42 protein-coding genes and 1 pseudogene (2 of these 43 only partly in view) are annotated in these 57671 nt (G+C 47.8%); 23 read left to right on the forward strand and 20 right to left on the reverse strand.

The genetic code is table 11. The features are described 5' to 3' along the window. The 4 genes from pstC to AB8599_RS08545 all read left to right on the forward strand — a co-directional run. Window positions 1–827, forward strand: partial view of a phosphate ABC transporter permease subunit PstC gene (gene pstC, locus AB8599_RS08530; protein WP_407333200.1) — the 3' portion only. Its footprint begins 58 nt before the window's first position; the window shows 827 of its 885 coding nt (coding positions 59–885); its start codon lies beyond the left edge, outside the window; its stop codon occupies window positions 825–827. A 5-nt stretch (window positions 828–832) separates the two neighbouring features. Next, a complete protein-coding gene (gene pstA / locus AB8599_RS08535; RefSeq protein ID WP_407330479.1) occupies window positions 833–1678 on the forward strand; it encodes a phosphate ABC transporter permease PstA in 846 nt (281 codons plus the stop codon). A gap of 17 nt (window positions 1679–1695) precedes the next feature. After that, window positions 1696–2451: a phosphate ABC transporter ATP-binding protein PstB gene (pstB, locus tag AB8599_RS08540; RefSeq protein ID WP_407330480.1), complete on the forward strand. Its 756-nt coding sequence runs from the start codon at window positions 1696–1698 to the stop codon at window positions 2449–2451. Between the two features lie 258 nt (window positions 2452–2709). Beyond that, a complete protein-coding gene (locus tag AB8599_RS08545) occupies window positions 2710–3156 on the forward strand; it encodes an META domain-containing protein (protein ID WP_407330481.1) in 447 nt (148 codons plus the stop codon). Between the two features lie 54 nt (window positions 3157–3210). On the opposite strand, the gene AB8599_RS08550 is transcribed toward AB8599_RS08545, so the two are convergent. Continuing rightward, window positions 3211–4815 (reverse strand): CHASE domain-containing protein, encoded by a 1605-nt coding sequence (locus tag AB8599_RS08550; RefSeq protein ID WP_407330482.1) that lies wholly within the window; start codon window positions 4813–4815, stop codon window positions 3211–3213. 201 nt (window positions 4816–5016) lie between these two features. Then, window positions 5017–7287 carry a 5-methyltetrahydropteroyltriglutamate--homocysteine S-methyltransferase gene (gene metE, locus AB8599_RS08555; protein ID WP_407330483.1) on the reverse strand — a complete coding sequence of 757 codons (2271 nt, stop codon included), beginning with the start codon at window positions 7285–7287 and terminating at the stop codon, window positions 5017–5019. Window positions 7288–7391: 104 nt separating this feature from the next. Between metE and metR the strand changes: the two genes are divergently transcribed. Next, on the forward strand, window positions 7392–8303 hold the full coding sequence (gene metR, locus AB8599_RS08560) for an HTH-type transcriptional regulator MetR (RefSeq protein WP_407330484.1): 912 nt from the start codon (window positions 7392–7394) through the stop codon (window positions 8301–8303). A 24-nt stretch (window positions 8304–8327) separates the two neighbouring features. Here metR and AB8599_RS08565 read toward each other — a convergent pair whose 3' ends face one another. Together AB8599_RS08565 and AB8599_RS08570 are read right to left on the reverse strand one after the other, a co-directional pair. Then, window positions 8328–8522, reverse strand: coding sequence for a DUF4250 domain-containing protein (locus AB8599_RS08565; protein WP_407330485.1), 195 nt, complete (start codon window positions 8520–8522; stop codon window positions 8328–8330). 170 nt (window positions 8523–8692) lie between these two features. Then, entirely contained in the window at window positions 8693–9367 is a 675-nt protein-coding gene (locus AB8599_RS08570) for a hypothetical protein (RefSeq protein ID WP_407330486.1), read from the reverse strand. Window positions 9368–9667: 300 nt separating this feature from the next. Between AB8599_RS08570 and AB8599_RS08575 the strand changes: the two genes are divergently transcribed. Then, window positions 9668–10840: a diguanylate cyclase gene (locus AB8599_RS08575; protein ID WP_407330487.1), complete on the forward strand. Its 1173-nt coding sequence runs from the start codon at window positions 9668–9670 to the stop codon at window positions 10838–10840. 3 nt (window positions 10841–10843) lie between these two features. Here AB8599_RS08575 and AB8599_RS08580 read toward each other — a convergent pair whose 3' ends face one another. After that, window positions 10844–12058: an MFS transporter gene (locus AB8599_RS08580; protein ID WP_407330488.1), complete on the reverse strand. Its 1215-nt coding sequence runs from the start codon at window positions 12056–12058 to the stop codon at window positions 10844–10846. Window positions 12059–12237: 179 nt separating this feature from the next. On the opposite strand from AB8599_RS08580, the gene AB8599_RS08585 reads away from it, so the two are divergent. The 4 genes from AB8599_RS08585 (at window position 12238) to AB8599_RS08600 (ending at window position 17242) form a co-directional block, all read left to right on the forward strand. Further along, window positions 12238–13107, forward strand: a complete 870-nt coding sequence (locus AB8599_RS08585) for a LysR family transcriptional regulator (RefSeq protein ID WP_407330489.1) — start codon at window positions 12238–12240, stop codon at window positions 13105–13107. Window positions 13108–13120: 13 nt separating this feature from the next. Continuing rightward, entirely contained in the window at window positions 13121–13651 is a 531-nt protein-coding gene (locus tag AB8599_RS08590) for a DUF6942 family protein (protein WP_407330490.1), read from the forward strand. A gap of 140 nt (window positions 13652–13791) precedes the next feature. After that, a complete protein-coding gene (locus tag AB8599_RS08595) occupies window positions 13792–14778 on the forward strand; it encodes a DUF2860 domain-containing protein (protein WP_407330491.1) in 987 nt (328 codons plus the stop codon). 133 nt (window positions 14779–14911) lie between these two features. Beyond that, a complete protein-coding gene (locus AB8599_RS08600; RefSeq protein ID WP_407330493.1) occupies window positions 14912–17242 on the forward strand; it encodes a YgiQ family radical SAM protein in 2331 nt (776 codons plus the stop codon). A 77-nt stretch (window positions 17243–17319) separates the two neighbouring features. On the opposite strand, the gene AB8599_RS08605 is transcribed toward AB8599_RS08600, so the two are convergent. Further along, window positions 17320–17475 carry a hypothetical protein gene (locus AB8599_RS08605; RefSeq protein ID WP_407330494.1) on the reverse strand — a complete coding sequence of 52 codons (156 nt, stop codon included), beginning with the start codon at window positions 17473–17475 and terminating at the stop codon, window positions 17320–17322. A 296-nt stretch (window positions 17476–17771) separates the two neighbouring features. On the opposite strand from AB8599_RS08605, the gene aqpZ reads away from it, so the two are divergent. Next, entirely contained in the window at window positions 17772–18479 is a 708-nt protein-coding gene (gene aqpZ, locus AB8599_RS08610) for an aquaporin Z (protein WP_407330495.1), read from the forward strand. A 110-nt stretch (window positions 18480–18589) separates the two neighbouring features. On the opposite strand, the gene AB8599_RS08615 is transcribed toward aqpZ, so the two are convergent. Both AB8599_RS08615 and AB8599_RS08620 read right to left on the reverse strand, forming a co-directional pair. Continuing rightward, window positions 18590–19006 carry a VOC family protein gene (locus AB8599_RS08615; protein ID WP_407330496.1) on the reverse strand — a complete coding sequence of 139 codons (417 nt, stop codon included), beginning with the start codon at window positions 19004–19006 and terminating at the stop codon, window positions 18590–18592. A 166-nt stretch (window positions 19007–19172) separates the two neighbouring features. Then, window positions 19173–22226 (reverse strand): FAD-binding and (Fe-S)-binding domain-containing protein, encoded by a 3054-nt coding sequence (locus AB8599_RS08620; RefSeq protein ID WP_407330497.1) that lies wholly within the window; start codon window positions 22224–22226, stop codon window positions 19173–19175. Window positions 22227–22321: 95 nt separating this feature from the next. Here AB8599_RS08620 and AB8599_RS08625 point away from each other — a divergent pair, with 95 nt between their 5' ends. Beyond that, window positions 22322–22495 (forward strand): hypothetical protein, encoded by a 174-nt coding sequence (locus AB8599_RS08625; RefSeq protein WP_407330498.1) that lies wholly within the window; start codon window positions 22322–22324, stop codon window positions 22493–22495. Here AB8599_RS08625 and AB8599_RS08630 read toward each other — a convergent pair. Continuing rightward, window positions 22482–23942 (reverse strand): phosphatase PAP2 family protein, encoded by a 1461-nt coding sequence (locus AB8599_RS08630; RefSeq protein WP_407330499.1) that lies wholly within the window; start codon window positions 23940–23942, stop codon window positions 22482–22484. The two genes, AB8599_RS08625 and AB8599_RS08630, sit on opposite strands and share 14 nt — an antisense overlap. 103 nt (window positions 23943–24045) lie before the next feature. On the opposite strand from AB8599_RS08630, the gene AB8599_RS08635 reads away from it, so the two are divergent. Both AB8599_RS08635 and AB8599_RS08640 read left to right on the forward strand, forming a co-directional pair. Continuing rightward, window positions 24046–25689, forward strand: a complete 1644-nt coding sequence (locus AB8599_RS08635) for a VRR-NUC domain-containing protein (protein WP_407330500.1) — start codon at window positions 24046–24048, stop codon at window positions 25687–25689. Between the two features lie 97 nt (window positions 25690–25786). Next, window positions 25787–26197, forward strand: a complete 411-nt coding sequence (locus AB8599_RS08640) for a BLUF domain-containing protein (RefSeq protein ID WP_407330501.1) — start codon at window positions 25787–25789, stop codon at window positions 26195–26197. Between the two features lie 144 nt (window positions 26198–26341). Here AB8599_RS08640 and AB8599_RS08645 read toward each other — a convergent pair whose 3' ends face one another. The 3 genes from AB8599_RS08645 to AB8599_RS08655 form a co-directional block, all read right to left on the reverse strand. Next, window positions 26342–27076: an MBL fold metallo-hydrolase gene (locus AB8599_RS08645; protein ID WP_407330503.1), complete on the reverse strand. Its 735-nt coding sequence runs from the start codon at window positions 27074–27076 to the stop codon at window positions 26342–26344. A 52-nt stretch (window positions 27077–27128) separates the two neighbouring features. Next, window positions 27129–27749 carry a chemotaxis protein gene (locus AB8599_RS08650; protein WP_407330504.1) on the reverse strand — a complete coding sequence of 207 codons (621 nt, stop codon included), beginning with the start codon at window positions 27747–27749 and terminating at the stop codon, window positions 27129–27131. A gap of 186 nt (window positions 27750–27935) precedes the next feature. Next, window positions 27936–28685 (reverse strand): flagellar brake domain-containing protein, encoded by a 750-nt coding sequence (locus tag AB8599_RS08655; protein WP_407330506.1) that lies wholly within the window; start codon window positions 28683–28685, stop codon window positions 27936–27938. A 381-nt stretch (window positions 28686–29066) separates the two neighbouring features. Between AB8599_RS08655 and AB8599_RS08660 the strand changes: the two genes are divergently transcribed. Next, window positions 29067–29591 carry a hypothetical protein gene (locus tag AB8599_RS08660; protein WP_407330507.1) on the forward strand — a complete coding sequence of 175 codons (525 nt, stop codon included), beginning with the start codon at window positions 29067–29069 and terminating at the stop codon, window positions 29589–29591. A gap of 56 nt (window positions 29592–29647) precedes the next feature. After that, window positions 29648–31108 (forward strand): HD-GYP domain-containing protein, encoded by a 1461-nt coding sequence (locus AB8599_RS08665; RefSeq protein ID WP_407330508.1) that lies wholly within the window; start codon window positions 29648–29650, stop codon window positions 31106–31108. 48 nt (window positions 31109–31156) lie between these two features. Here AB8599_RS08665 and helD read toward each other — a convergent pair whose 3' ends face one another. Next, window positions 31157–33280, reverse strand: coding sequence for a DNA helicase IV (helD, locus tag AB8599_RS08670; RefSeq protein ID WP_407330509.1), 2124 nt, complete (start codon window positions 33278–33280; stop codon window positions 31157–31159). A gap of 223 nt (window positions 33281–33503) precedes the next feature. On the opposite strand from helD, the gene yccS reads away from it, so the two are divergent. From yccS to AB8599_RS08690, 4 genes are all read left to right on the forward strand, one after another. Further along, a complete protein-coding gene (gene yccS / locus AB8599_RS08675; RefSeq protein ID WP_407330510.1) occupies window positions 33504–35678 on the forward strand; it encodes a YccS family putative transporter in 2175 nt (724 codons plus the stop codon). Between the two features lie 9 nt (window positions 35679–35687). After that, window positions 35688–35969, forward strand: coding sequence for a hypothetical protein (locus tag AB8599_RS08680; RefSeq protein ID WP_407330511.1), 282 nt, complete (start codon window positions 35688–35690; stop codon window positions 35967–35969). A 318-nt stretch (window positions 35970–36287) separates the two neighbouring features. Continuing rightward, complete coding sequence (locus AB8599_RS08685) at window positions 36288–36704, forward strand: hypothetical protein (RefSeq protein ID WP_407330512.1); 417 nt, start codon at window positions 36288–36290, stop codon at window positions 36702–36704. 71 nt (window positions 36705–36775) lie between these two features. Next, on the forward strand, window positions 36776–36982 hold the full coding sequence (locus tag AB8599_RS08690) for a hypothetical protein (RefSeq protein ID WP_407330514.1): 207 nt from the start codon (window positions 36776–36778) through the stop codon (window positions 36980–36982). A 621-nt stretch (window positions 36983–37603) separates the two neighbouring features. Here the strand turns inward: AB8599_RS08690 and AB8599_RS08695 are convergent. Both AB8599_RS08695 and AB8599_RS08700 read right to left on the reverse strand, forming a co-directional pair. Further along, window positions 37604–37888, reverse strand: a pseudogene (locus AB8599_RS08695) (Mobile element protein); the annotation flags it as partial. Between the two features lie 237 nt (window positions 37889–38125). Continuing rightward, window positions 38126–39088 (reverse strand): transposase, encoded by a 963-nt coding sequence (locus AB8599_RS08700; RefSeq protein WP_407330515.1) that lies wholly within the window; start codon window positions 39086–39088, stop codon window positions 38126–38128. 270 nt (window positions 39089–39358) lie between these two features. On the opposite strand from AB8599_RS08700, the gene AB8599_RS08705 reads away from it, so the two are divergent. Together AB8599_RS08705 and AB8599_RS08710 are read left to right on the forward strand one after the other, a co-directional pair. Continuing rightward, entirely contained in the window at window positions 39359–39646 is a 288-nt protein-coding gene (locus tag AB8599_RS08705; protein ID WP_407330516.1) for a type II toxin-antitoxin system RelE/ParE family toxin, read from the forward strand. 10 nt (window positions 39647–39656) lie between these two features. Next, window positions 39657–39974: a HigA family addiction module antitoxin gene (locus AB8599_RS08710; RefSeq protein ID WP_407330517.1), complete on the forward strand. Its 318-nt coding sequence runs from the start codon at window positions 39657–39659 to the stop codon at window positions 39972–39974. 356 nt (window positions 39975–40330) lie between these two features. Here the strand turns inward: AB8599_RS08710 and AB8599_RS08715 are convergent, their stop codons facing one another. The 3 genes from AB8599_RS08715 to AB8599_RS08725 form a co-directional block, all read right to left on the reverse strand. Next, the gene (locus AB8599_RS08715; RefSeq protein WP_407330518.1) at window positions 40331–40807 is read right to left on the reverse strand and encodes a Dps family protein; all 477 of its coding nucleotides are present in this window, start codon (window positions 40805–40807) and stop codon (window positions 40331–40333) included. A 149-nt stretch (window positions 40808–40956) separates the two neighbouring features. Next, window positions 40957–41694, reverse strand: coding sequence for a glycerophosphoryl diester phosphodiesterase (locus tag AB8599_RS08720; protein ID WP_407330519.1), 738 nt, complete (start codon window positions 41692–41694; stop codon window positions 40957–40959). 185 nt (window positions 41695–41879) lie between these two features. Next, the gene (locus tag AB8599_RS08725; RefSeq protein ID WP_407330520.1) at window positions 41880–53522 is read right to left on the reverse strand and encodes a retention module-containing protein; all 11643 of its coding nucleotides are present in this window, start codon (window positions 53520–53522) and stop codon (window positions 41880–41882) included. Window positions 53523–53919: 397 nt separating this feature from the next. Between AB8599_RS08725 and AB8599_RS08730 the strand changes: the two genes are divergently transcribed. After that, window positions 53920–55089 carry a Card1-like endonuclease domain-containing protein gene (locus tag AB8599_RS08730; RefSeq protein WP_407330521.1) on the forward strand — a complete coding sequence of 390 codons (1170 nt, stop codon included), beginning with the start codon at window positions 53920–53922 and terminating at the stop codon, window positions 55087–55089. Between the two features lie 161 nt (window positions 55090–55250). Here the strand turns inward: AB8599_RS08730 and udp are convergent, their stop codons facing one another. Further along, window positions 55251–56018 carry a uridine phosphorylase gene (gene udp / locus AB8599_RS08735; protein ID WP_407330522.1) on the reverse strand — a complete coding sequence of 256 codons (768 nt, stop codon included), beginning with the start codon at window positions 56016–56018 and terminating at the stop codon, window positions 55251–55253. A 251-nt stretch (window positions 56019–56269) separates the two neighbouring features. Then, window positions 56270–57671 carry the 3' portion of a zinc/cadmium/mercury/lead-transporting ATPase gene (locus AB8599_RS08740; RefSeq protein WP_407330523.1) on the reverse strand. The gene runs 1049 nt beyond the window's last position, so 1402 of the gene's 2451 nt are visible here — the last part of the coding sequence; its start codon lies off the right edge, out of view; it ends in the stop codon at window positions 56270–56272.

Raw genomic sequence — 57671 nt, forward strand, 5'->3', positions numbered from 1 at the left:
TCCGAGCATTGTTCTTAGCCGCCGCTATCTTGGGCGTGTTATCTCTCGCCACCATTGGTTACTTTATTTTTCGCGAAGGCATTCCAGCCATTCAACAAGCTGGCTTGACCAACATGGTGACAGGCGTTGAATGGCTACCTCCAGCGCTTTATGGCATTGCGCCAATGATTGTTGCGTCACTCGTCTCTACAGCAGGTGCTGTCGTTCTGGGTGTTCCCGTTGCCGTACTCACCGCCGTTTTCATTGCCGAAGTTGCACCAAAATGGCTGGCAAACATCATTCGACCTGCCGTGGAGTTACTCGCGGGCATCCCATCGGTGGTATACGGCTTCTTTGGCCTTGTCATTATCGTCCCTTTGATTCAAGACGTATTTAACGTTCCCGCGGGTAACACAGTGCTGGCCGGTATTATTGTGCTGGCAGTGATGATTTTACCTACGGTCATTGCGGTATCAGAAACCTCATTACGTGCCGTACCGAAAACTTACAAAGAGGGCTCGTTGGCGTTAGGTGCGTCTCCCATGTTCACCACGTTTACACTGCTTATTCCTGCAGCGCGGTCTGGGATCATGACAGGTGTCATTCTCGGCATCGCACGCGCACTGGGTGAGACCATGGCCATCATCATGGTGATGGGTAACGCTCCCGCTATGCCTGAAGGCATTTTGGAATCTGCTCGCACATTAACCGCCAATATCGCGTTGGAAATGTCTTATGCCTCAGGTATTCATGCCAGCGCTCTTTACGCCACAGGTATCGTGCTTCTGGTCTTTATCATGATGCTTAACGCAACGCTGCTTTTCCTTAATCGCGAAAAAGCGAGGTAATCGACATGCTTTCACGTCAACGAAAAGACAATATCTTGATGGTTACTGTTTGGCTGGCCGCAGGGATGACGGTCGGGTTTCTGTTCTGGATCATTTGGTACATCTTGAGTAATGGCCTGCAATACGTTGATTGGTCATTCATCACTGGCGATTACACACGTATTGGCGAACAATCAGGTATTTGGCCAATGATTGTCTCAACCATTTACATGGTCATCGCTTCTATTTCTATTGCTGCGCCTGTCGGCATTATGACGGCGATATACCTCACTGAGTACGCAAAGCTCGGCAGCAAACTGGTGAAGGTGATTCGTTTTTGCACCGAATCATTGGCGGGCATTCCTTCAATCATTTTTGGTCTGTTCGGCATGACGTTTTTTGTCGGCGTACTGGGTCTTGGCTTTTCGATACTTTCTGGCGCATTAACGCTAAGTATCTTGATTTTGCCAGTGATTATTCGTACCACGGAAGAAGCATTAATGGCCGTACCACAAACCTACCGTGAAGGCTCATATGGTTTGGGCGCGTCAAAAATCTATACCATTTGGAAACTGATTCTGCCGAGTGCGATGCCCGGCATTGTCACCTCCATCATTTTGAGTGTCGGCCGCGTCATTGGCGAATCTGCACCGGTTTTTCTTACTGCCGGTATGGTCGCACGCATTCCAGAAAGTGTGCTGGACTCGGGTCGCACGCTTACCGTCCATCTTTATAAGTTAACTCAGGAGCTCTACACGGTGCACGAGTGGAATCAAGCCTATGCCACTGCCACCGTACTGATTGTCGTCGTACTGCTTATGAACCTGCTGACAAAAGTTATCGCCAGCAAATTTAGCAAAGCTTCTTACTGAGTTTAAGAGAATAAATCATGAACAAATTCGATATTGAAAATCTGAACCTTTATTACAACAACGGTGCAAATCATGCACTGAAAAACATCAGCCTGCCAATCCCGCACAAGAAAGTGACGGCATTGATTGGCCCATCGGGTTGCGGTAAATCGACATTATTGCGCTGCTTAAATCGTATGAACGATCTGATTGAAGGCGTGAAGATAGACGGTCGTTTGGAAATGGATAGCGAGAATGTTTACGGTAACATTGATATTGCCAATCTTCGCATCAAAGTTGGCATGGTGTTCCAAAAAGCTAATCCATTCCCCATGAGCATCTACGAAAACGTGGCTTATGGCCTGCGCGCACAAGGGATGAAAGATAAGAAAAAACTCGATGCCGTGGTTGAAAAAAGCCTAAGAAGTGCCGCGCTTTGGGATGAAGTGAAAGACCGTTTGAAATCTCATGCATTTGGATTATCCGGTGGCCAGCAACAGCGCCTTTGTATTGCCCGCACCATCGCTATGGAGCCGGAAGTGATCCTGATGGACGAACCGACATCAGCACTCGACCCTATTGCGACGAAAAAAATTGAAGATTTGATGGAAGAGTTAAAGAAAAACTACACCATCGTTATTGTGACCCACTCCATGCAGCAAGCTCGCCGCATTTCAGATCGCACTGCATTCTTCTTGATGGGGGAATTGGTTGAGCATGATGACACGCAACAACTGTTTGCTCATCCTCGCGATGATCGTACTCGAGGCTACGTGAATGGCGACTTTGGCTAAAAGATTGCGCCACTAACATTGAATGGGTTAACAAATCACCCAATCATCTTAAAATCGAGCAACACAATGCGAATAGTCACCATAAAATTAAGGTTTTAACAGAGTTCTGACTTGATAAGCGGTACAGAAAGCGAATAATGAAGGGAGTCATACAGTAGAAAATGCATTGCATAAGAGGAAACTAAACCTCAACGACACTGTCTTTAACCCTGTATCGAACTCTAATTAACGCATTCAGTAATATTTCTGGAGTAACGAATGAAAAAGATGGCAATCGCAATGCTGGTTGCGCCAGCAATTTTGGCGGGTTGTGCAACAAGCACTTCTGATAAAACCGACGCATTAGACGTTTCTACCGTGAACATGCAGCACCACAACTGGGTACTGGAAAGTGTTGATGGTCAGCCATTGAACCTTCCTGAAGGTTTCGCCGCACCAAGCCTGGAAATTGGTGAGTCTTTCACTGCCAATGGTCACGCGGGTTGTAACCGCTATTTTGGACAAGGTGAGCTGAAGGGTGAACAATTCCGCATTGATAAAATGGCGAGCACCATGATGGCATGTCCAGAGCAAGCAATGGCTATCGAAGGCGTGATGACGAATGTGCTGGGTGATTGGAGCGACGTGACACTGACTAAACAAACGCTGCAACTGAAAAACGGTGAGCACGTTCTTTCATTTCAGCTTCGTGATTGGGTAAATTAATGACCTTTTTTACGAACACGCTTTGTCGCTTGATACGCTAACAAGCTACCATTTTCAGCCTCCAATTGGGGGCTGTTTGCTTTCTTGGGTATAAATCCAGCTACATTGATCTCGTCCAGCGTTAATCGCTTTGCCCAATGCAATCTCAGCATACGCAATCACTTTGGATGTATCGATTTCGTCAGAATTTAGCACCGAAACACCACCAATCGAAATCGTCATGATCTGAGTGCCTGCTTCTTTGTCGAACGGCAGTTTTAGCTTCTTAACCGCATCAATACACAACTGAGCGATGGGCTCACCGTCTTTTGTGTTAGGCAGCAATATTGCAAATGTTTCACCGCCATAACGCGCCAACAAGTCACCGGGACGCTTTAATGTGTCGGCTACAGCCTGCCCAATCAGTCGAATCGCTTTGTCACCAACAACACGGCCATGTTTTTCGTTGTAACGAGACATATTGTCTATTTCAATCACAATCAAACTGATCGCCAGATTATCGCGCTGGGTTCGCTTCACTTCCGCTTGAATGCATTCTTCAAAATAGTCACGGTTGCAATACCCGGTTAAACCATCGCTTTTCGACATTTTCTCCAGCTTTTTATTGGCTTCTCGCAGTTCGCGGGTTTTTGCATCAACACGTTTTTGGATCGTCAGCGCGCGATGTTGCAGCATATAAAGTAGGTATGCCAACAAGGTAAATATCAACACACCGATAAAGAAAATCAAATGCGGGTAGATGCTCATTCGGCTATTCACATAACTTGGCGATGGCGTACCTTTTAGCAACCACTCTCTGCCTGCAAAGTAAATGGGCGTTGAGGTATAGCTCAATGCGGCCACAGGCGGCTCGGATAAATCGACAACATTATGATAAATAACGTCATTTTGTGTATTCAGGCCAACATCTAATAATTCGAGATTGATGGATTCTTTTACCGTATTATTGATGGCCAGTTCAAAAATATCTTCCACATCAAACAAAGCGAGTAAAAAGCCACGAAGAGCAGATTGACGATCTGCATCTGTTTCTGGGTCACCATGAAATACGGGTAACAACATCATGAAACCGCTGTTGTCTTCGAACTCACGCTTCAACCTCATGGCAGGCGTTGCAATAGGTACACCGCGATACCAACTCATTTCTAGCGCATCTTTCATTGATTGTCGTGAGGCCAGATCAAAACCCAATATATGTTGATTCTCTTCGTAGGGCGTGATGTAACGAACGGGAAAATACCTATCTCGCGCTGCTGCCCCAACGAGGTCACCATTGGCGCTCAGCTCTATGATCTCAAAAAGCGCAAATTCGAGGGCTGCTTCTGATTCGTAGAGCTCACGGTCTTCACCGAGAACAAATTCCGCCCATTCCATTGCGCGAATAGTTGGGTGCCTATCCATGACACTGTCAGCCAATGTGGTAAAGCTCGATTCACTGATGTCCTGACTCGTGGCGAGTTGATTACGAAGTGCATAAAGCAATTCAATGCTTATATTGAGCTCTCTTCCTAAAGAAAGTGCTGCATTTTCAACATCTTTTTGAATTTCATGCGTAATCGCTTGTTTCTCTGATTGATGCAAAGACATGGCAGCGAGGAACGAGAAAAACAGCCCAACTAAGACTGTAATAATCGTTGAATACAAAACCTTCTTTGCCATCCTCAATACGCTCTCCAACAGATGTTAACTAATTGTTGGTCATATTTCGTGATCACGCCAACATTGAGCTGACTAACCGTTTGTATTCTTTGGTTCGTTAATTCATTGAGAGTGATATTTGGGGGTGCAAAGCCCTGACAGAACATTTCCTATCAGGGCTATTTTGCTATTTCTCGATTTGGCTATCTGACTAAACGATCATTAAGCCACATCTTTTCGTAACACTTTGGCTGCCTTTACCAAACTCGACAGCGCCGCTTCCACTTCATCCCAATTGCGGGTTTTCAATCCGCAATCTGGGTTTACCCACAAACGCTCGTCAGGAATGGTTTTGCGCGCTTTTTCAAGCAAAGCAACAATCCCTTCCACTTCAGGAATATTTGGTGAGTGAATGTCATAGACACCTGGGCCGACTTCATTTGGATACGCGAACGCTTCAAAGGCTTGCAGCAATTCCATGTCTGAACGCGAGGTTTCAATGGTAATCACATCTGCATCCAATGCGGCAACGGCGTCAATGATGTCATTGAATTCGCTGTAACACATATGCGTGTGGATCTGCGTGTCTGGTGTGGCACTGGCTGCAGAGATCTTAAAGGCATTGACGGCCCATTCCAGATACGTTTTCCATTGACTGGCTTTTAACGGTAACCCTTCGCGAATCGCAGGCTCATCAATTTGGATTACTTTGATACCAGCATCTTGCAAATCGGACACTTCATCACGCAGTGCCAACGCAATCTGCTCAGCAATTTGCTGACGAGAAATATCTTCTCGTGGGAACGTCCAGCCCAGAATCGTGACTGGGCCCGTCAACATGCCTTTCACAGGCTTACTGCTCAGACTTTGCGCATACGCTGTCCAATCAACAGAAATAGGTGCAGGGCGTGAAATGTCTCCGACGATCACGGCAGGTTTCACGCATCGCGAACCATAGCTTTGTACCCAACCAAAACGGGTCACCGCAAAGCCATCCAAGTGCTCTGCGAAGTATTCAACCATGTCATTGCGCTCTGGTTCACCGTGTACGAGCACATCCAGACCGAGCTTCTCTTGGCGATCGATAGCATCTTTAATGTGACCTTGAATCACTGTTGTGTACTCGGCCTCAGACAGTGCTCCCGTTTTGAACGCGCGACGTTGTTGACGTATCTCGCCGGTTTGTGGGAAAGAACCAATCGTCGTGGTCGGGAACAGTGGTAGTGACAATGACGCTTTCTGTGCTTCAGCACGTTGTTGATAAGGTAATGCGCGCTCCGCTAATGCTGCAGTGATGCCATTCACTCGTGCCTGAACCTCAGGCTTGTTAACACGAAGGCTCGTGGCACGGGCTTCAATCGCTTCGCTATATGCTTTAGCCTGCGCAATCGCTGCACTGTTTCCATTCAGCGCATTGGCCAGCAACACGACTTCGTCCACTTTTTGTTTAGCAAACGCAAGCCAGCTTTTCACTTCCGGCTCAAGGGCGGTTTCTTGCTCAACATCAATCGGAGAATGCAGCAAAGAACAACTGCTACCAATCCACAGTCTTTCGCCGAGTTTGTCTGCCGTTGGTTGCAGTGCAGTGAGCCACTTGTTGAGGTTCGCTTTCCAGATATTTCGACCATTAACCACACCAAGAGACACAACCCAATGATCTGGAATGGCATCAACAATGGTATCCACATGCTGCGGCGCGACGTTCGCATCGAGGTGCAGTCCATTGACGTTGAGCGATGAAATCACATCGAGCTGATGCTCAACTGATTCAAAATAGGTGGTGAGCAGCAGCTTCACATCGCCACCGATCACTTGATAGGCAAGCTTGAATGCATTGCGCCATTCAGTTGGTAATTCTAGGGTGAGAATAGGCTCGTCAATCTGAACCCATTCCACGCCTTGTGACTTCAATTTATTGAGAATTTGCTGATATACCGACAACAGGCGTGGCAGCAATTCAAGGCGGTTGAAATCTGCTTCTTTCTCTTTGCCCAAGAAAAGGTAAGAAATGGGTCCCAGAATCGCGGGCTTTACTTTGTATCCTGATTTCTGCGCTTCGCTAACTTCATCGAATAATTGATTCCAGCTCAGTGCAAACTCGTCGTCTTTAGTGAACTCAGGGACAATATAGTGATAGTTTGTATTAAACCACTTGGTCATGTCCGACGCGGCGCAACTGCAACCCGTTGGTGCTTTGCCTCGAGCGATACGAAACAGGGTGTCCAGATCAGGGTGACCATGACGATGACGCTTGGGAATGTGACCCAGCGTTAGGCTGGTTTGTAGCACTTGATCGTACCAAGCGAAATCGCCCACAGTGACATAAGACAGCCCTGCGTCTTTTTGTACCTGCCAGTTATGATGACGAATGGTTGCGCCAACATCCAACAGTCCTTGTTGATTGATTTCACCGTTCCAATATTGCTCCAATGCAAATTTCAGTTCTCGTTTGTTACCAATGCGCGGGTATCCCAGAATATGTGTCGTGGTCATGCTATCTCTCCTTTTTAGCCGTCCAGATGTTTACATGTCCACAATGATTCATTAGAGTGCATAAAACAAACTCAATTTACTCAAACGGATGTTGAGAATAATTCATGTTAGAAGTAAAGCACTTACGCACCCTCTCTGTATTACGCGACACAGGCTCGCTCACAGCGACAGCCACGCAGCTTTGTCTTACGCAATCTGCCCTTTCGCATCAGTTAAAAGATCTTGAACTTCGTATCGGTGCGCCTCTGTTTCTTCGAAAAACACGCCCTGTTAGATTCACCGCTGAAGGACAAGTGCTGCTCACACTGGCAGATGATGTATTGCCTCGCCTCTCGCGAGCAGAAACCGATCTAGCCGCATTAAAAGAAGATGCACAGGGACGACTGCACATGGCGATCGAATGCCACTCGTGTTTCCAATGGTTAATGCCAGCACTCAAGGAATATCGCATGAGCTGGCCGCTCGTAACGTTAGACTTCTCGTCAGGGTTTGGGTTTGAGCCTTTGCCAGCATTGGCGGGAGGAGAGCTAGACTTGGTGATCACGTCTGATATCAGCCCTCGCAGCGAAATTCACTACGAAGCACTGTTTGATTTTGAAATGCGTCTGGTATTGTCAGACACCCATCCTTTGGCTGCAAAGAAAGTCATTGAGCCCAAGGATTTGGCGGGAGAGACCCTGCTCACCTACCCTGTTCAGCGACAGCGCATGGACGTGATAAAACACTTTTTACACCCTGCGGGCATTGAACCAGCGCAGTTTAAATCCGCAGACAATACCTTAATGCTGATTCAAATGGTCACCGCAGGTTTGGGTGTGGCAGCGCTGCCAAATTGGGCAATCAGTGAGTTTTCAAGGCAGGGGCTGGTAGTTGATAGGCCACTCGGCAAAGGGCTTTGGCGTCGACTTTATGCCGCAGTAAGAAATCAGGAGGCGCAACGGCCCTATCTTCAAGCATTCTTCGCCACCGCTCGCAATCAATGCCATACCCATTTGGATGGTATTAAGAAGGTCTAATACCCATTGGCATCAATAGATTATCTACTTTTGGCGCAATTGATTGACCACGGGGTCGTAGTAACACCCCATTTCATCCAGTTTGTGTTGAAAGGATTGTTGATCCAATTCCAATTGCGACAAGAGATCGTCGAGGCTATCGCACTCTAAACGCAGCTTCTCATTCACGATGCTGTAAACCATTGCACCTTCAAGATGCGAAAGATTGTGAATTTCCATCACCACATACTCCTGTTGATAACACGCTTTCAATTATCTTAGAACACGATGCAATGTACGGAGAAGTAGAGGCAGTAAACAGCCACAAAAAAGGCACTTCACGTGCCTTATTATTGCGTTTGAGACGGAGAAGATCCCCGTTAACGAATCATAGCTAGGAAGTCAGTGGCTCAAGCTAGCGTGGACAAGGCCACACCTGATGCACCGACAATTGCCATTAGAGCGCAGCACAATTGCAGCAAATGCGGTGGCGTTTGACGCAGCAAATGAACCGCCCATACCATGACACCCAGCAATACCAAACCCAAACTGGTCAAGACTGACGTCACAAGCGCATTGGCCGATGCTTCAGGCAGTGAAGTGCTGGCCATTGCTATGATCACAGCCATCAACATCGCGGCGACAATGCCCGCCACAGGAAGAATGCGATGAAAGGCTTGTAAACGTGAACGCGCTCTAACCAGCAGGCAATGCGACGTGATTGCGCCAACCAATACAACTTGTGACAACATCAAGGTCCCAACAGACACACCTTGTTGCCAAGCTGCAAGCAATACTGCCAGTGCACCGAAGCCATTTGCCAAATGCAACACAGGGATTGGACCAGAAAGTCTTGTTTTCCCTGACTTGGAGCGCAATGAGAAAATGCCTAATGCGATAAATGGCAGCGTTGCAAATGGCGAGAATGGAATAACCAATGCCCAAGCGGCAACCAAATACCAAAATGCTTTGTGCAAGCGTCCGCGCTGACCCGGGCAAATATCACCTTTAAGTAGCACCAAAGTTAATACACATTGAGCACCTAACGCACCTGACATAACCACAGAACTTAAAACTTCGTACATTCTCTACTACCCGTAAAAATCAACGCGAAGATTATACCCGAGCAACATGAAGTTACCCAAGTGTTGCACCTAAATGCCCGAGATAGACCCTGAACGCCGAGTTTAAAGCAAATTGGTTATATCGGCTTAACAATGCAGATAACCTCACAATTGCTGATGATAACTTTGCATTCACTCGCATTCATATGTAACTGTATTAATATATAAGGGAATATTGTGAATGCACCTCAAAAAACAAAGTCATGTGGTCGCAATATCGCTGTACTTTGCGTCAAAAAATGCAATTAATTTTGGGGAAACATGGAGTTGTCCTACCGCCATTTTAAGCTCTCCCTTCAGGAACTCTGGAGTGCAAAGCGTCACGCTAGCAGTTTTAACACAACACGGGCTACCTATCTTCGCTCGCGTATTATTGCACTCAGCTATGTTTGGGCGGCGCTCACTCTCGTATGGATACCCGTTGATAGCCTGCTAATTGATAGCAAAAACTATTCACTCGCTATTCTTAGAATTTGTCTCATTGCAACACTCTTTGGCATTGCCCATATCGTTCGGTCTCGTCATTCACTTCGCGACTGTCGCATTGCTTTAAGTTCACTGATAATGAGCATGAATGTGTTCTATTTGCTGGCTAACCATGTGTTGGGTTATCCACACACAGTCAATACCTTCACATATTGCTACACACTGCTGCCGTTTCTGCATGTCATCATGCTGACAATATTTCCCTTATCCATTCGTGAGTCTTTCTCTCTGATCCTTGCTACGGCGCTGACACAGATCTATGTTGATTTTCAAAGTGGCTCTCTGCTTACCGTAGACACTTTTGCGATCTATTGGTTACAAACAGTCGTGGGCTTTCTCGTTATTTGGGCGCAAACATCCAAGCTTCACATGATGCTTCGCTTATACCGTCACGCCACGCTTGACCCGCTGACTGGGGTTTACAATCGCCGCATGCTGCTTACGCTTGCTAAGCGCGACATTGAAAACACTCGAACACGATCAAGGCCTTATTCTGTTCTGTTGATGGATCTTGATAGGTTTAAACGGATAAATGATAGATATGGCCACTTTGCGGGTGACATGGTGCTGCAAGCCTTCACCAAAGCCGTACAAGAGACACTGCGAAAATCAGATATCTTTGGCCGCTATGGTGGTGAGGAGTTTATCCTCTTCCTACCTCAGTGCAGCGCAGAGAACGCACAGCTAGTTGCCACGAGAATCATGGACAATGTTCGTGAGTTAAAAATTGAAGTAGAAGGATTGTCTGAGCCTATCCAACTCACCACATCGGTAGGAATTTGTACCAGTCTATCAACAAAAGATAGTCTTAATCAGCTACTTGAAAAAGCTGACCTTGCTTTGTATCACGCAAAGAACAATGGACGAGATTGCAGCCGCATGTTTGATCATTACTGCACTGATGTTCAGGACAAACATAAGCGCCCTTGGCTTGAGGCAGCCAACTAATACTTATCCTCTTGCTTCAATGACGGGCTCTTGCGTCGATCGCTTCTTTTCAAGAGAGCTCAATATCTGTATTAGCACCAGATTGAGTGCCGCCAACGATATTGCTCCCGCAGTGACGGCTAGCCATCCGCCATACTCCCAGCAGCCTATCAAATAGAAACCACCCAGGCTGCCACCCACATAGTAATGAACAAGATAGAGTGCCGTGGCAGTGGCTTTACCCTTCGTTGCATGTCGACTGACCCATCCATAAGCCAACGAGTGTGTGAAGAACGCGCCGCCACTCACAATCAGCAGGCCGATTATCACGGTTGCTTGTGTTTCAATACTGGCTATTAGCACGCCTAACAATGTCACCACTGTACCAAACGTCATCCCCGAAATTGGTGAATAGCGGTTCGCCCAGCGCCCACTTAGCCGAGAGGTCAGTGTGCCCGCGAGATAACAAATGAAAATGGCCGATGCGATGCCAACGGGAAGGTTAAACGGTGCTTCCAGCAGCCTAAACGTGGTCACCGAATAAATGTTAACGAAAAGGGCAAAGTTCACCCCTCCAATGATCATGGCCGCCCACAATACTGGCGTTTTAATGTGCTCACCAATCACTTTGGTTTGAGCGAGAAGTGAAGTGTGGGACGACACAAACCTGCTTTGCGCAGGGAGCAAATACCAGACCAATAGAATGCCAACAGCCGTGAATATCGCCATGGCCATCACGGCACCCTGCCATCCAAAAAAATCCGAGAACAAGCCGCCGGATAAACGACCGAAAATCCCGCCTAAGGAGTTGGCGCTGATATACCCGCCCACCGCAACGACGAGTGCAGTTGGGCTAAACTCATCCGCCATATACGCCACCGCCACTGCGGCATAGCCCGCCAAAGCGATGCCCATTAACGCTCGCAGCGCCACCAGCCCCCAAAATGCATCCACATGCAGTGACGCAAAACCCACGATTGGCATCAAAAATAGACTTGTCAGCATTACGGGACGACGGCCAATTTTCTCTGACAACAACGCCCATGGCAGCAAACTCATCGATAAACCCAAGGTGGACGAAGCGAGAAGCCAATTCGCTTTCGTGGCCGTAACGCCAAAAGCATCAGCAAACACAGGAAGCATTGGTTGAAACAAATAGAGGTTGCAGAACACCAAAAAGGAGCCAAAAGATAAGGCAAATGCGGCTTTACGATAAGCAGGTGTTTGTAATTCGATCATGCTCTACATTACTGATTTCACAACATAGTGAGAAATTAGCAACCTATCAGCAATATATAAAGTATATTAATTATATAGGAGTGAGATCATATATTAATACCTATTCCCACACAACTTTAAGGTGCTTGGGTATAGGCCATCTCTGACACTCACATCGACTATCAAAAGGCACAGAAAGCATGGATCTAAGACAGCTTCGATATTTTGTCAGTGTCGCCGAGCAAAAAAACTTCACCCGCGCCGCCAGAAAGCTGAATATTGCTCAACCTGCGTTGAGCATCTCGATCAAAAAATTAGAAGCCAGCCTTGGCCTGAATCTATTTGACCGCAACGAGCGTCAAGTGCACTTAACGCAAGAAGGCCAAGCGCTGCTGCCTCACGCATACCGTATTTTGAGAATGGTTGAAGATGCCAACACCGAAATGGCCGAACTTCGTGGCCTACAAAAAGGCGAAGTTCGCGTGGGCGTACCCGGTATGCTGGGATCTTACTTCTTCCCATCCATATTGATGGGCTTCAAGAGTAAGTATCCCGATTTAAAACTCAGCGTGGTAGAAGCGGGCACGCAATCTATTCGACAAATGCTGTTGGATGGTGAGCTGGATATTGGTGTTATTCACAGCCAAGATGTTCCTGCGGCATTGGACACCACCCATTTAATTTCTTCGCAAATGGTCGCCGTCACCAGTGTCGATCATCCGTTGGCAGCACAGACCTCCATGAGCTTTCAATCCTTCTTTAATGAAGAATTAGTCATGTTCAAAAAAGGCTATTTTCATCGGGAATTTATTGACCGAATTTGTGCTAGTCATAAAATCACCCCCAACCTTTCTTTTGAAACCAACTTGTTAGCGATGATCTTAAACATTGTTCGTCACGGTTTTGCCATCACCGCTTTGCTTGAGTTGGTGACACAGCACGAACCTGGGCTCGTTGCCATTCCATTCGAAGAACCCGTGACATTGGATATTGCCATGGCATGGCGGAAGCACGGTTACTTGTCTTTGGCAGACCGCGCATTTATCGATTTCGTACAACAAAACAAATAGCAGGATAAACAGCGTGTACTCTTTTTCTCTTGGGCCATCCAACCCTTCTATCAATGTCTACGTTGAAAAAGCACCACCTCTACACGATCTTTGGGGCGAGATGCCTCTTGAAGGAAGTCGCGCGCCCCTTAACAGCGGAGACATAACCGCCATTGGACAAGTGGGTGGAAACGGCTGGCGAAAAGTGTTTAATGTCTATGCAAAGTTAGTATTTGCGCTACCTGAGCATTCAACATTTCGGCCGCATGGCTTTGCTGCATGGCAGACATACCGAGATGATGAATTGCTCCAAGCCACCTCCAACGGTGCTTTGCTCTTCGGCAGGCACGATGTGAATGCGTTAGCCGCAAGACATGGCATTCACATCATTGCTGGAAAAAACCATGCACAAAAACTGGGTATCGCAGAACAATGCGTTTGGCTCGACAATGACTTCGCCAGACATCCAACACTGCCCATTATTATTTGCCCTTATTTTGACTATCGCCAACTGTCAAACCAGAAAATTGAAGTCTTAGTGAGATTAATAGAACAACTTTCATGATCGCTAACGACTGTTTTTCTCGTAGTCACTGAGGTAAACAAGTAAATTTAACGTAAAGATTTCAATCACTATTTTTGTCGCCATTGCCTTTGCTATGATGACAGACTCCTTACATCGTCAGAGCAAAGGATATTGCGCGCATGAATGTTAAACACCCTCTTTTAGCCACTCTCGTTTTGTTGCCCTTTGTTTCTCATGCAGGGTTAGCAGAAAGAGGCGGACTCAGCGGAGAGATTTCACTCATCGGTGGTGTGGTTTCTACCGACTCTAATCTCTCTACCAGTGGTAATGCCATAAAAAACACCCCGCTAAACAGCAGTGGGAATCGTGAAACGAACACCATTTTTGGGCCTCTCGGCAAGTTAGCCTTAACGTGGGGCGAAGGGCTCAATCAACAAATTTTCGTCGGTACGACCCGTGAAGATATTGCCGTCGGAACAATAGCGCTAGAAATTGGTTACAAACATGAGCTGGCATCCGGTACACAAATCACCGCAGCTTACTTGCCTACCGTATTGTCAGAAGAGGTTTGGTCAAACCCCTATCTCACCGACGCGACACGCAGTGAAACCGATAAATCTGGTGATGCATTCCGTCTGCAATTAAATCGTATTGCAGGGTCACCACTATCACTGGATGTTGCCTACGCCCAAACCGAGATCGACGATGAACAAAGCGGAAGCCCTGGATTTACGGTTGCAGAGCAAAACCAACTAAACCGTGCGGGTGACACACTCTACTCCAAGGTGAGTTATCGCCAGTTTCTAGGTCGCGGTTTGGGTGTCGCGCCCGCATTTGTTTACTTCAACCACGATGCAGAAGGCGATGCGATGTCTTATCAATCACTGGGTGGTGAGCTTTCCTATTTCAGCTTTGCTGGCCGAAATAAAATTGTACTAACGGGTAAATACCATGCTCGAGACTACGATGCGAATCATCCCGTTTTTGGTACCACACGTGCTGACAAAGAATACGGCGCCTTCCTCGCGTATGAATATGGCCAGCTCTTTGATATCCAGCCTTTGTCCTTCATTTCATTAGCCGGATACAAAAACATCGACTCCAATATCGCGTTCTACAATGCCAGTCAGTATCTATTTTCGCTGGGTGTAAGCTACAAATTCTGACACGATTGGGCTGCATTTTCGGGTAGTGCAGCCCAATCTCGCCAAAAACCCTGCAAAATTGCGGGTTTAAACCTTCTGGCTCTCCTCTCTACAAGCCGCTATAATTGCCGCCTTGCGAGAAAGAGGTCAAAAAATGCGCAATTCCGTCACTCCCATCTTTGAATACCCTAAATACTGGGCTGAGTGTTATGACACTTCACCTTTTCTGCCAACCAGCAGAGAAGAAATGGATCAGCTAGGTTGGGACAGCTGTGACATTATTATTGTTACAGGCGATGCCTATGTCGATCACCCAAGCTTTGGTATGGCTGTTATTGGCCGTACGTTAGAAGCTCAGGGTTTCCGCGTCGGCATCATTGCGCAGCCAGATTGGCAAGACAAAAAAGCGTTTATGGCGCTGGGTCAGCCAAACCTCTTCTTCGGTATCACCGCGGGCAACATGGATTCCATGATCAACCGCTATACCGCAGACAAAAAAATTCGTCACGACGATGCCTATACGCCAGATAACAAAGGCGGCATGCGTCCTGATCGCGCTGTGTTGATCTACACACAGCGCTGCAAAGAAGCCTATAAAGAGACGCCAATTGTTCTGGGTGGCATTGAAGCGAGTCTTCGCCGCTTGTCGCATTATGACTATTGGTCAGACAAAGTCCGTCGTTCTGTTCTGTGCGATGCGAAAGCTGACATCCTTCTGTTTGGTAACGCTGAACGCGCGTTGGTTGAAGTCGCCCATCGCTTTGCTAAAGGCGAAAGCGTCGCGAACATGAGCCGTATCGCCGGCACGGCAGTGATGTTGAAAAAAGCGCCTGAGGACATGACGGAAGTTGATAGCTCACGCATAGACAAGCCAGGTAAGACCATGGTCATGCCTAACCCGTATGCCACTGAAACGGCCTGCGAGACCAAAAAAGACGACGAAGCGAAGCCCATCATGGTTCGCCCACCCCGTCATGATGCTGAAAACAGTTATGTTCGTTTGCCTTCTTTCGAGAAATTGGTCAACGATAAAGTGCTTTATGCACACGCAAGCCGCGTGATGCACTTGGAAGCCAACCCTTATTCCGCACGCGCACTGATTCAAAAACATGGCGAGCGAGAGCTTTGGGTAAATACCCCCCCTATTCCACTCACCACGGAAGAAATGGACTACGTGTTCGGGTTACCTTTCGCACGTGTCCCTCACCCTAAATACGGCAACGCAAAAATTCCTGCGTATGAAATGATCAAGACCTCGGTCAACATCATGCGTGGCTGCTTTGGTGGGTGTTCATTCTGTTCGATCACAGAGCACGAAGGACGCATTATTCAAAACCGTTCGAAGGAATCTATCCTCAACGAGATTGAAGATATTCGCGAAAAAGTGCCTGGCTTTACTGGCGTGATTTCTGATCTGGGTGGCCCGACTGCGAACATGTATCGCCTTGGCTGTTCTGATCCTCGCGCAGAGCAAAACTGTCGTCGACCATCGTGTGTGTTCCCAAAAATCTGTGAAAAATTGAACACAGACCATAAACACACCGTTGACCTGTATCGCTCTGCTCGTGAATTGCCTGGCGTGAAGAAAGTGGTTATCGCATCAGGTGTGCGATATGACCTCGCGATTGAATCACCAGAATACGTGAAAGAATTGGTGACTCACCATGTAGGTGGTTATCTGAAGATTGCACCAGAGCATACCGAAAAAGGTACGCTGGATCTGATGATGAAACCGGGCATGGGCGCTTACGATCGCTTCAAAGAGCTGTTCGAGAAATATTCTAAAGAAGCGGGCAAAAAGCAGTATTTGATCCCGTACTTCATCGCCGCACACCCTGGCTGTACAGATGATGACATGTTGAACTTGGCGCTGTGGCTGAAAGAGAACGACTTCCAGTGCGATCAAGTACAGAATTTCTATCCATCGCCAATGTGTAACGCAACGTCAATGTATCACTCTGAGACCAACCCTCTGAAACGCGTGAAATACAAGAAGCGTGAAGAGCTGTTTGTTGCCAAAGGTGAAACTCAACGTCGCTTGCACAAAGCCCTGTTGCGCTATCACGATCCGGCTAACTGGCCAATCATTCGTGAAGCGCTGACCAGCATGGGCAAACGCCACCTAATTGGTGATCGTGAAGGTTGTTTGATCCCGCGTGAGGGAAGCGAAGCTGAAATGGCCGCCTTGCAGCGTCGTGGTTCAAACCGTCCAGGTGCGAAACGCTTTGCCACCAAGCACCCTAACCAGCCTGATATCCGTAAGCCTCAGGGTCAAGGCAAAGGAGCAAAAGGTAAGCCTGTTGGAAACGCTCAACGTCCGACCTCTGGAAAACCAAAGCTTCAAGGTACAGGCACGAACAAGCAACAAAATGGCGTTAGGCCAAACGGGTCTAAGCCTGGAGCCTCGAACAAACCGGCCGGCTCAAGACCTGCTGGAGGGAAAAATCGTCCATCCGGCAATAGAAACCGCTCGGCAGCCCGATAGATAGACACAAAAAAGCGAACCTTATGGTTCGCTTTTTGTTTCTACTCAGATGATATCTATCAGAATAAATCTCACCATCATCGTATCAGTTCAGAGATCACCAAACCTAGCGCAGCAAGCGCCACAAGAACACACAGACCTATTACTGCTTTTTTCTGCGAATCTTCATCAAGAAATTTGGCAGCCAATACGCCAACAATGATTAATCCACCAATAACCGCAATTTTAATCATTTTAATAGCCTCTTTATCCAACTCTCTGATTTTTCAACAATAACACATATACGATCCTACAGCGATGACTAGATCAACTGCTGCGACTTACACACTCTGGTCACTCACTTGTGACACAAGACCTTAGTGCTAAGTCATAAGTGCTTTTGGTGGGTGTCGAGACGCAAGTAGACAGCTTTCACTGCGCATTCAGAATAGTGTGCTAGGTTTAAATCACTTACTAGGTGCAAGCTCTAATACACTTTGTGATTAACATTCCGCCATTCCATAACATTGAGAGAAAAGAAGGTTGTGATATGTTGAAAAAACTTACAGCAGAGTTCATCGGTACATTCTGGTTAGTACTCGGGGGCTGCGGGAGCGCCGTATTTGCAGCAGCGTTTCCAGACCTCGGTATTGGCTTTTTGGGCGTAGCGCTCGCTTTCGGCTTAACCGTGGTTACCATGGCATATGCCATTGGCCACATCTCGGGATGTCATTTGAATCCTGCGGTTTCTGTTGGCTTGTGGGCCGGTGGTCGATTCCCCACCAGCGAACTCCTCCCTTACATTGTAGTTCAAGTCGCAGGCGGCATTGTGGGCGCGTTTACCGTATACATCATTGCCAGTGGTCAACCCGGTTTCGATCTCGCCGGTGGCTTAGCATCTAACGGCTATGGTGCACACTCTCCCGGTGGTTATGACCTGCTTTCAGGTTTCATTACTGAAGTGCTGATGACCTTTATGTTCCTAATTGTCATCATGGGCGCAACACACAAACTCGCTAACCCCGGCTTCGCTGGCTTGGCCATTGGTTTATCACTGACCCTTATTCACCTTATCAGTATCCCAGTGACCAATACGTCTGTTAACCCTGCTCGTAGCACAGGGCCTGCATTGATTGTGGGTGATTGGGCGCTTGAGCAACTTTGGCTATTCTGGGTCGCACCGTTGATTGGAGCGTTCATTGCTGGAGTGGTTTATCGTTGGCTTAGCCCTAACGAAGAACAAACCGTCAATTATTGATACCTACCTTTGATATAAAGATTTCAACTTGAGGTCAAAATAAAGCCCCAGCTGGACTGGGGCTTTTTTTATCTGTTATCTGCTATCTGTTAATCGCCATGGTGCGCGGATTAATCACTGTCACTTGAAGGGCAACTTAGCATCCAGCGAATACCGTATTTGTCGATAACAATGCCAAATCGCACATCCCAGAAGGTGTAGTCCAACGGCATAATGATCTGCCCCATGTCAGACAGCGACAGAAACACTTCACTTTGCCGCCGCTCATCATTTAGCGTGACATGAAACGATACGTCGCCGGAACCTTGTGCCAATGAATCGTCCAGTCCATCAGATGCAAAAAAGCGAATTTCCGGCGACACAAATTCAGCATGCATAATGCGAGTGAGAATGTGAGCTGGGAACTCAACGGGAGAGTCATCAAATGTAGTTAATCTGGTGATTTTTCCATTCCACGCATCCTCATAAAAAGACAATGCATGTCGGCAAACACCATGAAACGTGATGTGTGGCTGAAGCATACTCATAGCAACTCCTTTCCTAGATGAGGAAATCGTTACAGCTAAGACTACCAGTTAGCAGAATATGCCTCGCCCAACTATTAAGACGCACCCACTATTGTTCAAAAACACAGCCGAAAAAAAGGGAGCTTTGCGCTCCCTTTCTAAATCACCATGTGATTAAGCAGCCAGCTTAAACCAGCCTTAACAACACCTGCACGGGATGAAATAGCTTTTTATGTTCAAAGCGCTTCACTTGGCTGCGACAAGAGTAGCCTGTTGCCATACAGCGCGAGTGCGGCAATGAATCAAGACGAGGCTTCCAGCTTAAGTGATAAATGCCTTTGGAATTCTCCAGTTTATCTGACTCATGCCCATAAGTACCCGCCATGCCACAACAGCCCACTGGCACGGCTTCTAATTTGCCACCAAAGTGGGTAAAAATACGCCCCCACTCTGCTTCTGCATTCGGCAGTTTGGTTTTCTCGGTACAGTGCGCCAGCAAATACCAAGCATCTGTATCTGCATTTTCCTTTGCTGGTACATGGTCGATTTCGTTCAACAACCATTCATGGGCGGTGAGAACGGTGAAGTCACCACGTTTATCACCAAGGACTTCGTTGTATTCGTCCCGATAGCAAAGCACCAGAGCAGGATCGACACCTACCATTGGAATGGATAGCCCAGCCACTTGGTTAAGAAAATCAGACGTGTTGGTTGCCGTTTTGGCGAATTTCTTGAGGAAACCCTTAATGTGTTGCGCCTTACCGTTTGGTTTGAACGGCAATAGCATTGGCTTTTTGCCAAGCTTTTCAACCAAGCGGACCAAATCACGAATCACGTCTGCTTCGTAAAAGCTTGTGAATGGGTCTTGAACAATCAGCACGTAACGTGAACGCTCTTCGTCACTCAGCGCCTGCAACCATTGCAAATCAAACTTTGTAGAATGGTGTCCATCCAAAGATTCCATCAACGTCGGTACAGACAATGCCGGCGCATCGACATAACCCACCACTTTTTTGGTTACAGCCTGCGCCCATTTTGGTTGAGTAAAGGTGTTTACAATCACTGGCGCTTTCGCCATCCAAGGCAGCATAGATTCAATGTTTGCCACCAAGTAATCTTTGGCCGGACGTTGATAGCGGCTGTAATACAGATTGATAAAGCGAGAGCGGAAACTTGGCACATCCACTTTTATCGGACATTGCGTGGCACAGGCTTTACACGCCAAACACCCGTTCATGGCTTCCATCACTTCGTGAGAGAAGTCGTAATCGTCTTTTTTCGCTAGCCAGGTGTTTTTGAAACGCGCGACAATTTGTCGAACTGATGGTGTTTTTTCACTTAGCTCTTTTTCGAGCACGAGTGGGTCAACACCCTGCTCGGCCAGCAGTCTCAGCCATTCACGCACAATGCCTGCTCGGCCTTTTGGCGAGTGGCGACGGTCATAAGTGATTTTCATCGACGGACACATTGGTGAACTGGTGTCGTAGTTAAAACACAGGCCGTTACCGTTACATTCCATTGCTTGACGGAAGCTATCACGGGTTACCACCGGGATTTGGCGATCGAGCGCACCACGTTTCGGGCCTTCAACTTTGACCAAGGTGTCTGCGCTGTCAAATGGTGTACAGATCTTACCTGGGTTCATGCGATTGTCAGGATCGAACGCCGCTTTGACTTTACGCAGTTCGTTAAACAGATCGTCGCCGAAAAATTCAGGGCCATATTCTGAACGGAAACCTTTACCGTGTTCGCCCCACATCAAGCCGCCATATTTCGCCACCAGCGCGACGACTTGATCGGAAATCGTTTTCATCAAGCGTTCTTGTTCAGGGTCACACAAATCAAGTGCCGGACGGACATGTAATACCCCCGCATCAACGTGACCAAACATGCCGTAATCCAGATTGTAACTATCTAGCAGAGCACGGAACTCCACAATGTAATCAGCAAGGTTTTCAGGGGGCACGCAAGTATCTTCCGCGAATGCAACGGGCTTGGCAGCCCCTTTGGTTGCACCAAGCAGGCCGACCGCTTTTTTACGCATATTGTAGATACGGTTAATGGAAGCCAGATCGTCACAGACTTGATAACCAATCACGCCTTGTTCGCCCGTCTCAACAAACACATCTAAGCGTGCTGTTAACGCAGCAACTTGCGCAGCAATCTCTTCGGTATCATTGCCGGCAAACTCGACGATATTAATGCCTTGCATCACTTTGCCCGGCACATCCGTCAGCAGTTCTTTCACTGTGTTCCAGACAATATCTTCACGAGCAAGGTTCAAGACACGCGAATCAACGGTTTCGACCGATAAAGCATTGGCTTCAACCATCACAGGAGCGCTTCTCAGCGCCGAGTCGAAACTGTCGTACTTGACGTTAACCAGCGTACGGGCTTTTGGGATTGGCGTGATGTTTAGTTTGGCTTCCGCAATAAATGCCAGCGAGCCTTCAGCGCCACAAAGCACACGTGCAATATCGAACGTATCGTTTTCTGGCTCGTAGGCATTTTTGAGATCATACCCCGTCAGAAAGCGGTTAAGAGGGGGGAATTTGGCATCAATGTCAGCTCGTTTTGAGCGACAAATTTCAGCAACGGTTCGCAGTGCATGGCCAGCAAAATCTTGTCGCTCATTGGCCGCTATCTCATCACTTGATAGCCTGTTGGTATCTAACAAAGAGCCGTCAGCGAGGACTGCGGTGAGTCCAAGAACATGATCAGAGGTTTTGCCATAGCGCAGTGAGCCTTGACCAGAAGCATCTGTGTTCACCATGCCGCCGACTGTGGCACGATTACTGGTAGAAAGATCAGGAGAGAAAAAGAATCCGTGAGGGCGAAGCGCATCATTGAGCGCATCTTTTACAACACCCGCTTGAACCCGTACCCAGCCTTCTTCAGCATTGATTTCGAGGATTTTCCGCATGTGCCGAGACACATCTACGACAATGTGTTGCGTCAACGACTGACCATTCGTACCCGTACCGCCGCCACGCGCTGAAAAACGAATTTCATTAAATTCGTCGTCTTTGCACAGCGCGCCGATCAAGGATAAATCTTGAACAGACGTGGGAAAAACGACAGCTTGAGGCAGTAACTGATAAACAGAATTATCTGTCGCAACGGCAAGTCGGCTGGCATAGAAAGTTTCTACATCACCCTGAAATCCGTTATTTTTGAGCGCATCCAGATAGCGCCCAACGACAGGTTCGAGAATATGCTGGTGGGTAAGTGCTGGTAACATCATGCTCCCTGAGGCCAGTAGATACGCCGTGGTTCCTTACGGCTGCTGGCAGAATGCGTTGAATTCGATGCCCATCACTTTACCTCAGGTGTGAGGTGCATCAAAGTGGAAATGCAACCCTCACACGAGGAAAAGCGGCTGAAAACACACAACTTAGGGGCAAAGTCGGCCTGCCGTTTTCTACTGGTTTGTTTTTAAAACGCCCTTATCAAGCATTGTTCCGCCCTAGCAGTGGTGGTCAAGCGATAACCGCAGTCATTGCCGCATGATGTGACGAAACACCCTTGGCGTTACCACCAACACCCAAACAGCAATCGCCCATCCTGTGCCGCAGTTCAAAGCAACAATAATTTGATTGACCGCATATTTGGCCGTCAAAATATTATCCATCAACACCAAAACTAACACCCCTGCCGATGCCATGACAAAAAATGTCGCCTTGGCATGACGCCTAACCGCAGAGACGTAAATCGGATATATTTTGAGGCAAAGTAGTGAGCAGTATGTACCCAGACAAATCGCGGATATATAGATGATATGAGGTTTATGAATCCACAATCCCAAGACGGCCGCAAACACAAACGAGAACAGCCAAAATCTGGCAGAGGTCAGCACTCGGGTTCTGTTCGCGAATCGCCAATTTCTGAGTTGACGAAGTGCAAAGCTCGCGCCGAGACCAATGAAGCATCCAACCACCACATCAGAGGGATAGTGCTCCCCCTGCAATAACACCTTAGCACTCACCAGCAACACAGAAATCGTGCCAACCAGCGCTAACCGCCTTCTTCCTCGTGGGTACTTTTCTTTATCCCAAGACAGAACAAGCCAGCTAAACAAATAGGTGGTTAAAGCCACAATACTCGCGGGTAACGTATACCCTAATGTGTCGTGTTCACCAAAAACAGGATCGATAAAGTAAGGGCGTGGTACTTCGATAATCGTGGTCATGACCAAGGTAAACAGGGACACCAATAAAAGCCCTGCGCCATAAATTAATGTTGCACGATGACCATGGTAGGCTCGAATAAATGCCAAAGATAAAATAAAGAAAAGAGGTGTGATGAGGCTACCCGTGGCAATAATGGCATTTTTGGCACTCGCGAAAGAGCGACTTGCCGCTCTATATCCATGCAAAGACTGCAGTACACTCAACTGGTTGCGATAAAAGGGTGTGAGATCTTCAGACTCCCCTGGAGACAACACAAAATCACTCGGCGTGACTAACGGCACCCACTTGGGAAACATCCATTTATGTTCAGGGAATCGATAGTTTCTTCGAACCGTTGGCGTATCAGGCAATAGCAATACGCGCGTCACTTCTTTGCCAAAATGGGGCGCAGACCATGCCATCAGCACACGTCGCTCATTCTCATCAACAAAGTAAGGGGTGGACGTTTTTAATGTGCAGGCAAAAATAGCCGAATTATAAGTGCGAGCGATCAAATCTCCCGTCTCAACATGCAGCCCTGTCTCTTCAAACACTTCTCTTTTAGCGGCAACTTGTGGCGTTTCATCACCAATAATTGAACCACCCGGAATCGAGTATTTACCGCTGATCGCTTCATCAATCATCAAAATGTTACCTTGACGGTCCACAATCAAGCAATCTGCTGCTTTGATAGGCAATGTGCTGTTAATTGCATTGACCGATGCATCAGCGAATACGTCAAATGCCAAAAAGACGATGAATCCCATCAATAGACGTGAAATTTTCACGAACCCTTAACCCCTATAAAACAAAATGAAACGACATTCCATTGAAGACCGCCCTCATCGCCTGCCATAATCTGACGAGTCGAATCGAAACGAACATCCCTATATGCATCCACAATACACAGCCCCACCCGTTTTATCCGCTCACTACTATCTCGATAATTTCCACTCCATTATCAACATTGTGGCGACTCGCTATGACGATTTACTGACCAAAACGGAACAAGAATGGCTGCTGACTTTTTCTTCACTGTCGCTGGATGCAAAACTGCTCACCGTAAGACTACTATCACGCAAAGGCTGCTGGTTTCGTCGTGACAAGCTTCACTATGACGAAATCAATGATATTGACACTGCTATTCACGAACTCGTCAATCAGAGCTTTGTCTTTGTCACCCGCACGCCTTCGTTTGTTGTCGCCGCCGAGCTAATGACCAAGCCAGAACTGCTTGAGCATTTCTCAGCGATTCCACTCAAAGCTTCTGCGAAAAAAAGCGACATCATCTCTACAATTTCCCAATCGGTTACTGAAGAGGGCATCCCACCACTGGCGACAGACTGTTTATGTATGCCTCACGATGTACTGCCCATTTTTCTGTTGTTGTACTTTGGCAACTCTCGACAAGACCTCAGCCAATTTGTTTTAAGTGACTTAGGTATTTATCGATTCGAGAGGGTATCACTTCTTAATGAAGACAGACTGTTTAACTCAAGAGACCAAATAGAAGATTGGCTATTTTTTTCTACACTCAATGATAACTATTGGCAATACACTGAAATAAAGGACTCATCAGCGGCAATCGCGCTGATCGATTCACTACCCAAAAGACCAACTTGGACGCCTCTCGCTCGCAAATGGGACAAACTCGCCAATCGTCTGGCGCGAGATGCAGAACGCGCTAGCGATTTCGCAATCGCCACGCGTTTATTTACACAATCGTGTTTACCACCAGCTCGCGAACGTCTTGCACGCATAGCCATCAAACAGGAAGACTTTCATTCAGCCATCCAAGCTGTTAACGCCATGATTGAATATCCCATCAATGAAGATGAAAAGGACGTCGCGCAGCGTATTGGGCGACAACTTGCCAAAAAAGTCCCCCTTTCTACCCTACCCTTTTCTGTTTCGCGCGCACCCGCTGCGCAATTTGCGACCAACACCCTGCCACTCGCTTTTGAAGGTCGCGTTGAAAACGCCGCAGCCAGAACATATGAGAGCGACGGCTGGAAAGTCTGGTTTTGTGAAAATGCGGTACTTAATGGCCTATTTGGCTTGATGTTCTGGGACATCATATTTGCACCGATCAAAGGAGCGTTCTTAAACCCCTTTCAACGATCACCAAGGGATATGTACTCACCCGATTTTGCTACCAGTAGATTGGCACTCATCAATGAGAGGATCAGCGAATTTCAGCAAGGCAGTTTTTCAATCATGGACGTTTATGATGAAAAAGAAGGTATTACTAACGACTGGGTAAACTGGGCGCTCGTCGATAAGCCCTTAATTGAAGCGGTATGTTCAACACTGACAGGCGACCAGATCATTGCCTGTATGAAGCGAATCCTATTCGACACAAAGTCCAACCGCTCCGGACACCCTGATTTGTTCATGATAAAAGATGGGGGCTGTCAGTTTGTCGAAATTAAAGGCCCTGGCGACAAATTACAGCCGCATCAAATCCGTTGGCTTAACTTTCTCAATGCACACGACATACAAAGTACGGTGCTATACATCGAATCCCTCACTTAGCCACGACAGTCATGCAATTTTTCATTTTTAATACATACTTATAGAAAATGAGAATAGGTAACTAAGGTCGATAGATGCGTGAATTGTGGAGGTCGCAATGAGTGATACCTTAAAGCAGATTGTTTACATTAGCAGTGCAGAGCATCCGTTTACCGATGAAGAGTTTGCCAGCATGTTGGCATCTATTCGGAGAAACAATGAGCGACAAGGTGTTACGGGAATGCTTCTTTACAAAGATGGCGACTTCATTCAAGTGATTGAAGGCGAAGAATCAGTGCTTTATCCATTGTTCGAGGTTATCTGCAAAGATCACCGACACTATTCTGTGGTTGAGCTAATGCGAAAAACCATTCCTGAGCGTCAATTCAAAAACTGGAGCATGGGGTTTCATCACATCAATAGTGATGACCCAAGACTGGCGGGTTTTAATCGTTTTTTTGATGACAATTCGAACGATGAAATTGATGCTGGAGAAGCACTAAACCTCCTACTCGTTTTCAGAGAGTAGCGATTTAACCGTCAAAGACTGAGACCGGCCACAGCGCTTTCAAATAGTCGCTTTAGAAAAGGCACCACAAAAAAACAGAAAAGAGTGCAGCGTGCACTCTTTCTTCGTTACCCGATAACCGAACAACCTCAAGCAATCAGCTCGCTACTTTATCGCGATGCCTACGTCGAGCTCTTCGAACCAATCTAAGAATTTCCCCACATTCTCCCCCGTAAATATTCGTCCATGCTGTGGGCACATCATTTCAATATCTAACAATCGAACTCGTCGTATCCAATCATTTTTAGCTTCATTGGAAGGCATCCAGCGTTGGTGAAACCCGTGCATCTTTGGAATGTGCTCGTCAAAGTCTTCCACTTCTATTGGCGCGTCATCCGCTTCCAGTGCGGCGCCAACGTCACCACTCATCAAAATCTTCGCGACGGGATCATAAACGTGGTAATTGCCCGATGCGTGTAGATAGTGAGCAGGAATAAACCGCACTTCCACACCATTGATCACTAAGCGCCCACCTTCATCAGCAATAGGAACATACTCGATATTCTGCATGCCAAAATGACGAATAAACCCCTCCCACAGCCAAGGCGCATGGAGCTTAGTCTCCATTAATGCCGTGTCCCACAGGCCAAGTGAAGAAATGATATCGGGATCCTGATGTGATGCGAACAGATGATGAATTTGGGTGATTGGGACTTGTTTCACCACAGAAGCAAGCATGGCTGAAAAAATCTCCATACCACCAGGATCCATCAGCAAGGCACTTTTTGGCGTGCGTATCATGTACTGATTGGTATCAATGATTTTTTCTGGCTTAGAGGGATCTCTACCAAACATAAACCATTGGTGTGTTTCACCAGAATAGATTTCTTTTGTTATCATTTCAGCCTGTCTCCGAGACCTAAGTGCCATTGTTCATGGGTGTAAAATGTTTCTAGTAATAGTCGTCAGACAGTTCCCGACACAGCGACTGAGAGAGCATAATATGAACTTGGATACGTTCTGCTGCCTTGGATACATTGTCGGCAACCACATTCAGTCCCTCTTCAAATTTCTTACCCGACTGTGACGCTTCAACACGAGACATAGCTGAAAGAACAGACGCTGTTTTGATCTCTCGAGCGAGATTTTCAAGCAGCTCGGACAACTGAGCGACTTCTCTATGAAAAAGGCGGATCACTTTGGCATGTTCGGCTTTCATGTGTTCAATGGGGTCAATGATGCTTTGGACAAACTGAGCCTCTCGACTCACTACGGCGGCATCTTTAAAGCGATCAATGGTTCGCTCACTGCGCACAGCGACTGTTGCCAGTCGACTAATTGTTACCGCCTTGAGGTTGATAATGTCTGAAGTTTTAACCGTAGTTTCAGCGAGTTGGTCAATAAAATCGGTGATTGCTCGAAACCCCGCAGCACCTTGGCCCGCGCGCAAAGCAAGCGCTCGAGCATTGCTGGCGGTCAAGGATATATCGTTAGCAATCTCACGTGCTTTATACAATTCAGCGGCAACGACAGCAGCCGTCACAAAGTGGTTGTCAACATTTGGGTCAGTCATGGATATATCTGATTTATAGGGGACTACACTAAGTTTAGACAAGAGTTCATCATGCAATCAGAAATGAGACAGCTTTTATTAAATATTTGAATAAAAGCATGTTTTGTGCTTTTTCATCCGAACACTTCCTGATTTCATAAAAAAGCACCGTTGTCATACGGTGCTTTACGCTGTTACTGATTGCCGTTAACCTCCGCCCGGCCCCGTTTCTTTTTTAGGGTTCTTAAACACATATTTGGTGCCGTCGTAAATCAACGTTGAAAGTAATCGTCGACAGTTTGCTTTGCCGGGCTCATCAAACACCATTCCGTAAGTTTGCTTGCCACGCTTGGTTCGACCATTTTTAACACCGCCACTCAACGCGTAAGTGTCCCCATTCGCTTTGTTTACCACCTCAAGCACAATCTTTTGGTCTACGTCGAATTCAGGAGAAATCGCTTCGTAGCTAAACCCACAACCACCCGATGAAACATCAGTCAGGATCACACCCAATTTGCGGTTTGATAGCTGAATGTCACCGGGCAAACGCAGTTCATAGCGTATCTCGTTTCTCAACAACACAAGTTTTGCCTGTTGAGGAACGGGAAATACAAGCACTTGAATAGGACGAAAAACGACGTGGGCAATACGGGTTCTAAACCTCACCAACGCGCCTTCGCCTTGCTCAGAAATCCCCTCAATATCAACATTGAATCCTTCCATGAAAAATTCTTCATATTGCTTTTTGGTAAGTCTGGGCATGGTGAAAAAAATATGTTGCTGATCATCGAAGCCTATAAAATTAGCTTTAAAACCAAGGTGTTGCCCAAGTGGCGTGATGATTTCAAGTGACGCTTCAGTGCCATGCTGAATAAAATCCATGGCCTGAAGGCCCATGATAACGCGCTCTCGCGGTCGTGCCGGCGGTTTCTTCGCTGATGTTGAATTTGTATTCATTTATACCCCTCGCCGGAAATACACTTAGATGATGTGCAATGTGTCGCTATCGGCGTCATTAATGAAGAGCTAAAGACTCATTGTCAGAAAAATTTACACATCAATCAGACTTCGCAGCTCTAAAAATCACTTTTTCTCATACTTATGTATAGGCAAGGGATCGCGTAAATTCAATAAATAGGCTACTCAAAAAGAATAAAAAAATTCACTCTTTCACTTTGTAATTTAAAGACTTTGTTAATTTTCACGAAGGCAAGTACAGCTTAGCGAATGAACGTTTCATCGATTTTTGTGATTTGCTCCATAAGAGAAACTTTTCAATGGTATTGATACCTTTGTCATTCATTCAAATCATCCGTCTACACTTGTAGTGTGTGAAATGTGAAATATGCGTGGTGCGTATTGGCTAGCAAAGTATTAAATCGTCTCGATTTTCCGTGGCTCATGGCGGTTGGTCTTGTCTCCATTCTGTCCTTCCCTGTGTTTGGGATAAGTGCCGGTCAATTGCACTTTCCTGCGCCTGAAAGCATGAAACAGGTGCTTGAAGCTCTGGGATTTGAAGATCCTTGGACAGAAATGAATGAGGGAGAAAAGCTCACTATTCATAACGGAGAAATTTGGCTACGAGACGGTGATTACTTTGCTTTATTAGGCGTGAGTGACACGAACGAGAATACGATGCAATTGTCACTCATCAACAATCTGAGCATTTGCGCAAAGCTTGGTATGGCGGTGACAGGTCAGCCATCCAAGACCGTTTTCAACACCTTTGGCACATTGACAAAAGATGCGCTCATCAAGCCCGAGCAACAAATGCTGGCTGGCGATGCACCTTTTTATTTTCACGTTTTAGTGACAGAACTTCTAACAAATCAGACGCTGATGCAATGCGGCGTTAAGCGCTAAAAATACACATTGGAGCCTCACTCCATTCATTTAAAACCGAACAAGAGAAGGTGGACATGGCTGAAACCTCGTTTGTGCAGTCTCCAAAAAGAGCAACTGTCCATTACATCGTCGCGATTATTATCTTCACGGTTTATGGCTCGAAAGTCTGCCCATTCATCGATTCATTGCCGACGGCGGTGCTGCTTCTTCAATCCGCGACGGTATTCATGCTGCTCTACTTTGTGCGCTTGATACTTCGCGCCATATACCACGGCGAGGTTAGCCTAATCACAAACGTGGGGATTTTTGCACTCGCCGGTATTGGGTTCGCCATTTGGTATGCCACCTTGTATGGCTTCCCTTTAGACAGCAATCTCAAAGTGGTGTTTGGCATGGCAATATTGGGGGTTATGATAAGCCTTGATTTGGCCATTGATAACACTCGCTATCAAACCGCACATCCCAACACCCAGTTTGAAGCCCCACATAAGTTCACACCTTTGGCAGGACAAATTGGTTTGGGCGCAATGTTATTGGTTATCATGGTAACCGTGTTGCTTGGGTTGGTTGTTACCAAAGATTTACTGTGGCTGGTTGAGCACACTGAACACAAGACCACGATTGCCGACATTGATAGCATTCTCAAAGAGTTTTTCTTTGTGGGTCTGGTGGTTTTAGGTTACATCGCCGTGATTTCCAAAAACGGTGCCAATTTGATTCATCAACAACTGGAGCGACAAACCCACGCAATGGTGCTTGCGGCAGATGGGCAGTTAGAACAAAAGCTGCCCTCTAACCACACTGGGGAATTGGGCGTTATCGCTTACTACACCAACAAAATGCTCAATGATCTTCAAACCAGTTACGACGAGATCAATCGTACTCGCGACGCGACCATCATTGGCCTTTCTACTTTGGCAGAAGTGCGTGATAACGAAACTGGCGCGCATATTCTGCGCACTCAAAACTATGTTCGCGCACTGGCTTACACATTACGTAGGCAAAGCAAATATGCGGCCTACCTCAGTGACGACACCATTGATCTGCTCTACAAATCAGCGCCTCTTCATGATGTGGGCAAGGTCGGCATTCCGGACGCTATTTTGCTCAAGCCGGGCAAACTGACTGACGAAGAATTCGTCATAATGAAAACCCATGCCCAGCTCGGAGCCGACGCCCTGTCAATGACAGAGAAAAGCGTTGAAGGCATCGCTTTCTTACGCTTTGCTCAAGAGATTGCAGCCACGCATCACGAAAAATGGGATGGTTCAGGTTACCCTCTCGGGCTAGCGGGGAATAGAATTCCGCTGTCAGGGCGCTTAATGGCACTGGCCGATGTTTATGATGCTCTGATCTCAAAACGGGTTTACAAACCCGCGTTCAGCCATGAAAAAGCCAAGGAGATCATCTTGCAGGGCAAAGGAACGCACTTCGACCCAGCTGTTGTAGAAGCCTTTCTCGCGTGTGAACATCAGTTTGTCGAGATTGCCGCACAGTTTGCCGATGACGGCATGCTCGACGCCCGCGCGGGCTAATTGTTCTTGGCTTAGCTCATCTCTGCATGGCTTGGCTTGGCTTGGCGTTCATTCCGCCATGACTGACTGCTCAGTAGCTGGCTGAACATGCGCAGACTGAAGCGACTTTTTCGGTAGCTTTGAAATTACAGGATAATCGCCCTGCCAGAGTTCTTTAACGAACTCAGAAGGCTTCTCAGGGTGGCAGAAAATCCAGCACTCTTGTCGTGCGCGTGTCAACGCCACATAGAAAAGCCGACGCTCTTCCGCATGCGCCATTTCACCGTGCATAGACAACATCGCGACTTCTAACCCTTCGCTTTGTCCTTTTGCTGGGAACACGCCCTCGTTCACATCGAGTAGAAACGTAAAGTCTGCCTCTAATCCTTTGCTCGCATGCGCGGTGACATAAACAATATTGAGCGATGGCCAACGCGCTTGCCAAGACGAAAAACCTTCTGGTTTAGAGGCATGATTCCGTCCAATCATCATGAGTGTCGCATCACGTTCCCCCTGCGATGCGGCCAGCTTAATCAAGGTATCTTCAAGCATGTCAGAAGACACAAGGTGAACCGCTTTCTTCTTTTGGATTTTTACGCTATTCAACGGCTTGGCTAGCTGCTTTGGGTTAACCTGAATAAACGGGTTTGCCACTGCGCCAATTTGGGAGTGGAAGCGGTACGTCAGGTCCAAATATCCAATCACGCCAGCAGGGAATCGAGAAAGAAAATCCGTGGTCAGACTGACATCAGAACCAGCAAACCGGTATATCGCCTGCCAATCATCACCCACTGCGAACAACGAAGGCGCGCGGTCTCGCTTACCGCCACAAAGTGCTTCAAGCATTTCCATGCGTGCTGGGGAAATATCTTGGTACTCGTCCACCATAATATGGTCATATTGCACCGAAAACGTGGCGCTCTTTCGTGAAAGCAACTTGGTGGCTTCTTTAATCAAGCCATTAAAATCAACGTTGTTGGCTTGAGACACATGGGTTTGATAGCTGCGCATAATCGGCCAGACCAACGCGAACTCACTTTCAGCACGCGCATCACCGTTCACTTGCGAGCGCATCGCCGCTTGCGATTTATTCTGTTGGATCAGCAAATCTAGCTGACGCCACAACCATTTGTGTAAACGCGGCTCATGGGCTTGCTCGGCCAACGTTCTTTCTGCGTTCAAGCCGGGTAATTGCCACTGAGAAAGGTGTTTCAGCCAGCGCTTTTCAACAGCAGGTTGAGTGAGATTCTCAGCAAGCCATAACGTCATCCAACTGAGTTTAGCTTCTTCATCGGTCGCGAGCGCAGACAGCACAGGCGCGTTACCTGTGAGCGCCTTGATGACTTTAGTTGCAAAGCCATGGAAGGTAGACACTTCAACATTTCTCAGCCCCGCACTGGCTAGCCGTTGCACCATTTCTTCGCTGGCTTTCTTGCCAAATGCCAACATCACGATGCGTTCTGGTGTGGTTTGCTCGCTAGCCACCAAGTATTGGGTGCGCGCCATCAACACGCTGGTTTTGCCTGAGCCTGCGCCTGCCAAAAGCAGGTTGTGGTTGTCGTCCATCAACACGGCTCGACGCTGAGAAGGGTTGAGCGGAGAAGATTCAATGCCATCAAACCATGGCGACCAACGTTCTAACTCGGTTTCCCGCCACTTCGCGTTTCTCGTTTCCCGCATCGCGCTGCCATTTTGCAGCCAACCAAAGAACCCTTGATACAGCGCAGGGTTAGCAATAGCAGCAACTTGAGGGTGAACGCCAAATTCCGCCACCGCCGCGCTTGCTTTAAGAGTCCACTGTTGGAGATCAGCGTCGCGAAGATACCCTTTGTGCCCTTCAAGCTCATCTCGCAATGCCACCAACTCATGCTCAATCAGCATAAATTTGTTTTGCTGCTTTGCCAGCCAGCCTTGATAACTTGCGGTTAATTGATCGACGAATGAAGAGAGTTCACGCCAAGGAAGGCCATAGGCGGAAATGGAACGCGCGGGTTGATCGGCAGGGGAAACGATAAACGTCAGTTTTCCCCACAACAACCCCCGAGACAAGCGACATTGCCCGTCCCAGATGGCAAACGGGACAGTTTCTGTCAAATGTTTGGATTCAAACACAAGGTGATGTTCATCAAGTGCAATGCTGTAATGATCGCCTTGTACACACCATTGGGCCAGCTTACTGGCAGATAATTTCATGAAAAGCTCGGCAACTGAAATGACAACATGAAGGATAGCAATTTCTTACCTGTATCTCACGGTCTTAAGCGATTATCACTAAGGCGCACAGAAAAGCATAGGTGAATGAAAAATCAGCGAAAGGATCTTATGTAAGGGAAATAACCCTCGTTTTTGATCTCACCCCTTGGATGAAGGTTTCAATCTGCTATCTTACTGCCATGCTTCTTCTAGTTTCGTTCTCATGATATCTAAACGCACTTCGCTTACATTCCGTGAATACTGGGCAAATAGCCGCATTAATTACAGCGTCCGCGTGTTTATCGCGTTAGTCGGCGTGGCACTTCCTTGTTGGTGGTATGGCGCATCAGAAGCCATTACTCCTTTGGTATTGGGGATTATTGCTTCAGCACTGGCCGAAACGGACGACAATTTCTCAGGCCGACTTTCCGCACTTCTCACCACCCTATTTTGTTTTGCTATCACGACTTTTTCTGTCGAAATTCTTTTTGATTATCCCGTTTTGTTTGCGTTGGGAATGGTCGTTTCTACCTTCAGTTTTATCATGTTGGGCGCCATTGGCCCTCGCTACACGAGTATCGCTTTTGCTTCGGTACTGACCGCCATTTACACCATGCTGGGGGCGCAAGAATCGCCTTCGCTTTGGTTCCAGCCTACACTGCTTTTAGCAGGGGCTGCTTGGTATGGGTTGATTTCCCTTGTCTGGCTTTTACTCTGGCCGTTGCAACCTGTTCAACAAAGTATTGCCTTGGTGTTCAACACGCTGTCTCACTATCTCGATCAGAAATCGGAGATGTTTCATCCCAGTCGCAGTTTGAATCCGCAACCTTTGCGACTGCGTGATGCGAACGAAAACATCAAAGTCGTGAATGCGCTTAACGGTGCCAAGAACGCCTTGATGAACCGCATTCGTCGCGGTCGAGTTAACGACAACACGCGACAGCTATTGAAAATCTACTTTCTCGCCCAAGACATTCATGAACGTGCGAACTCATCCCATTATCGATATCAAGATCTGGCTGAAGTGTTCTTCCACAGCGACGTCATGTTTCGCTTACAGCACTTACTGCATTTGCAATCCAAAGCGTGTTTGGAGGTGTCTCACTGCCTCACGCTGTCACGTCCCTACATTCACGGCGAGCAAAGCGTTAAAGCATTAGATGAATTGCAAGAATCGCTAATCTATATCAAGGCGGAAAATAACCCTGAATGGAACCCTCTACTCAGTCAGTTAGACTACCTATTCAGTAACCTAGCCACGGTAGAACGCCAGCTTTCCAACATCAGCAACCCTGATGCCACCGTTAATGACGAAGACAAAGAAATCCCTGATTCAAACGCCCACAGCTTTCGTGAAAAATGTGCACGCGTTTGGGCACAGTTAACGCCAAAATCCTTACTGTTTCGTCATGCAGTGCGTTTGAGTGTGGCGCTAGGTGTCGGCTACGGCATTATTCAAGCATTTGATTTAACGCGCGGATACTGGATTTTGCTCACCATCTTGTTTGTGTGTCAGGTCAACTACTCAGCCACCCGCAGCAAACTCACCCAGCGGGTATCCGGCACCTTAATTGGCTTGTTGGTTGGTCTCCCCCTACTCACATTGTTCCCGGATTTAACAGGGCAATTGGTGCTGATGGTGTTGTTTGGCGTGCTATTCTTCGCGTTTCGCACCACCCACTACGCCGCAGCAACCGCGTTTATTACCCTGTTGGTGCTCATGTGTTTCAACCAGCTAGGGGAAGGCTATGCGGTGATGCTGCCTCGCCTTGGGGATACGTTGATTGGCTGTTTACTGTCTGTGGCAGCCGTTCGGTTTATCTTGCCTGATTGGCAAGCTCACCGTTTACGCGGGATCATGAAAGATTCAGTTGCCGCGAACCGCGATTATCTGGCGCAAATCATAGGCCAATATCGCATCGGTAAACGCGATACCATGGCCTATCGTGTCGCGCGACGAGAAGCGCACAATCATGATGCACAACTCACCACCGCCATCAGTAATATGCTGGCAGAGCCAGGCCGCTACCGCACCGCCATTGATGAGAGCTTCCGTTTTCTTTGTTTAAACCACGCCATGTTGAGTTATATCTCAACCCTTGGTGCGCACCGTATGCAAATGGATGATGACAGCATTCATGAACTGGTATCCAAAGCGCACCGTGGTATACACGAAGAGCTGGATTGTCTGATAGCCAAACTGGCCGGGGATGCGGTTGAAACGACACCTTGCTTAGATGACGCGCTCGGCAAGCATTTAGAGCGATGGCGCGAAGAAGAAAGCAGTTCAGCACGCATGGTGTTGCAGCAACTTCATTTGATTCATCGTATCTTGCCAGAAATGCACATGCTGACAGATGAACTTGCGAAGAAAGCGCTCAAGAGCTCAAAGTCGTAAGGGAACATGATGAAAGGCCTGATGCTGTTCATATTACTTTTTGCGTTCAACGCACACGCTGATAACAACCACAATGTGGAATCCCTCCCCCGCATTGTCTGGCTAGACCAACAAGGCGAGGTCGTTCCAGACGACGTGATTGATGCCATTGCCGACCAATGTGGCATTGACCAAGCCGCCCACCGTATCGCCAATATCAACGGCGGCGATATTGAATCAGCGATTGATGAGTACAAAGCCGCCGTCGCCTGCTTCGAAGAACACGGATTCACCAAGCAAATTGCGAAATAACGTTCCGCGATTATTGCTGGCGAGGTTTTGCCCTAAAGTTGTTTGGCCAGTGTTTTTAACGACTTCAAAAATCCACATCTTTCCATACAAAAACTAATCAGGAAAAGACTACGCCAGCAACGAGAAAAGAAAGGGCTGACGTTGACGAGAACATTACGCAATGCTGGGCATGACAGAATTCCTATCTGATTTGAACCTTTCGTATCTCTTTGTTGAGTCAGTATTTTCAAAGATATTAGTGGCAAAATTGGTTGAACCGTCTGTACTTGAAGGTATGGGCGCAATGCCAACCAAGAGAAAAGAGAAGGAATTGCACTAATGGCTGTCACCCTTAATATGCCCGCTCGCTGGCTTGATAATACAACACCTTCATTTTTCCCTAGGTTCCTAGAACAAGACGAGGCTACGTTGAAGGCGTTTGGTAGCCAAATATTTGACGAGGCTTTCGAAATCTACCGAACTGCACATTGGTCGAGGGGGGAAATAATACATTCCAAGCTCACGCGTATTGACGCACACATCAATGCTTACGCAAGAAAAATTCCTGAGAGTAAACTACCTCGAACGATCATCTCCAGAGAAGGGGCTCCCCCCTATGATTATACTCCTGGGCATTTCGCTGATTTTCCTTCAGCGATTATCAGTGAGCGATTTGCAGCGTGTTTGATGGAATTAGAACCGGGAAAACATCAACTTTCCCCTATGGTTGTTGTAGATGAAAGTGGGGGGGTGTAGGTCAGGCTTACTTTTGGCGGCCAATGGTGATTTTGGATGCGATTGACTTAAACTCGACACGGATCGTTTTTATGAAAAAAGGAGACCCGGAAAATTCTAATTTAATGTTGGAGCCTGGGGAAGGAAATTCCGTAAAAAAAGATGTGATAAGAGACAATCTTGCATGGGCTGATGCCAGATGTCCATCAAGCTTGTTTGTATCTGATGCTTTTCTTGAAATACTCTCCAGCCGACAAATTAATGATTTTTCGACAAGGTTTACTTTAAAAGAAGTATAGCCCTCTTACTAAGTTACAACCCTGTTGTGCTCGTTAATAGGGTTTCCCCAAAGCTAACTTACTGGGACAGCTAACTTACTGGGACAGTCACCGTTAGAGAAAGGCAACAACTGATTTTTCGATAACCTACTGTTATAAAGTTAGATATATCAGAAGGACACTCAATCTCCCCAAGTCACTAGGTCTCTCATCAAATCTCACTAAATCTGGGCACGGGAGACAGCATAAAAACAGGCGATTGCCTGTTGAACTTACTGAGACAGTCACCGCTAGAGAAAGGCAACAACTGATTTGTCGATAACCTACTGTTATAAAAATAGATTTGTCAGAAGGACACTCAATCTCCCCAAGTCACTAGGTCTCTCATCAAATCTCACTAAATCTGGGTACGGGAGACAGCATAAAAACAAAACAACTTACTGGGACAGTCACCGTTAGAGAAAGGCAACAACTGATTTGTCGATAACCTACTGTTATAAAGATAGATCTATCAGAAGGACACTCAATCTCCCCAAGTTACTAGGTCTCTCATCAAATCTCACTAAATCTGGGTACGGGAGACAGCATAAAAACAGGCGATTGCCTGTTAGTTGATGAAGTTGGGGTAAGGAAGGAGAAGGTTTAGCCGTCGGGCAGTCTAAGCCCTGATATTCGCTTTCGGTTTAGTTGAGGTAATGCAGCTTTGATTGCAACATCGCTGCCCACTAGCCTGCCCCGCTCTATTTGGGTGCAAGCTTGTAGCCAATCTGCGGGCTCAAAGCCGAGCCTTGAAAGAATAGGCGGTAAAGTGCTGTTGATATGCCCCCGTTTGTTGTCCCGCATTTGCCTTCCTGTCCAGTCGACAAGTTCCAGATAATCCATTAATCGAAAGGGAATACCATCGGGCCTGGGTTCGCGTGGATTGCCTGGGGGACTACCGGGACAGTCACCGTTGGGGACTACCGGGACAGTCACCGTTAGAGAAAGGCAACAACTGATTTTTCGATAACCTACTGTTATAAAAATAGATTTGTCAGAAGTACACTCAATCTCCCCAAGTCACTAGGTCTCTCATCAAATCTCACTAAATCTGGGTACGGGAGACAGCATAAAAACAGGCGATTGCCTGTTAGTTGATGAAGTTGGGGTAAGGAAGGAGAAGGTTTAGCCGTCGGGCAGTCTAAGCCCTGATATTCGCTTTCGGTTTAGTTGAGGTAATGCAGCTTTGATTGCAACATCGCTGCCCACTAGCCTGCCCCGCTCTATTTGGGTGCAAGCTTGTAGCCAATCTGCGGGCTCAAAGCCGAGCCTTGAAAGAATAGGCGGTAAAGTGCTGTTGATATGCCCCCGTTTGTTGTCCCGCATTTGCCTTCCTGTCCAGTCGACAAGTTCCAGATAATCCATTAATCGAAAGGGAATACCATCGGGCCTGGGTTCGCGTGGATTGCCAACAAAGGGGAAAAGGTAGCGGGCGGTGTGTTGCTCTTTTCTCAACGCTTCAATCCGTGCTTTGACGGAGGTAAAAGCGGATTGCTCAGGTGTATCGGCAATAGCCGCACGAACGGGGTTTAAATCCACATACGCCATGGCTGCTGCCAGTGCTTTTTCATCAAGCAGCGCTTGGCTTTTAAAACGACCTTCCCAAAAGTGACCCGTACATTGGTCTTCCCGATTCGCTTCCAAAGCTATGTGTTGATTGAGCAGCCGCATAAACCAACTGATGCTGGTCAGTCGCTCTCGCCAGACTTCGATAATTTCTTCACAACGTTCACGCTCAGCTTCGGAGAGTTTGTCGCCGCCCATAAAGCGGTTCACCAACACCGGGCCTGAATGCAGTGACAGCCAACGTTCAGCGACCTGCTCCAGGGATAATAATCCTGCTTCTTTGGTGTTAATGTGCAAAACGACGTGATAGTGATTGCTCATAATGGCGTAAGCGCAAACATCGATGCAGAATATATGTGCGAGCAGTAGCAGACGTTTCTCTATCCACTCTCGTCGGTGTTCAAAGCTCTTGTCTGCGTGTATGTCGTAGCCACAAAGAAATGAGCGGCGAACGCAGCGAGACACACAATGATAGTATGGCGTGGCTGATACATTGATCAGTGATGAGCGTGCTGTAGTCATAGAAGAAGCCGATAGTATGGTATGTCATAAAGCTACATGGGTTTCTATGTGTCGTCGCATCGGGTTCGTTGATTTATGGGGCTCTACTCATTGGAATGAAACTGACTGGTTTATCCTTTTCTTGAGGTGACTGTCCTTTCTTGAGGTGACTGTCCTCGTTTTCACTCACTCGTTTTCACTCATCGTTTTCACTTCCTAATCAAACTTGTGCACAATGCTGTTATGCGTTACCCTTTGTTTATGAATGCACAATGAGACAGTGCAGTTGTAATGGCATTAGAATTTAAAGATAAGTGGTTAGAGCAGTTTTATGAGGATGATAAACGACATCGTTTAATTCCAAGTAGCATAGAAAATGCTCTATTTCGGAAATTGGAAATCTTAGATGCAGCTCAAGCTGAGCGTGACTTAAGAATTCCACCGGGAAATCGTTTCGAACATCTTGAAGGTACTCTTAAAGGGTGGTGTTCAATTCGAGTGAATAAACAATATCGTTTGATTTTTCAGTGGGTTGATGGTGTTGCACTAAATACTTACTTAGACCCACATAAGTATTGAGGTAGCGACTATGCGTAAGACAAAACGTCGTCCAGTTAGCGTTGGGGAAATGTTAAAAGTAGAATTTCTTGAACCAATGGGCATCACATCAAAAGCGCTCGCAGAGGCAATGGGTGTACACAGAAATACGGTAAGTAACTTGATTAATGGCGGTGTGTTAACGGCTCCAGTGGCTATCAAGTTAGCTGCGGCATTAGGTAATACACCAGAGTTTTGGCTTAATATTCAACATGCAGTTGATCTTTGGGATACGAGAAATCGTTATCAAGAAGAGGCCAAATTTGTAAAGCCGTTGTTTGTTACGGTGGAACAAAGTGTACGTACATAACAAATAAGAATAAGTGTCGCTCAGCCGACACTTTATTCGGGTGTTGAACAAGCCCGACGCCTCTTTATTTAGCAAATTGCTCAGATGAGCAGAGGATGGATGTATGCCCGCCACTGATTAACAGGCGAGCGGCGCTATGAAATTATTAAACATTCCAAACTTCAATGGGTTGAATAGCCATCGACTCAGTAGACACATTTGAGTCTTGCTTTGCTCAAAACCAGATTATCCGAACTCATTGGTTTAGATCGCTAGCTCTAAGCCGTTTTTATCCAAAACAACGCCAGAAACACAAAGGCCGCCCCATTGGGCGACCTTCTACTTACGGAACATTGCTGGCGTTTTATCTTTACGGCTTAGCCGTTTTCACGCATGGCGCGGAGCATCCACGCGGTTTTTTCGTGCTCGCGCATGCGATCTGACACCAGTGATGCGGAGGATTCATCACCGGCTTGCTGTGCCAGTTTGAGCACTTCGCGGGCGGTGCGAACCACCTGCTCGTGGCCTTTGGTGAGTATGTCCACCATGTCATCAGCCGATGGAACCCCTTCCACTTCTTCAATCGCGCTCAGTTCCGCAAACGCTTTGTAGGTGCCCGGTGCGGCAACGCCGAGTGTGCGGATTCGCTCTGCGATTTCATCCACCGCCAGTGCTAGCGCGTTGTAGTGTTCTTCAAACATGACATGGAGTTCACGGAACTGTTTACCCGTAACATTCCAATGGAAGTTGTGCGTTTGCAGGTAGAGGGTGTATGAATCCGCTAACAAGCGTTTTAGCCCTTCTGCAATCACAATTCTGTCGTGTTCTTGAATACCGATATTGATGCTTGTCATAACCCCTTCCCCATTCTCTTTTGGCATTTTGTTTGGCCGTTGGCCTTTTTGTTTATGGGGAGAGTTTATGATGGGATAAGTGATAGGTACAATCGTTGAAAATTATAGATTCAATCTGCCATACCTATCACTTTTTTTGGGTCGGTGATTTAAGCGTTTCGATAGCGAGATGGGAAGGTATGCCCAACATCGGTGAATACGCCGTCAACCCCCCAGTTGAATAACTGGTTGGCGCGCATCAGGTCGTTGACCGTGTACACGTTTACTTCAAGCCCGTGCTCTTTCATTTCCTGCACTTTTTCTTTGGTGAGCCCTTCGTTAGCAACGTTAATGGTGTCTGCCTGACACGCCTGTAGGGTGGACAACCAATCTTCTGGCATCAATGGTTCAAAGAGGCAAGCTACAGCCACATTCGGGCAGCGGCGTTTGAATTCCGCCAGTGCCAGCGGATTAAAGCTAGAAACCAACACGTTGGCGTCTTGGTTGAGGTTTTTTAACCCTTCAATGACTCCGCTGATGAGCTTTTCGGTGTTTTCCCAGCCTGACGTGCAGGATTTGATTTCAACATTAACGTTGAGTTTGAGGATGTTCATCAAGGTAATGAACTGATCGAAGGTTGGGATTCGTTCGCCAATGAAGGCATCACCAAACCAACTTCCGGCATCAATATCGTCGAGATCTTCGATAGTTAGGTCATACAAACTGCCAGGTCTGTCGGTGCAGCGATCTAAGGTGTCATCATGGCTAACAACAACCGTTCCATCTGCCAAAATATCCACGTCGCACTCTACCCAGCTAAGGCCATATTCTGGCGTTAGCGAGAAAGCAGAAAGTGTGTTTTCAGGCGCAAGTGAGGACATTCCTCGGTGGGCAAAGAGTGTTTTCATGGTTCTACTTTTAACTCTAGGTTCGAAAGGTTATTTCAAGCAACTATACGCAAACTTTCTCAATATGCCTGTTTCAACGAGCATAAAAACAGTGATATGGCACACAAAAAAAAGCACTGCATCGCGCAGTGCTTTTGTTGGGTAACCGTTCTCATCTCAATCAGACGAATTTTCAAGAATCAGTCTTAATCCAATTTCAGCGCCTGCTGTTGGATCAATTGATTCAGAATGTCAGTTCCTGTCGCGCTCATGTCTAACCCAAGGTCTGGCAACCCAATATCTTGCAGCACAATGTCCTGCACTTCCATGCCACCTGCGGTTTGAGAGACATGAAGCGTTAAGCCATCGGCTGTGACTTCAGGGCGAATGTAATCGAGCAATTCACTAATGGTAGACCCACTGCCTACGGCATCCGGCAGAATCGCTGAGATGTCTAGCTTATCACCGGTAACCGTGTCGCCCACCGCGAAGTCTGTGATGGTATCAGTGGCTAGTGTACCTGTTGCTACATCAGACCCTGACCAAGCATACACGTCGTCACCGCCGCCGCCCGTCATGGTGTCATTTCCAGCGCCACCGACAAGGATGTCATTACCCAGTCCGCCTAGCAACGTATCATCGCCGTCTCCCGCGAACAGTTGCTCTCCGTCATCGCTGGCGGTCAAGGTGTCATCGGCTTCAGTACCAAACTGCGTTGAGTTTGGATCAAACACAACCAATTGACCTGTCATCAGCATCGACTCAAGAATTTCATCTTGCGTCAGGCCGGATGCATCCATCCCCAGCAAATCATTGAGCGTGAGGCCTTCAATCAGAATATTTTGAATCGGCGCACTGGTGTCATCAAACACCTGAATGCGCGTATCACCACCCACCGTTTGGATATCTAGGCGATTCGCTAAATCGGTAAAGGTAAATACCCCTGCGGTATCAAAGGCATCGGAAAGATCGATCACATCAATCCCGTTTTCAAAGTCTTTGATCACATCATTGGCAACGTTTGCTGCAGTACCAAAATCACCGGATTTCCACGTAAAGGTATCGGCGGCACTATCTCCCGTGCCATCGATATCACCGCCCCACATTTGGTCATCTCCCTCACCACCGGTGAGAATATCTGCACCCAAGCCACCGACGAGAATGTCATCGCCTGCACCGCCGTGAAGGCGTGCAGCTTGATTGCCATCAACCACCAAGTTATCACTGCTGTTATCCGAATCATTGAGATCAGGCGTTGTCGCGGTGTCTACCACGTTAACATTGATGGTGAGAGAGGCTTCTTTAGGATCGCCATCGCCCACATCAGACAGTGCTGTGACTGTAATGTCACCTGCGGGCTGCGAGGTGAAGCGGAGATTCAGATCCTCAAGCATGACGGAGGCTAATTCCGTTTGACTAAGTGTCCAATTCCCGCTGCCATCATTCGTGCCAACAGGGTTACCTGCGCTATCAATGAGTTCCCCTGATGTACCTAGGCCACTAAAAGTCAGCGTGAACTCGTTATCAATCGGGTCAACCAAACTCGCCATCAGCCCCAGCAAAGGAACAACAGCACCGACTGCCGCACGCATAGAAGCGAGCTGAGTCGCATAGCTAAGCTCTGGCAAGTCTGACTTCGGTGCAACAACGATGGAGACAGTATCGCGATCGAATTTTTGACCGCCCGCGCCGAAGTTTCCGCGATCGCGCGTTGTCATGGTTAAGGTGTCATCACCTGAGGTGTTTTCACCCGCAAATTCATAGTTAACGCCACCAGCAAGTAAGGCATTAATGGCGTCGATGTTACCGGTCAGCGTCAGCGTATTTGTCCCATCACCAGAGACTGAAATACCGGTGCTATCACCGACCAAATCCAGTGTACTGCCAGTGCCTACCGCCAATTGCACATTGACCACGCTGCTGCCGTCTCTTGCATCCACATCTTGGACTTGCAGGTCGGTAATCGTGAGCACAGTGTCTTCTTCTGCGGCGTAGCTATCCGCTAGAATATTCACGGGCTCGTCATTCACTGCTGATAGGTTGACGGTAATTTGTTTATTCACCACATCAGTAGACACCGCCCCGTTATCCACGGTCTGAATGGCAAGATCCAACACCAATTGGCCATTAACATCTTGAGGCGGAATAAACGTCAGATCGTCCAGACGAGAGCTATCGATAGTCACAACAATATCGCCGCCGTCAGACGTTTCCGGTGTGACGGTGCCAACCACACCATCAGGCAGAACAATTTTGCCGCCACTTGGCACACCTGAAATCGTAATGAGCAGTGTTTCAGGTGGGTTTTCAGTGACATCAACACCTGATGGCTGCCCTGTGTCGCTAACACTGTCGCGATTGTCTTTTGCGGTAATTTCCATTTCGAGATGAACGGCGGCGTCTTCCGTGCCGGATGCCGATGCGTTCACATTGGCGTTCGCCCCATCACCCACAGGATCGACAGTGAGTGAAACGACTTGGCTGTGGCCAACCGGTTCGCTCAAGTTGTCTTCTTGGGTAAACACGGTAACAGTAAAGTTAACCGTGCCACTGAAGTTGCCCGCTGGCTCCACCGTGATTTGCGACAGCGATGTGTTGTCTGTGATCGCGCTGGCAGGAATGATCCACTGCCCTTCGGATGCATTGACCGCTGGGGCTGACAAGGTAAATCCGTCTGGCACATTTTCCACGATAATAGACGCAAGGGATTCGGAGCCATCAATATCACTAAAGCTAAAGCCAAGATCGGCCAGTGAAGCGCCGCTCGTTGTATCTTCATCCACAGTGATCGCGGCGACGTCGGTGTCACCTAAGTCTGTGCCATTTTGGGTAAAGGTGACTTCGTCATTTACCGCCGTTACTTCAACGTTCATGGTGGTGTTCACCGTGCGGCTGTCAGTACCGGTTGTTGCTGTGTCTGTAATCGTGATGCTCGCAGAAACTTCAACTTCACCACTGAAATCAGGCGCAGGTTTGAACTTGATGGAATCAAGCTGGCTTGCATCAATAACCAAGGTGTCAGATTCGGAGCCATCCGCCAGCACAAACATCCCCATACCCGCAGGCACTGTGAGTGTTGCCGCTGTGATTGTTTCTTCACCGTTGGCCTGATCCGTGTCTGCAAACGATCCATTAAGACTGAGGATAATCAGGCCATCTTCAAGCGCCTGACCGGAAACAACCTGTTCTGTTTCACCCGTTTCGAGTGGTTGCTGATCCGCGTTCAAACCTTGCGTTTCTTTAATATCCAGAGAGAAAGAAAACTCTACTAGTGTGTTGTCACTTGGCTGCGCCGCTCCGTCTGGTGATGGCAAATCAACCAGCGGCTTAACATTCAGTTGAATATCAAACGAGATGGATTTTGTATCGCCACTGCGTGTGTCTACATTCACCAAGGTAATTGGAATAAATAGCTCTCCTGCATAATCATCTGGTGGGGTAACCGTCAGCCCTGTGAGATCCAATCCGTCAGGGTACGGGTTTCCATTGTCACGACGGCCCGGAACTTCAAACACATAGGTATCGTTATCAATATGGTAACGCGCTCCACCAATGACGGTACCCGCTGGAATTGCATCTCCAGCAATAACGACGGTCACTTGGTCAAACGGCGAGTCACCACCACCACCTGGAGGGAAACTCAGTGCATCGCCAACGGCTTCTAGCGAGAATGCGTTATCTTCAAACCCTTCGACAACCACAGTCTCTGCTGGCGGTGCCAATTGATACGCCTCGTGATTACTGTTACTGCCTACATAGTTCAATGTAATCAGAGAGCTTGATACCGGCGTTAAAGGGCTGCTGTCACCTTCACCCAAATCCCCTTCGTCTTCCACCAGGCCAGATATCGTGAATGTGGTTGAACCCGCCGGGACATTTGCGGGCGCTATGATGCTGAAGTCGTTCGGGTCGTTCAGCACCCAACCGCCCTGACCATCACTCACGCCATTTTCGACATAGAAACCTTCTTCTAGACCAGTAATCACGATGCGAGTGACAGTTTCGTTACTTGAATCGTCTGGATGCGCAAAGATGACGCCATCTAAAAATTCAATACGGCCATTGCTGTCTGTTGAAACCTCAGTGACCGATGTGCCAGCTTGTAGCAGTTGCAATTCGCCATCTTCCGTTTCCACGACTGCGTCAATATTGATATTGACGGTGCCACTGATCTCTTTTTCAGCCGATGTCTGGCCTTCGAAATCATCTTGTCGAATCGTGACAGACGTCGTGAGTGTTAAGTCTTCGTCACTGTGAGGCGCACGTTTCACTTGTAGTTGATAGCCATCAGCAATTTGTGCTTCTGTCAGGGTCACTTCACCAGAAACGGGGGTTAACGTGATAACGTCGCTACCTTTGACCAACTGCACACTGTCTGTATCCGCGAAACCGGAAATAGTCGCGCCGACAACAAACTCTTTCACGCCTTGCGCATCTGAATCAGGCACACCTGCAACGGTAAGATCAGGCTGCCAATCTATGTTCACCCATGCATCTTCGTTGCCTGTTGTCGTTGATGTTTCGTAAGTATCTGCCGCATCAATCACTGGCGGGCCGACAATTACTTCAATCGTGGTGCTGATCGCTTTGTCATCGCCATCGTTTTCTGTCGCGACCAGTTTGGTCTCAATGCGCAGATCTTCGGTCGTATTGGGTGGAAGCTTGAGATAAACATCACCAGATTCAAACGCATCCAGTGCAACAGAATACGTTGGGACGGACATACCGCTACCGTCGGTTGCCCAACCCGCGAATGCCAGTTCAACGTCGGTTAACGAGCCATCGGCATTTTTAACCACAAACGTCACGCCATCCGGCAAGTTCGACACGATCATGGTGAGTGATTCTGAGCTGTCAGTTGGCGCGAGTGCTTTCTCGCCGGAGGCAACAGTGAAATCAACCGCTACCAGTCCGTCGCCGTTAATACCATCTTCTGGTACGGTCGTTGTCACGACGCCAGTAGCAGCGTCGTATTGCCACTCGCCCGGATTCGTTCCTGGGTTTTCGACCTCAAATTCCGGCGTATCCGCTACACCCGCAATCAGTACATTCAGCGGTTGCGCTGGCAAGATGCGCTCGTCATCTGGCGAGTTCGTGGCAGAGTCAACAACAATGCTTTCAACCATCAGCGTGATGTTTTCATTGCTGTGAACTGGCGGAATAAGTTCTAGGTTCGCTAAGTCTGCAACCGCGATACGGTCAGTGTCGGTAATGGGTGTAATTGTACCGCCATCATTAAGTTGCAGTGTCGCACCCGCTGGTATGTCATAAATGCGCACGAACATGGCTTCTGACCCATCGGCATCACTGCCGAGTGTGGTCAACGAAATCGCGCTGGCGAGGGAAATTGTATTCCCTTCAGCGACATTGGGATCAGGATTGCCCGCATCTTCATTCCCTACGACGGTGCGTACTACCATTCTTGCCTCGTCGGCAACAGGTTCGACGCGCAAGATGATTGACGACGTTGTTTCGGCCGTTTCTGTGCTCGTTGGCGCAGATTCGGTGGATATTGCTTTAATGCCGAGCGCGATGTCTCCGCTGAATTCACTGTTTGGAATAAAGCGAACTTGGCTCAATCGCGATGGGTCATCCAGCTTCCAAACGCCGTTATCTTCATAGATAGCGCCACCTTGGAATCGCCCTTCGTTTGGCGACAGTGTGAATTCCAGCGCGAGTGTTTCTGATCCGTCAGTATCCTGCAGGCTCGCTGACAGCAGATCTGACAGTACGAACTGTGCAGGGTCATTAATCGACGTGCCGAATGGGTTGAAGTCTTCTTTGAGCTCGAATACTCCATCCGCTGCATCGCCAATCAATGTGATGGTTGGCGCATCGGCCACGCCGGAAACCGTCACTTCCATTGGAGAAGAAGTGAAAACAGGATCGTGACCGTTAAGCTCTAACTCAACATCAAACTGAATGAGGTCAGTGTCATCATACGAGGAGTAATCAGGATCAGGAATAAACGTCACACCTGACAGATCAAAGATAATCGGCGCCACTGTACCGGAAGCTTGAAACATGTTGCCCAAGAACACGATATTCCCATCGCCGTCTGGCAAGATTTCGGTGCCATTGAAGTAGAACTTTCCTCCTATGTCACCAGACGGATCTTTGCTCATCAGAGTGACTTCGCCGTCAAGCACCAAGGTCCCTGCGTCTTCGTAGGCTTCGCCTAAGTCATTGTCACCAATATTCAGTTGAACATTGATGGCTATGCCTGCAGAAGCATCAACCCCTGCTGCTTCAGTATCGGTATCGTTCTGCCCTTGGTCTTCAGTGCCTTCAATCACGCCGCTTGTTGCGGGCGCAATAGTAATAGTGGGCACTTGGTCGTTAAGTGTCAGCGCTATCGCACCTTCGGCTTTGTCACCGTCATTGTCGGTCACTTCATATCGAATCGATTGATTCAGCACAGCCGACGGGTTGTCTAAATTGGCGACGAATGTGAAGGCTATTTGACCCACAGGTTCATTGCGCGGATCAATACGCATGGTAGCGAGTTCAAGCGCCGGATCTGTGTCCGAATACAGCGTGATCGTAGATGGTCTTGTGGTCGACACATCAACCCACTCAACACCATTGTGAATGCGCGTTATCAAAGCACCATCTGCGCCTTGCAAGCCTTCAATATCTGAGGGTAATGATGGATCAGTGGCTTCAAAGACATCAACGGTCACCATGGTGTCATCGGTTGGTGAATCGTCTACCACCAATGGAATCGCACCTTGTGCGGTCGGAATGTCGTCTTGCACTTCAATCGGAACACGAATTCGCCCAGACTCATCACCGTCGGCGTCCACCGTGTACGCAGTCAGATCAAACGTGAGAGAATTTTGTCCATCACCCGTTTCGTGATCTAAGCCCGAGAGCAGTTCAAATTCAAAGGTGCCATCTTGTGCCAAGGTCAATTGGAACACATCACGATTGTCGCCCGACCCATCGTCTGCGACACCAAAATAGGTTTTAGGGTAAGTATCGGTGGCGGGTCTTTGCTCCAAACTCACCGGAAAATCACTGGCTAGAACGGGCTGCCCATCAGAATAGGTCAGATAGTCTGTTTCAAAGAAATAACCCGTTAGGTCATCACCGAGCGTTTTATCAACATCAAAGGTATTCGGATCGCCACTGTCATTCGTATTGTCGATATTCAGTGTGCCGCTCGACTTAGACCCCTGACTCACTCCCGTTGTCGAATCAATACTGCTTTCTTGAACAGTCAGTGTGTCGGTTGACGTTAAGCTTCCACTTGCTGTTTCATCATCTTCAACGATAAAGGTGACAAGACGCGCTAATTCACTGCTTGCATCGTTAGGGTCAACCAGTTTGTCACCGTCTGTGTCTTCGACTTGAATCGGTAATTTAATGTTAATACTGTCGCCATCGGCGCTGACATAGTTTTCATTGATTTGGTCGCCAGCCTCTTTCGGATGGATTAACGCTTGGTATTGCGTAAATGCCGCATCCACCTCTACGCCTAGACCGTCCGCGGCTTGTGTCGCGGTTAGCACAAACTGCAAAGCGGGTTCGCCATTAATGGAGGCCAAAATGGTTAAGACCGGATTACCCGCACCGTCGGTACTTGGTGTCATGGTCACGTCATCAACGAACTCACCAAGATTATTGGAAAGCAACTTGAGCTCGTTTATCAAGGTGGCATTGTTGTTACCATCATCAATCGAGATTGTATCTGGCACTAAACGGTCCGAAATCGCAGCAATGCTAATGGTGCCAGTTTGTGTGTTTTCGGATGCTGAGGCGTCATATTGATTGGGTGTGTTGCTTTCTTCTAACGCAATCACATCTACTGGCGCACCTGACGCATCCAAGCGCTCTCCACCCGACGCTGGCGTGCCATCAATAATGTTGAACGTGATGGACGACGAGTTACTTTCGTCACCATCAGCATCCGTCACGGTGTAAGGCAAGGTGAAAGTAGATTTTTCATCGTCAGCATCACCATCACTGGCTTGATGCTGGTCGATAGGTTGATATTGCGTGACAGAGAAAGTCGGCTCACCCGTCGTTCCCGATGGTTCAAAGGTGATTTCTAGCACTTTTTCAGGCGTACCGTTGTTGTCGGAATAGACAGTAATCACACCGTCCACTGACGTATCAACGGTGGTGGGCATACCATGACTGGTGATACCTGCGAACTCAGCCTCTGCCGCTGTGGTGTCAAACGTGATGTTGCTGATCTCATCACTGCCTAGATCAATGCCGCTTGTCGTTGAAGCGCTTTGTGTTCCACTCGGATCGGTTTGTGGCTCAACCAAATCAATGCTTGATGCGCTAGTCACAGGCGCTGCACCATCAGTGCTTTGCAGTGTTAGTTGCGCAGGGTTGTGCATCAAATCACCGCCTGTGTCAGTCACTTGCAATGGCACATTGACCGTGATTTTGCCGCCATCAATATTGACATAGGTACCTGTACCCGAGAGATGATCAAGCGGTGCGTTTTGCGTGAGTGTCGCAGAAACATTGAGGTCTTTGCCATCTTGAGTGGCCGTGACAACAAGCTCAATCACCACCACGCCGTTTACGGTTCCTGTCAGCGTCAATGTACCCACGCCGTTACTGTCCACAGTGGTTTGACGGGTAAAGATGACAGCTTCACCGTTTGACGTGATTTGAGCGAGTTCGCTTTCAAGCGCAGCGAGTTCGTCTGGCGCGATTTGTAGCGAATCAGGCTGCAGGCGTTCTGTACCCGCTTCTATCACAAAAGTCTGCGTATCAGGGGCGCTATACGTGGCGTTGTCCAAATCCCCTTCCACCACAGTAAGCGATGCTGTTTGCCCACCTTGCGCATCAATATCGATCGACAGCAAAATTTGACCCGATGCTTCATCACCATCATTGTCCGTGACTTCATAGCGAATGGTCTCGGTTGTGACGTCTTGCGGGTCAGTCAGGTTAGGGTTTAGCGTAAACGTGATTTCTCCCACGGGTTCATTGCGTGGGTCTATGCGTAAGGTAGCGATTTCAAGCGTTGGATCTGTCGTCGAATATAACGTCATTGTCGATGGGCGTGTGGTTGACACCTCTTCCCACTCTTTACCATTGTAGATTCGCGTAATAAACGCACCATCAGCACCTTGTAAACTTTCGATATCCGAAGGGACTGTTGACGGATCAATGATGGCAAACACATCAACGGTTGTTGTGTTCCCGCCCACCGAAGCGTCATCTAAAGACGCAGCGATGTCCCCCTGCGTTGTTGGAACGTCATCTTGCACGAAGATAGGCACACGAATGTTGCCTGACTTGTCCCCATCGGCATCTTCGGAATAGGCCAGCAGGTTGAAATTTAGCAAATTATTGCCATCACCGGGCTCATGATCTAACCCAGACAGCAATTCGAAACTAAAGGTGCCATCGGCTTCTAAGGTCACCTTGAACACATCACGGTTGTCACCCGACCCATCGTCAGCAACACCAAAATACGTTTTTGGATAAGCATCCGATGCAGGACGTTGTTCGAGAAAAACGGGATAGCCACTCGCAAGAACAGGATCCCCATTGGCATAAACAACATAGTCCGTATCGAAGAAGAAGTGGGAGAGATCATCGCCTACTACGCTATCTGCATCTAAGGTATTAGGGTCACCATCATCATTGGTGGTATCTATATTTAAATTACCGCTGGACTTAGAGCCCTCACTGATACCTGTGCCATCATCAATACTGCTCTCTTCGACGAAAATTGGCGCAGTGATGTTTAGACCAAAAGTTGTTGAATCATCATCAACCACGGTAAACGTGACCACACGCGCGGCATCGACGCTTGAATCGTTGGGGTCAACCAGTTTGTCACCGTCAGAATCTTCAACCTGAATCGGCAACTTAATCGCGATGACGAGGCCGTCAGCACTAACAAAGTTTTCAGATATTTGATCGGCAGGATCCGACGGGTGCATCAGTGCCTGATACTGCGTAAACGCAGCGTCGACATCCATGCCTAGACCATCTGCCGCTTGTGTGGCAGTCAGCACGATTTCAAGCGCTGGCTCACCATCTATAGATGCCAAAATGGTAAGGGTAGGATTGCCTGCAGCGTCGATTCCCTGCGTTATTGTTACGTCATCGACAGGCTTTCCAAGGTTATTCGAAAGAAGCTTCAGTTCACTGATGAGGGTGTCATTATTGTTGCCGTCATCAATAGAAATCGTGTCGGGAACCAAGCGATCTGACGTAGCCTCAAACTTTATCGTATTCGTATAGGTGTTTTTCTGCGCTGAGGGATCATATTGATTGGGTGTTAATGCTTCATCAAGGCTAAAGAAATCAGTAGGAACGCCTTGTGCATCAAGCCTCTCACCACCCAGCGCAGGTGTGCCGTCAGTGACAGTAAAGGTAACAGAAGATAGATTGCTGACATCGCCGTCAGCGTCGGTCACTGTGAACGGTAAGGTAAAGCTGGATGTTTCATCATCGGCGTCGCCATCGCTGGCTTGATGCTGATCGATCGGCTGATATTGAACCACTTTACATTCAGCGGGATCGCCTGGAACACTCGATGGCTCAAGCGTAATTTCCAGCACTTTCTCTGGTGTACCGTTGTTGTCTGCATAAATGGTAATCACACCATCTACCGACGTATCAATGGTTGTTGGCATGCCATGGCTGGTGATACCTGAAAACGCGGCTTCCGCTGCGGTCACGTCAAAGTCAGCGCTGGCGATCTGATCACTTCCCAAATCAATATCAACCGTTGTTGACACTTCTTTGGTTTCACTCGGATCAGTTTGCGGTTCTACAAGCTCAAGGCTAGCATCACCCACCACTGGCGCTTGGCCATCATTGCTAACCAAAGTTACGATGGCTGGGCTTTGCATCAAATCGCCACCCGCATCCGCGACTTGCAAAGGCAGATCAATCGATATGCTATCGCCAGTAATCGTCACGTATGTGCCCGTGCTGTCTAAATGATCGAGTGGCCCTGATTGCGTCAACGATGCAGAAACAGAGAGTCCGTTTCCATCTTGGGTGGCCGTTAAGGTTAAGGTGACGACGACCTCGCCATTCACCGTTCCTACCAGCGTAAAAGTGCCAACGCCATCACTATCCACACTCGTTTGACGAGTGAACAGTACGGGCTCGCCATTTGATGTCACACCCGCCAGATCAGCTTCGAACGCGGCTAAGTCGCTTGGCGCAATCTGAAGTGATCCGGGTAACAAACGATCTGTGCCACCTTCAATGCTAAACGTCTGAGTTTGAGGGACACCATAAGGATTGACGTCTAGGTCGCCTTCGGTCACTTCGAGCCTAACACTCTGTCCACCAGCAGCATCTATATCAACGGCAGCCGCCCGAGAAGAATCGGATAAATCACCACCAAGAAAGTCCTCGTCATCATTATTCGCACCTAACGGTCCTGCAGTGTCGAACCCTGCTTCTGTTAAGGAAGACGCGTAAAGATAATCGATGACCACAAAACCAGCATTTGATGAGCCTAAATTTTCGCCCGCCGCGGTTTCTTCGAACAATTCAGTGGGATCGACCCCCTCTAAAATCATTCTCTGCAAATCAGCGATGTCGAGATTCAAACCTTGGTTTACATCAAGCCCATCAGCATTAAAGCGAACACCAATACCGGTAGTGGCAAGTTGAGCATCGCCTTCAGAAATTGGAATAAGGCAGGAGGCACAACGGCTGTCAATATAGAACTCTTGACCGCCTTGGCTGGCGACAACGGCACCGTCATCATTGGTCAGCAACACTTGATTAGGCGCAATTTGCATACCGGGGCGCACAGGGACAATACCCGAGTCATTGGAAACTAAGAATGCTTGCCCTTTAACGCTGTCAACATTTAACTTCGTGTCAAACTCATGACCAATCATATTTGTACCCCAATCTCTATCGCAACTTCGGCGAGAATCCGTGTCCCTGAAGGTTATGTGCATAGTGTAACCAGCTGACATTACGCTGTCTTACCCCTAACAGAGCTAGTTTCAATCTGCACTCAACATTGAGACAGCATGAGACAAGATCCAAATCCCTTTCTGTCCAATGTTTAACTATCGAAACAAATGACACTTTTAAGATTAGGAAAATCAGCGCTATTCGCACCGAAATTTACATAGCAATGTCATTTGACGAACTCGAGTCCATACTTCCTCTGGGGATAAATATGACTAAGTACTTGAATATTCCCAATCAAGCCCTGATATTAGCCAGAAGAACAACAAAAGATGGGTGAGCAGGTCTACTGTTCGAATGCATCTACATGGAGTAAATATGGCCATTCACGTCGGTATAATTGACCAAGATCCAGTTCGATTGGTCACCGCCTTGCTGCACCGAAAATTCAAGGCCGAGAAAGTGATATTCATTGGTGTTGAATGTCAGCTTCAGCAGTTTGAACAGCTCAGTAAAGTATTAACGCCAAAGGGCATTATCACTGAGTTTTTCCAGATCCCTTCAGACATCAATATTCCTCTGATCAAAAGCAAAATCGTTGAACTCGCAGAGCGCCTGAAACAAGAAGGTGTAGAGGTGTGTTTCAATGCCAGCTGTGGGTTGCGTCACCGCCTTCTTACCGCATATGAAATCTTTCGCACCTATCACTGGCCCATTTATGTCATCGAACCTTTCAGTGATGAATTGTGCTGGCTGTATCCTTACGGCCTTGAACAACAGCAGGTTGAAGACCACATCAATATCAGCGACTACCTAACGATTTTCGGTGCACGATGTGAATTGCAAGATGAAGACATTCGAAGTGTATTAGACACAACCATTGAATCGCTTGGCCATAAGTGGGCAAGCAACGCTTATGAATTAGGCCCAGGCCTTGCTACGCTCAATTACTTGGCAACAACCTGCCGTAAAGAGCAGAAGCTTGATGTTGAACTAAGCGAGAAACAACAAGGCTATCGTGAGCTAAAAATGCTCATCGACGACCTCAATGACGCGCAACTCTCTACCTTTGAGAATGGCGTGCTGACATTCGCAAATGAAGCCGCTAGGCGATTTGCTAATGGTGAATGGCTTGAATGGTATGTTCACCATGTGGTTGAAGAGATTAAACACGACCTGCTAACCATCCAAGATTTGTCTCTTGGTGTGCAGGTTTACCGCAAAATTGGCGAGAAAGAAGTGCGCAACGAACTGGATGTTGCCACGGTAGTGAACAACAAGCTTCACATCATCGAATGTAAAACCAAAGGGATGTCGAGCGATGGCGATGACACGCTGTATAAGCTTGAATCGATTCGTGACCTTCTCGGCGGCTTACAAGCACGTGCAATGCTGGTCAGCTTCCGTCCGTTAAGGCATCACGATATCACACGTGCGACAGACCTTGGCTTAGCGCTAATCGGCCCCGATCAACTTGCCGATCTAAAAACGCATCTTCATGAATGGTTCTTGGCCGCAGGAGGCACAGAGAAAGCATCGTTCGCGTAATGGCTTCATCACGTTATCTCTGTGTCTTTGGGATAACGTGATTCGCTAAGCGACCTTTCGCTAACTCGCCTCATTCGCAAGCCAATCAACAAAAAACGCGAAATCACAAAAAGCAAAAAGCCGGCAGATGCCAGCTTTTTCATGTCTTTCATCGTGCTTGATTAAGCAGTCAGCATCTTTCGCGCAGATTCAACAACAACTTTAATTGAACGTGCCTCGGTCTCCGCCATGGTCGCCTGATCTGGAATTTCTTTCTGGGTGCGGTTAATGATAACACCTGCCACACAGCCTGCCTTAAGCCCTGAACTTGCACACATGGTCAGCAAGGTCGCTGATTCCATCTCAAAGTTCAACACTCCCATGTCTTGCCACTCTTTCATTGAACCTTGGAAACGCTTAACCACGCGACCACTGAAAGTGTCATAACGTTCTTGACCAGGGTAGAAAGTATCACTCGATGCAGTGACACCAGTATGAACCGCCGCACCAGACGCATCTGCTGCGGCTTTCATGGCTGTTGCCACATCAAAATCGGCAACGGCTGGGAACTCAAGCGGTGCAAAGTGGGTGCTCGCACCATCAAGACGAACAGAACCTGTGGTCACAATCATGTCACCAACATTGATGTTTGGCTGAATGGCACCTGTTGTACCAACACGCAGGAAGGTACGTACACCAAGCTGAGCCAACTCTTCTACTGCAATCGATGTTGAAGGGCCACCAATACCCGTAGAACAAACGACCACTGACTGACCTTCCAGCTTCGCCAAGTAAACGGTATATTCGCGATGACTCGCCAAGAATTTAGGCGAATCCATCAAAGCGGCAATTTTCTCAACTCGCGCTGGATCACCAGGAATGATTGCTAGTGTTGCGCCTTCGAGATCAGATGCGTTGACACCCAAATGGAATACGGTTTGCTCAGTCATGATTGTCTCCTCACAGTATCGTGCCCCTCAGCTTCATCTGAATAGAAAAGTGCTGAGTACGATTGCCACAGAAAATTAGGTGGCGATAAATTCAGTCACCACCTTAACGTTTGGAGTGAAAAATAAAGTGATGAAATTCAAATTTAATATATTTTCATTTCATTACATTGCATTTGTGAGTGACATTGATCACCAATAATAATGGGATTATCGATAAGCGCTTTCGCGCTCATCTTTTTGGTCGCGCAAAATTATCTAACAACCTTGCCGCTATCAACCGTACCGACACTCGGTCTCTCTATCGCTCGATATCGCAGCAAGCGTAAAGCATTCATCGTAACAATGGCGGTTGCTCCACTGTCTGCCAGTACTGCCACCCAAAGACCGGTAAAGCCCATTACCGTTGTAACAAGAAAGATAGCTTTTAAACCGATCGCTACCGCGACATTCTGACGCACATTTTCCATGGTTGCTCGGGCTAGGCCGATGATTTCAGGAATACTTTCAATACGATTGTGTCTGAGCGCAATGTCTGCCGTTTCAAGCGCCACGTCTGTACCGCTTCCCATCGCAATGCCAATTGTAGCCGCTTTCATTGCTGGCGCATCGTTTATCCCGTCACCGACCATGGCAACGCGTGAATGTGCCGCTAAGGTATTAATAGCGTCCACTTTACCTTCTGGCATCAAACCTGCTTTGTATTCCATGTTCAAAATGCCCGCCAAACCCGCGGCAGCCTTTGGGTTGTCACCCGTAAGCATAAGGGAGCGAATACCCGCACTTTTCAAGTTTTCGACCGTTTGAACGGCAGTTGGTCGAAGCTCATCACGCCATGCAATTGCTCCGTTTGCTGCATCGTCGATAAATACGATTGCAACGGTTTTTCCGCTATCCGCCAATTGCTGCGCGCTAAGCTGATGCTCAGGACTAACAATTTGCGTGTCGTTGAGTTTGTCCAACGCGACAATGGCTACCTGTTTGCCGTTTACATTACCCGACACGCCCTTGCCTGCTTCTGTACGTACATTGTCAGCGGAAAACAAGATTGCTTGCTCACGTTGCGCTTCCATGACAAGCGCTTTTGCCAGTGGATGATGTGAACCTTGCTCAACGGCTGCGGCAAGCGCGAGCATGTCGTGACCGTCTCCCTGCCAACAGAGCTTGTCTGTGACCACTGGCTTACCTTGCGTTAAGGTACCCGTCTTATCAAACGCTACCCATTCAACGCGACTTAACGCTTCTAGCGCAGCACCGCCTTTGATCAAAGCACCGTGCCTCGCAGCCGCTGCAAGCCCTGACGTCATTGCAGCAGGGGTAGAAATGACCAACGCACATGGGCAAGCAATTAACAACAACGCCAGCCCACGGTAAATCCAAACATCCCAGCTTTCGCCAAACATCAGTGGTGGAATCATGACAATAAGGGCCGCGATGATGATCATCGTCGGCGTGTACCAACGGCTAAATTGGTCAATGAATCGCTCGACAGGCGCGCGGCGAGATTCAGCGTCTTCTATCAAGGTTAATATACGGTCAATCGCACTTTCGCCCTGCTTGGAGACCACGTCCAATTGAACACGTTGATCGACAACCAAAGCGCCAGCAGGAATTGTATCTCCCGCACTTTTTTCAACGGGAATAGACTCGCCTGTC

The sequence above is a fragment of the Enterovibrio litoreus genome (genome assembly GCF_045679545.1).
Classification (GTDB): Bacteria; Pseudomonadota; Gammaproteobacteria; order Enterobacterales; family Vibrionaceae; genus Enterovibrio.

What these genes read in the sequence shown, in the direction of transcription:
- yccS (WP_407330510.1), top strand. Translation starts at nt 33,504, where the DNA reads ATGATATCTAAACGCACTTCGCTTACATTCCGTGAATACTGGGCAAAT.
- AB8599_RS08595 (WP_407330491.1), top strand. Translation starts at nt 13,792, where the DNA reads ATGAATGTTAAACACCCTCTTTTAGCCACTCTCGTTTTGTTGCCCTTT.
- AB8599_RS08720 (WP_407330519.1), bottom strand. Translation starts at nt 41,694, where the DNA reads ATGAAAACACTCTTTGCCCACCGAGGAATGTCCTCACTTGCGCCTGAA.
- udp (WP_407330522.1), bottom strand. Translation starts at nt 56,018, where the DNA reads ATGACTGAGCAAACCGTATTCCATTTGGGTGTCAACGCATCTGATCTC.
- AB8599_RS08725 (WP_407330520.1), bottom strand. Translation starts at nt 53,522, where the DNA reads ATGATTGGTCATGAGTTTGACACGAAGTTAAATGTTGACAGCGTTAAA.
- helD (WP_407330509.1), bottom strand. Translation starts at nt 33,280, where the DNA reads ATGAAATTATCTGCCAGTAAGCTGGCCCAATGGTGTGTACAAGGCGAT.
- AB8599_RS08685 (WP_407330512.1), top strand. Translation starts at nt 36,288, where the DNA reads ATGGCTGTCACCCTTAATATGCCCGCTCGCTGGCTTGATAATACAACA.
- AB8599_RS08605 (WP_407330494.1), bottom strand. Translation starts at nt 17,475, where the DNA reads ATGATTAAAATTGCGGTTATTGGTGGATTAATCATTGTTGGCGTATTG.
- AB8599_RS08645 (WP_407330503.1), bottom strand. Translation starts at nt 27,076, where the DNA reads ATGATAACAAAAGAAATCTATTCTGGTGAAACACACCAATGGTTTATG.
- AB8599_RS08655 (WP_407330506.1), bottom strand. Translation starts at nt 28,685, where the DNA reads ATGAATACAAATTCAACATCAGCGAAGAAACCGCCGGCACGACCGCGA.
- AB8599_RS08580 (WP_407330488.1), bottom strand. Translation starts at nt 12,058, where the DNA reads ATGATCGAATTACAAACACCTGCTTATCGTAAAGCCGCATTTGCCTTA.
- AB8599_RS08620 (WP_407330497.1), bottom strand. Translation starts at nt 22,226, where the DNA reads ATGTTACCAGCACTTACCCACCAGCATATTCTCGAACCTGTCGTTGGG.
- AB8599_RS08710 (WP_407330517.1), top strand. Translation starts at nt 39,657, where the DNA reads ATGCGTAAGACAAAACGTCGTCCAGTTAGCGTTGGGGAAATGTTAAAA.
- AB8599_RS08570 (WP_407330486.1), bottom strand. Translation starts at nt 9,367, where the DNA reads ATGTACGAAGTTTTAAGTTCTGTGGTTATGTCAGGTGCGTTAGGTGCT.
- AB8599_RS08680 (WP_407330511.1), top strand. Translation starts at nt 35,688, where the DNA reads ATGAAAGGCCTGATGCTGTTCATATTACTTTTTGCGTTCAACGCACAC.
- aqpZ (WP_407330495.1), top strand. Translation starts at nt 17,772, where the DNA reads ATGTTGAAAAAACTTACAGCAGAGTTCATCGGTACATTCTGGTTAGTA.
- AB8599_RS08615 (WP_407330496.1), bottom strand. Translation starts at nt 19,006, where the DNA reads ATGAGTATGCTTCAGCCACACATCACGTTTCATGGTGTTTGCCGACAT.
- AB8599_RS08715 (WP_407330518.1), bottom strand. Translation starts at nt 40,807, where the DNA reads ATGACAAGCATCAATATCGGTATTCAAGAACACGACAGAATTGTGATT.
- metE (WP_407330483.1), bottom strand. Translation starts at nt 7,287, where the DNA reads ATGACCACGACACATATTCTGGGATACCCGCGCATTGGTAACAAACGA.
- AB8599_RS08730 (WP_407330521.1), top strand. Translation starts at nt 53,920, where the DNA reads ATGGCCATTCACGTCGGTATAATTGACCAAGATCCAGTTCGATTGGTC.
- AB8599_RS08650 (WP_407330504.1), bottom strand. Translation starts at nt 27,749, where the DNA reads ATGACTGACCCAAATGTTGACAACCACTTTGTGACGGCTGCTGTCGTT.
- AB8599_RS08585 (WP_407330489.1), top strand. Translation starts at nt 12,238, where the DNA reads ATGGATCTAAGACAGCTTCGATATTTTGTCAGTGTCGCCGAGCAAAAA.
- AB8599_RS08700 (WP_407330515.1), bottom strand. Translation starts at nt 39,088, where the DNA reads ATGACTACAGCACGCTCATCACTGATCAATGTATCAGCCACGCCATAC.
- AB8599_RS08575 (WP_407330487.1), top strand. Translation starts at nt 9,668, where the DNA reads ATGGAGTTGTCCTACCGCCATTTTAAGCTCTCCCTTCAGGAACTCTGG.
- AB8599_RS08690 (WP_407330514.1), top strand. Translation starts at nt 36,776, where the DNA reads ATGAAAAAAGGAGACCCGGAAAATTCTAATTTAATGTTGGAGCCTGGG.
- AB8599_RS08705 (WP_407330516.1), top strand. Translation starts at nt 39,359, where the DNA reads ATGGCATTAGAATTTAAAGATAAGTGGTTAGAGCAGTTTTATGAGGAT.
- metR (WP_407330484.1), top strand. Translation starts at nt 7,392, where the DNA reads ATGTTAGAAGTAAAGCACTTACGCACCCTCTCTGTATTACGCGACACA.
- pstA (WP_407330479.1), top strand. Translation starts at nt 833, where the DNA reads ATGCTTTCACGTCAACGAAAAGACAATATCTTGATGGTTACTGTTTGG.
- AB8599_RS08550 (WP_407330482.1), bottom strand. Translation starts at nt 4,815, where the DNA reads ATGGCAAAGAAGGTTTTGTATTCAACGATTATTACAGTCTTAGTTGGG.
- AB8599_RS08600 (WP_407330493.1), top strand. Translation starts at nt 14,912, where the DNA reads ATGCGCAATTCCGTCACTCCCATCTTTGAATACCCTAAATACTGGGCT.
- AB8599_RS08665 (WP_407330508.1), top strand. Translation starts at nt 29,648, where the DNA reads ATGGCTGAAACCTCGTTTGTGCAGTCTCCAAAAAGAGCAACTGTCCAT.
- AB8599_RS08565 (WP_407330485.1), bottom strand. Translation starts at nt 8,522, where the DNA reads ATGGAAATTCACAATCTTTCGCATCTTGAAGGTGCAATGGTTTACAGC.
- AB8599_RS08635 (WP_407330500.1), top strand. Translation starts at nt 24,046, where the DNA reads ATGCATCCACAATACACAGCCCCACCCGTTTTATCCGCTCACTACTAT.
- AB8599_RS08640 (WP_407330501.1), top strand. Translation starts at nt 25,787, where the DNA reads ATGAGTGATACCTTAAAGCAGATTGTTTACATTAGCAGTGCAGAGCAT.
- pstB (WP_407330480.1), top strand. Translation starts at nt 1,696, where the DNA reads ATGAACAAATTCGATATTGAAAATCTGAACCTTTATTACAACAACGGT.
- AB8599_RS08545 (WP_407330481.1), top strand. Translation starts at nt 2,710, where the DNA reads ATGAAAAAGATGGCAATCGCAATGCTGGTTGCGCCAGCAATTTTGGCG.